This window comes from Streptomyces sp. TRM70350 (assembly GCF_019219825.1).
Taxonomy (GTDB): Bacteria; Actinomycetota; Actinomycetes; order Streptomycetales; family Streptomycetaceae; genus Streptomyces.
The window spans coordinates 112,991-170,661 of sequence record NZ_JAHUXH010000013.1 but is presented as its reverse complement, the minus strand read 5'-3'; the positions used below and the strand labels follow the sequence as shown (position 1 = coordinate 170,661).

Genomic DNA, 57,671 nt, shown 5'->3' with positions numbered 1-57,671 from the left:
ACACGCTCCGAGGGCGGCGGCTTCGCGGAGCGGCTGCGTACCGGCTTCGGACTGCTCGGTCCCCGGCACCCGCGGCACACCCTGCCGGTCGATCAGTTCGACACGCTGTCGTTTCCCATCGGGGACGACGGCGTGGTCGTCGGCGTCACCGCCGAGGGCCAGCCCGCCGTGCTCGGGGTGAACCGTCCCACGCCGTACGACGTGCTGCTGATCGGTGGTCTGTGGACGGCACAAGTGCTCGCGCTGCGCGCCGCGGCGACGGGCGCGAGGGTCGCCGTCGAGACCGGCCGCGCCCAGCACTGGGCGCAGGTGGTGCAGGCGGTGGGCGGCGGCCAGTCCGGGATGACCGTGCACGACGTGGGTCGGGTTCCTCCGCTCGGCGCCTCGGCGGGCAGCCCGGTCCTGGTGATCCGGGACTGCGGCATGCGGCCCCCTCGCGGACGCGTGGTGTCGGCGCCCTGGCAGTCGGTGCTGACGCTGCTGCCCTATCTCAGCCCGGTGGCGCCCCGGTTGATGCGTCAGGCGCGGCTGGTCGGAGTGCAGCGGGTGTCGCCGGACGAGGCGGCAGAGGTCGGTCGGGTGATCGGCCTGCCCCGCGCCGAGTACGAACCGCTGCCCACCCTCGGCGACGGCGTCACCCTTTGGTGCACTGACGGCGATCGCCAGTACGTGGTCACACAGCCCACGGACGCCGAGATCGGTCTGCTGGGCGTGGCCCGCCGGATGGACTGACCGGGAGGGACAACCAGCGGATCCGTGCCCCAGGTGACTGTCGATCGACGGCGACCGCCCGGCTTTGTGCCGGAGGTGCGTCGGGGCGCAGACGCGCCTGCCGTGCCCGCCCCATTCTTGATTAGGCTGGGGCGGGGCACGTAGCGAGTACCCGGTACAGGGTGATGCGCGTTCCGGGGGTGACCCGGGGGGACAGCTCTGTGAATCGAACGACAGCAATGGTCGGCCCAGCACGCTATGAGGGTGCTCGACCACACCAGGAGGAATTGTGAGCAGCGATCGGGACGGGATCCGCGGGGGCTGGGCGACGCCCGGCGATGACCAGCCCGACGCGGAGGCCGCCGTCGAGATGACGGGTGAGTTCACCATCGACTATGCGCCGCCTGCCTGGTACACGCAGAACGCGTCCGGGGGTTCGGGGGATTCGGGACACTCTGCGGACTCGGGGACTGCTTCGTCCGAGTCTGCGGCAGCTGGGCCTTCCGGGCCCGCGCCCGCTTCTGCGGCCCCCTCGCCGCCCTCGCCTTCCTCGCCCTCCATCCCGTCGTCACCGCCGCCTGCCGACTTCGGGCCACCGGCCCACTCCGCTCCGGCCTCGCCCTTTACGCCTCCCGCGCCCGTGCCGATGCCTGGTGTGCCGTTCACGCCGCCTCCGCCCGCTCCCGTCCCGGGGGTTCCGTTCCCTCCGCCGCCCGCGCCTGCGAGCGGGGAGTCGGGGGGTGTGCCGAAGCTTCCCGAGGGGAGTGGGTTCGAGCCCCAGACGCCGGTCGCCCCTGCACCGGAGGCTCCCAAGGCTTCCGAGGAGGCCGAGTCCGGGAACGGGGACCTGGAGAGCGGCGCCACCATGCGTTTCTCCGCGGCCTCTGTGAAGCGGGAGATCGCCGACCTCGCGGCCGCGGCCGACACGGCTGCCGACGCCGACGCCGATGCCAAGGCTGACGTGCGGCCCGAGGGTGAGTCGGAGGAGGCCGGTACCACCGAGGACGGCGACGCCGACAGCGACGGTCCCTCCGGCGAGGCGGAGGCCGACGCCGAGGCAGAAGCCACCGACGGGACGGAGGACACCACTCCCACCGACGCCGAGTCGAGCGAGGCAGTCGACCCGGCCGAGGCCGACGCCTCCGACGCGGCGCCGCACGACGACGCTCCCCAGGACAACACCCCCCAGGCCGACGCACCGGCGACGCCCGACGCGCCCTCGGCCTGGTCTCCCCCGCCCGCCCCGCAGAGCGGAGTGCCGCCGCTGCCGCCGTCGTACCAGCCCGCGGCCCCGGCCCCCGCCGCCCAGTGGCCCGCACAGCCCCACCCCCAGCAGCCGGACCCGAGCGCGCCGTCCGCCCAGCCACACCCCCAGCAGCCGGACCCGAGCGCGCCCTCCACGCAGCCACAGCCCCAGCCGCAGCCGACCGCCGCGCAGGGCCAGCCGCCGGTGCCTCCGCAGCAGCCGCCCTTCCAGCCTCAGCCCCCGCAGTCCGCCCCGGTCGCGTGGACCCCGCCGACCCAGGCACCGGCCCCCAACACACCCAACACCCCGAACCCCGCGCAACCGGCCACCCCCCAGCCCAACGCCCAACAGGGCTACGGCTTCCCGCACCCGGGCACCCCCAACGCCCAACAGGGCTACGGCTTCCCGCACCCGGGCACCCCCAACGCCCAGGGCGGCTACGGCTTCCCCCACCCCGGCGCCCCCACCCCCCAGAGCGGCTACGGCTTCCCCCAGCCCCCGGCCCAGCAGCAGGCCGCCCACCCCGGCGTCCCGCCCCAGCCCGGCGCCCAGAACCCGCAGAACCCACACCACCCGCAACAAGTCCCAGGCTCCCCGCAGGGATTCCCCCAGCCCCCGTACCCGCCCGAGGCCCAGCCCCAGCCCAACGCCCAGCCCCCGCACCCGCCCCACGCCCAACCCCAACCCCCACACCAGGCCCAACCCCACCCCCACCACCCCCACCAACCCCACCAACCCCCCACCCCACCCGCAGACCCCCGCCTCGGCACCGCCTGGCCGCAACCCCTCCAGCACGACCAGCGCCAGCCCACCAACCCCGGTGCCGCGCCGCTCGGTTACACCGCGGCCGTCGAGCTGTCCTCCGACCGGCTGCTCAACAACAAGAAGCAGAAGGCGAAGAGCGGGCGTCCGGCCGCCGTCTCCCGGTTCAAGCTGGGCGCCAAGAAGGAGGAGGCCGAGCGTCAGCAGAAGCTGCAGCTGATCCGGACGCCGGTGCTGTCCTGCTACCGCATCGCCGTGATCAGCCTCAAGGGCGGCGTCGGCAAGACCACGACCACCACCGCCCTCGGCTCCACCCTCGCCAGCGAGCGTCAGGACAAGATCCTCGCGATCGACGCCAACCCGGACGCCGGTACGCTCGGCCGCCGCGTCCGCCGGGAGACCGGGGCCACGATCCGGGACCTGGTCCAGGCGATCCCGTACCTCAACTCGTACATGGACATCCGGCGGTTCACCTCCCAGGCCCCCTCCGGCCTGGAGATCATCGCCAACGACGTCGACCCGGCCGTCTCGACGACCTTCAACGACGAGGACTACCGGCGCGCGATCGACGTGCTCGGCAAGCAGTACCCGATCATCCTCACCGACTCGGGCACCGGCCTGCTCTACAGTGCCATGCGCGGTGTGCTGGACCTCGCCGACCAGCTCATCATCATCTCGACGCCGTCCGTGGACGGTGCGAGCAGCGCCAGTACGACGCTGGACTGGCTGTCCGCGCACGGGTACGCCGACCTGGTCTCACGCTCCATCACCGTCATCTCCGGCGTCCGCGAGACCGGCAAGATGATCAAGGTCGAGGACATCGTGGCGCACTTCGAGACGCGGTGCCGGGGCGTCATCGTCGTGCCGTTCGACGAGCATCTCGCGGCCGGTGCCGAGGTCGACCTCGACATGATGCGGCCCAAGGTGCGGGAGGCGTACTTCAACCTCGCGGCCATGGTCGCCGAGGACTTCGTACGCCACCAGCAGATGCACGGCCTGTGGACCAGCGACGGCAACCCGCCCCCGGTGGCCGCCCCGCCGATGCCGGGCCAGCCCCTGCCCAGCCAGCCGATGCCCGGACAGCCACCCATGCCCGGACAGCCCATGCCGGGTCAGCCCATGCCCGGCCAGCAGTACGCCCCCGGCCAGCCCTACCCGCCGCAGCCGGGCCAGCCGAACCAGCCCGGCCGGCCGACCCCCCACCCCCAGCACCCCAACCCCAACCCCGGCTACGGCTACCCGCAGCCCGGTCATCCCGATGGGCCGCCGCCCCAGCAGTAGCGAACGGCCGTGAACCAAAAGGGCGGCCGGTGCCCCACAGGCACCGGCCGCCCTTCACGTCGGAGAAGCTGTCGCAGCGGCTATGCCGCCCCCTCCGCCGCCCCGATCAGCTCGCGGCACCGCTTCACATCCTCCGCCATCTGCTCCAGCAGAGCCTGAAGCGTCTCGAACTTCGCCTGCCCCCGCACAAAGGCCAGGAAGTCGACGGCGACATGCAGCCCGTACAGATCCAGCCCCACCCGGTCGATGGCGTACGCCTCCACCGTGCGCTCGGTGCCGTCGAACTGCGGATTGGTGCCCACGGAGATCGCGGCCGGCATCGCCTCGCCCTCCACCACCAGCCACCCCGCGTACACCCCGTCGGCCGGGATCGCGGTGTGCGGCAGCGTCTCGACGTTGGCCGTGGGGAAGCCCAGCTCGCGGCCGCGCTGAGCCCCGCGTACGACGACGCCCTCGACCCGGTGCGGGCGGCCGAGGATCTCCGCGGCCCCCTCCACGTCCCCGGCGGCCACCAGTCGCCGCGTCAGCGTGGACGAGAACGGCTCGCCGCCGCCCGCCTCGCCCGACACGAACAGGTCGATGACCTCGACCTCGAAGTCGTAGATCTTGCCCTGTTCGGCGAGGAACTCCACGTTTCCGGCGGCGCGGTGGCCGAAGCGGAAGTTGGGGCCCTCGACGACCGCCTTGGCGTGCAGCTTGTCGACCAGGACCTTGACGACGAAGTCGGCGGGCGAGAGTTTCGAGAACTCCGTCGTGAAGGGAAGGATGAGCACCGCGTCCACGCCCAGCTCCGCCATCAGCTCGGCGCGGCGGTGGTGCGGAGCGAGCAGCGGCGGGTGGCTGCCGGGGCGGACGACCTCGCTGGGGTGCGGGTCGAAGGTGACGACGACGGCGGGGATGCCCAGCTCGCGGGCGCGTTCCACGGCGTGCCGGATGATCAGCTGGTGTCCGCGGTGGACACCGTCGTAGGAGCCGATGGTGACGACGCTGCGCCCCCAGTCCTCGGGGATGTCCTCCAAGCCACGCCAGCGCTGCACTGTGACCGCTCCTCGAACCCGTGTCCGTGTATGCCTCTTACGCAGGTCTAAGGGTGCCATGCCGAGGGGGTCCGGCCCGCACCGGCATGGGGGCTGTGACCGGACGCACGCGCCGTCCCGTGGTCATGCGGGGACCCATACGCCGACCAGGGTCTCGATCATCCGGCGGGTGCTGGGGCCGACCACCGCGGCCCAGTCCTGCGGGGCGTCGTTCAGCCAGTGTGCGACCCGCGCGGCGAAGCCGGGGACCTCACGGCCGAGGTCGAGGAGGGTGCGGTCGAAGCGGGTCGCGCCGGCCGGGGTGCGCACCAGGAGCATGCCCGTGCGATGGACCAGGGCGCGCAACTCGTCCCCGCCGTGCCGGGCGGCCGTACGCAGCAGCGCTTCCAGCACGGGCGGGGCCTCCTCGTGCACGAGGAGGAAGTCGCACAGCTCGCGGCGCAGGGCCCGGGAGGCCGGGCCTCCGGGCGCGCCGAGGACGGCGGCGAGCGCCACCTGCAACTGCTCGGGACCGCCCCTGAGCAGGCCGGTGACCAAGGGAAACAGTACGGTCCTGGCGGCGGGACCGGCGTCGAGGCGCCGGTCGACGTACGCGGCCACGGGCGCGGCGCGGTCGGGGCGCAGCGTCACGGCGTCCCGTACGAGATCGGCGACCCGCCGCGCCAGCGCCGGAGTCGCCGCGTCGGCGAGGGCGACCAGCGCCTCCCCGAACAGCTCCTCCCCCGCGTCCGGCCGGTGCAGCCGGGCCCGGAAGGCGCCGAGCACCGGTTCCGGATGGGTCGCCAGGGCGGTCGCCAGCGCGCTCGCGGGCAGCTGCGGATCACCGGCCGCGAAGTGCTCGACGGCCCGGGGCAGGTACCGGTGGCGGGTGTGCGGATCGCGTACCAGGAGGGCGAGCGCCCCGCCGTGCAGGCCGCCGTCGGCGGGGCGGGCGAGCAGGGCGAGGGCGGCGTAGCGCAGCAGCTCGCGGTCGGCCTCGCCGCGGGCGTGCGGCGCGGCGCGCAGCCCGTACGCCACCGCCGCGACCCGCCGCGCCGGCCGCTCGTCGTGCGCCCACCGGTCCACGGCCCGGCACACGGCGGAGGGCTCCTCCTCGGCGAGCACGCCGAGCAGTTCGTCGCCCCGCCGGTGCGCGCTGTCGGCCAGCACCTCCGTGAGGTCGTCCAGCGCCCGGTGCCGATGGGTGTGCAGCAGCGCCTGCGCGGCGGTCGCCACGGTCGCGTGCGGCGCCGCCGGGAGCGGCCGCTCGTCGCCGAACCAGCGGGTGAGGTGCGGCTGTACGGCGGTGGGGTCGGCGGCGAGCAGCTCGGCTACGGCGTCGAGGTAGCGGCCCCCGTCGGCCGGGCCGGTGTCGGCGAGGATTAGTCGGCGCAGCAGGTCGAGGCGCTCGGCGTCGGGCAGCGCCGGTTCCGTCCAGAAGCCGGGCCGGAACTCCCCCGGCACGGGCCGCCCCTGCCGCCGCCAGTCGACGATCGCGTCGGCGAGCAGCCGCAGCACACGGAGGTACGGCGCGGCGTCCGGCACCCGGCGCAGCGTCTCGCCGAGCAGCCGGGCCGCCCACCAGTCGTGCGGGTCCGTGTCGAGGGCGTGCACCAGCTCCTCCAAACGGATGGAGAGCCGGTGTGTGCCGTGCTGCCGGGCGAGCAGGAGCAGGGCCTGGACGACGGGGCCGATGCGGTGGTGCGGGAGGGCAGCCGGGGGTTCGGCGTCGGGGGCGCGGCGGTGGTGGACGAGGGCGCGCAGGGCCTCGTCCAGGTCGAGGTGCGTGCCCTGGATCCAGTCGGCGAGTTCCTCGTGGGCGAAGCGGTAGCCGGTACCGGCCGGGACGAGGAGGCCCTCGGTGAGGACGGCGGACGCCCAGCCGGTACCGCCGCCGAGCCGGGCCGGGGCCGGACCCCACGGGAACACGGCCTCGAACGTCTCCCGGTCCAGCTCCCCCTGCCCGGGTCCGAGGCTGCGCCGGGCGGCCTCGTGAACCTGCCCGGCGACCTTCGCCGCCAGCCGTCGCACGGCGGTGCCGCGCAGGCCGTTCTCGGCGGCGAGCCGTACGGCCACGCGCAGGCACATCAGGTCCAGGTGGGCGGCGAGGACGTCGTGCCGGTCGAGCGGGTCGGCCAGTTGGGCGTCCGGGGCGGCGGCGAGGACCTCGGAGAGGAGGCGGAGGGTGAGGGGGTGGCGGGCGTCGGGGGCGGCGAGGGCGCCTTCGGGGAGGTCGTACGCCGCACGCGCGGGGCGGGCCTCGTCCTCGTCGAGGTCACCCAGGGGCACGCAGGGCGGCAGGCCATCGGGCTGTCCCGCGCCCGGATGCAGGCACTCGGCGGGGAACTCCGCCGCCGCCTGCTCCCAGTACTCCGCCCGGCACGCCACGACCAGCCGCGCCCCCGTCTCCCGCAGCCACCGCACGGTTCCCTCGGCCCACTCGGGGAGACGGTGGGCCGGTGCCGGGGGCATCTGCTCGGGACTGTCGAGCAGCAGGAGCAGGGGACGACCGGCGGCGCGGGCGAGCGCGGCCAGTCGTTCGGGGCTGGTGTCGCCGAGAGGGGCACTGCCATGAGAAGACGCACCGAGGGCCCCGTCCCGGAAGTCCCCGCCGAGACAGACCCCGCCATCGCCCGCCGCCACGATCCGGGCCGCCCTGCTCAGCGCCCGCCGGGCCGCGTCCCCCACCGACCGGTCCTCGTCCCGCAGATCGGCCCCCCGCAGCCACAGCGTCGGTGCCGGTGCCGCACCCCGGTTGCGCCGGGCGGCGAGCGCCGCGAGTTCCGTCGTACGACCGCTGCCCGGCGGCCCGACGAGCCCGAGGACGGCGGCCGAGCCCTCGGTGAACGCGGCGAACTCCCGTACGATCGCGGCCCGTTCGACAGGCGCGACGCCCCCTTCCCGGCCGGCGTAACCCCTCAACGCCCCCGGCGGACCGTCCTGCCCCACCGAGGTGGCCGTCAGTTCGAGCACCCCGGCGAGATTGAGATCAGCCCCGTACGCGGGCACGGTTGCCGCGTTGCGGGCGAGCAGGTCGGCGAGCGGACCGCTTGCCGCGGGCCGCAGCGGCACGGCGAACCCCCAGTCACGGAGGCCGGTGTGCAGCGCGGTCCCGAGCACCGCGATCACGGCACCGGTACCGGCGTCGACGACCGGCCCCCCGGCCGCCCCACCGCCCAGCCGCAGGGCTTCCCGCCCGGCGGTCCCGATCGCCAGCTCCAGTACGTCGTCCAGCTGACGGAAGCGATCGGTGGCCGTGTACGTCACCCCCGTCGCCGCTCCCAGGACCCGCGCCTCACGCCAGCGGCCCGCGGCGATCCGCACATACGCGCCGGTCTCGACCCGGTCCCGCACGGTGATCGGCAGTGGCGCCACGCCCAGCCCCTCGGTGGGTACGAGGGCCAGGTTCCGCTCCGGCAGCGGGGTGACCGCCTCGGCGGGCACGACACAGCTGCGGTCCCCGGCGTGCAGGACCAGCCGGGCCAGTCCGTCGACGGCCTCGTGGCTGGTGAGGACGGTGCCGTGGTGGTCGGCGACGATGCCGGTGCCGCGCGGACGTCCGGCGAGGTCGTGGATGCGGACGAGGACGTCGTCGCGCGGGCCGACCCCGCCGTCCTGCGGTGCGGTCCCCCGGCCCTGTACCGCCATGGTCGAACCTCCCCGCCGTACCGCCGTACATCTGTGCCCTGGCGTCGACGGTAGGGGCGGGATGATCAGGGAAACAGCACGCGTGGCGAACGCGCCCCCTTGCGCTCCCCTGGTTCACTCCGAGCGCCTGCCTGGTCGGGTGAACGGACCGGGGTCGTTGGATACACCCTAGGGGTGGGGGAACCGAGGGGGGACCGTGGAGCGGCGGGAACGCAGAACCCGTGACCGCCGCTTCACGGGCAAGCCATGACGAGCTGTCAGCGGCTTCGGCAGCTGTCAGCCGAAGACGGCGAGGCTCTTGGCCTTGCCCCGCTGTGCCTCCACGAGCGCGAGGAAGCGGCCCTCGGGATCGAAGACGGCCACCGGCCCGGCGCCCGCGTACTCGTCGGGCATGTCGAGCCGCACGCCGTTGGTGAGCAGCCGGGCCCGCCTGCCGTCCACGTCCCAGCGTGGGAACGCGGCCGCCGCCGCCTCGGCGATCGGCATCACGGTCAGCTCCTCCTGGAGCTGCTCCAGGGTGCGGGCCGAGTCGAGCTTGTACGGCCCGACGCGCGTCCGGCGCAGCGCCGTGAGGTGGCCGCCGACGCCCAGGTCGGCGCCCAGGTCTCGGGCGAGGGCGCGGATGTAGGTGCCGGAGGAGCAGACCACCGACACGACCAGGTCGAGCACGGGGGTGCCGTCCTCGGCGACGGCGTCCCGGACGTCGTACACGCCGAACGACGAGATGGTGACGGGCCTGGCCGGGATGTCGAAGTCCTCGCCCTCGCGGGCCCGCTTGTACGAGCGCACGCCGTTGATCTTGATGGCGCTGACCTTGGACGGCACCTGCATGATGTCGCCGGTCAGCTTGGCGATCCCGGCGTCGATGGCGTCCCGGGTGACCTTCGAGGCGTCGACCGACCCCGTGATCTCGCCCTCGGCGTCGTCGGTGACGGTCGTCTGGCCCAGGCGGATGGTGCCCAGGTACTCCTTCTCGGTCAGCGCGAGGTGCCCGAGGAGCTTGGTCGCCTTCTCGACGCCGAGGACGAGGACGCCGGTCGCCATCGGGTCGAGGGTGCCGGCGTGGCCGACGCGGCGCGTCCTGGCGATGCCGCGCATCTTGGCGACCACGTCGTGCGAAGTGAAGCCCGACGGCTTGTCGACGATGACAAGGCCGTCGGGCGTGGTGTGCTTGTGGGTCATGCGGTGGTGTCGTCCTCGTCGTCACCCGGCTTCTTGTACGGGTCGGCGTCACCGGCGTAGGTGGCGCCCGCCGAGGCCTCGCGCACCTTCTCGTCGGACTGGCGGGCCTTGTCGAGGAGGTCCTCGATGGTCCGGGCGGTGTCCGGGAGGGCGTCGGCGACGAAGGTGAGCGTCGGCGTGAACTTCACGCCGGCCGCCTTGCCGACCTCGGAGCGCAAGATGCCCTTGGCGCTCTCCAGACCGGCGGCAGCGGCCGTCCGCTCCTCCTCGTCCCCGTACACGGTGTAGAAGACGGTCGCCTCCCGCAGATCGCCCGTCACCCGGGTGTCCGTGATGGTGACGTGCGAGCCGAGCCGCGGGTCCTTGATCCCGCGCTGCAGCTTCTGGGCCACCACCTCTCGGATGAGGTCCGCCAGCCTCTTGGCACGCGCGTTGTCGGCCACTGGTCCGTCTCCCGTTCTTTCCTGATCTACGTTCTCTGGGTCAGTCGTCGTCGCCGTGGAAGCGGCGCCTGACCGACAGCAGTTCCACCTCGGGGCGGCCGGCGACCAGCCGCTCGCACCGGTCCAGCACGTCGCTGACGTGCCCCGCGTCGCCGGACACCACCGCCAGGTCGATCCGGGCCCTGCGATAGAGGTCCATGTGGTCCACTTCGGCCGCGCTCACCGCGTACTTCCGCTGGAGTTCGGCGACGATCGGGCGGACGACGGAGCGCTTCTCCTTCAGCGACCGTACGTCGCCGAGGAGCAGTTCGAAGGACAGCGTCCCCACGTACATGTGTGTAACCGGTTCACCCGCCGGTACGGGATCGATGGAGCCCTCAAGAACGGTACCGCGACGCCCGCCGGGGGTTCGACCGGGTTTTGCCCGGGCTGCGCCCGGGCTCTCTCGGGGCAAACCGCGGTGGCCGACGGGCTGCACGTCCCGTCGGCCACCGTCAGCCACGTGCTGTTACGCGCGCGGCTTCTCGCGCATCTCGTACGTCGCGATGACGTCGTCGACCTTGATGTCGTTGAAGTTGCCGAGGTTGATACCGCCCTCGAACCCTTCGCGGATCTCGGTGACGTCGTCCTTGAAGCGACGCAGACCCTCGATGGTGAGGTTCTCCGCGATGACCTTGCCGTCGCGGAGGAGGCGCGCCTTGGTGTTGCGCCGGACCTCGCCGGAGCGGATGAGCACACCCGCGATGTTGCCCAGCTTGGACGAGCGGAAGACCTCGCGGATCTCCGCCGTACCGAGCTCGACTTCCTCGAACTCCGGCTTGAGCATGCCCTTCAGGGCCGCCTCGATCTCCTCGATCGCCTGGTAGATGACCGAGTAGTAGCGGACGTCCACGCCCTCGCGCTCGGCCATCTGCGCGGCACGCCCGGCGGCGCGCACGTTGAAGCCGATCACGATGGCGTCCGAGCCCATCGCCAGGTCGATGTCGGACTCCGTGACCGCACCGACGCCGCGGTGCAGGACGCGGATGTCGACCTCTTCGCCGACGTCGAGCTGGAGCAGCGAGGACTCCAGGGCCTCGACGGAGCCAGAAGCGTCACCCTTGATGATGAGGTTGAGCTGCTGGACCTCGCCGGCCTTGAGCACCTTGTCCAGGTCCTCCAGGGAGACCCTGCGGGTGCGCTTGGCGAAGGCCGCGTTGCGCTCGCGCGCCGCGCGCTTCTCGGCGATCTGGCGGGCCGTGCGGTCCTCGTCGACGACGATGAAGTTGTCGCCGGCGCCCGGGACGTTGGTCAGACCCAGGACCTGGACCGGCGTGGACGGGCCGGCCTCGGCGACGTTGCTGCCGGTGTCGTCGAGCATCGCCCGGACGCGGCCGTACGCGTCGCCGACCACCATGGTGTCGCCGACCCGCAGCGTGCCTCGCTGCACGAGCACCGTCGCCACGGCACCGCGGCCGCGGTCGAGGCGGGACTCGATGGCGATGCCCTGCGCGTCCTGGTTCGGGTTGGCCCGCAGGTCCAGGGCGGCGTCGGCGGTCAGCACGACCGCCTCCAGCAGGCTGTCGATGTGCAGGCCCTGCTTGGCGGAGATGTCGACGAACATGGTGTCGCCGCCGTACTCCTCGGCCACCAGGCCGTACTCGGTCAGCTGACCGCGCACCTTGGTCGGGTCCGCGCCCTCGACGTCGATCTTGTTGACCGCGACCACGATCGGCACGTCGGCCGCCTTGGCGTGGTTGAGGGCCTCGACCGTCTGGGGCATCACACCGTCGTTGGCCGCCACCACGAGGATCGCGATGTCGGTCGACTTCGCACCGCGGGCACGCATGGCGGTGAACGCCTCGTGACCCGGGGTGTCGATGAAGGTGATCGCCCGGTCCTCGCCGTTGACCTGGGTCGCGACCTGGTAGGCACCGATGTGCTGGGTGATGCCACCGGCCTCGCCCGCGATGACGTTCGTCTTGCGGATGGCGTCGAGCAGGCGGGTCTTACCGTGGTCGACGTGACCCATGACGGTCACCACCGGCGGACGGACGACCAGGTCCTCCTCGGAGCCCTCGTCCTCACCGAACTCGATGTCGAAGGACTCGAGCAGCTCGCGGTCCTCCTCCTCCGGGCTGACGATCTGAACCGTGTAGTTCATCTCGTCGGCGAGGAGCTGGAGCGTCTCGTCGGAGACGGACTGCGTGGCCGTGACCATCTCGCCGAGGTTCATCATGACCGCGACGAGAGACGCCGGGTTGGCGTTGATCTTCTCCGCGAAGTCGGTGAGCGAGGCACCGCGCGACAGGCGAATGGTCTCGCCGTTGCCGCGGGGCAGCATCACACCGCCGACCGACGGGGCCTGCATGGCCTCGTACTCCTGACGGCGCTGCCGCTTCGACTTGCGGCCACGGCGCGCCGGACCGCCGGGACGCCCGAAGGCGCCCTGCGTGCCACCACGGCCGCCGGGGCCACCGCCGGGACGGCCGCCGAAGCCGGGACGGCCACCGCCGCCACCGCCGAAGCCGCCGCCACCACCACCGGGACCGCCGCCACCGGGACGACCGGCGAAACCGCCGCCGCCACCCGGACGGGCGCCGCCGCCACCGGGACGACCGGCGAAACCGCCGCCGCCACCCGGACGACCGCCGCCGCCACCGGGACGACCGGCACCGGCCGGGCCGCGACCGCCACCGGGGCCGGGACGCGGGCCGGCAGCGGGACGCTGCGGCATCATGCCGGGGTTCGGACGGGGACCGGCGGGACCGCCGCCGGGACGCGGGGCGCCACCCTGCGGACGCGGCATCGAGCCGGGGCTCGGCCGGGAACCGCCCGGAGCCTGCGGACGCGGACCGCCGCCCTGGGCACCGGGGCCCTGCGGACGGGGACCGGCGCCGGGGGCACCGGGACCACCGCCGGGACGCTGACCCTGCGGCCGGGGCGCCTGGGGGCGCGCCATGCCGGTGGAGCCACCGGAGGTGAAGGGGTTGTTACCCGGGCGCGGACCGGCCGGACGGGCACCGGGACGCGGCGCGGGAGCGCCGGGACGCGAGCCCTGACCACCGGGGCGCTGGCCCTGACGGTCCTGGCCACCCGGACGGCCGCCGGGCTTGGGGGCACCGGGACGGGCGCCCGGCTTGGGGCCGGACGCGGCGGCCGGGGTCGGGGCCGACGGCGGAGCGGTGAACTCCGGGGCGGCCGGGGCCGGACGCGGCGCGGGCTTCGGGCCCGGCGTCGGACGCGGGCTGGGGGTCGGCGCGGGCGCCGGGGCCGCGGGAGCCGCCGGGGCCGCGGGCTGCTGGGCAGCGGCGGGCTTGGGGGCGGCCGGCTTCGGGGCAGCCGATCGTGCCGCCTGCACCGGAGACGGCGCGGCGGGCTTGGGGGCGGCCTTCCGGGGGGCGGGCTTCGCGGCGGACTTGCCGTTGCCACCGCCCTGCTGGAAGGCGTCAGTCAGTTTGCGTACTACGGGCGCCTCGATCGTCGAAGACGCCGATCGGACGAATTCACCGAGTTCCTGGAGCTTGGCCATGACGACCTTGCTCTCGACACCGAACTCCTTGGCGAGTTCGTAGACCCGGACCTTAGCCACTTCGCTCCTTTGAGGTCCGGGTTGCGGCCGGACCGTCGCTAGTTCATGGGCGTACTCATCGCGTACTCATCGAGTGCTCATCGCAATCTCGACCTGCTTTCGACTCGCGAGGTACCAGGCCGCACGGGGGGGTCCGTACGGCACGCTTCTTACCGTGTTGCCTGCTCAGCAACTGTTGTCCGCTCGACGTACCGGCGCAACGCCTTTGTGTCGAGCGCTCCCGGGGCGCGCAGTGCCCGCGTGAACGCCCGGCGACGTATCGCCTGGTCGAGACAGACCAAGGCGGGGTGTACATAGGCACCCCGGCCGGGCAGCGTACCGCGAGGATCGGGGACGCACGCGTCCTCGATCGCCACGATGCGCAGCAGCTCGGTCTTGGCCGCTCGCTCCCGGCACCCCACACAGGTGCGTTCCGGGCATGCTCGGGCACGCGTCCGGCCAGACACTCCTCAGTCTACCTCCCCGTAACGACCTCACCCCTTTGGGGCAGAGATCGAACAGTTGCAGCACGTATAACTGTCGTGATCCAACCCACCGGGGGCGAGATCTATTCCCCCGGCTATTCCCCGGGCTGTTCGGTGTCCGGACGGATGTCGATCCGCCAGCCGGTGAGGCGGGCCGCAAGTCGGGCATTCTGCCCTTCCTTGCCGATCGCCAGGGACAGCTGGTAGTCGGGCACCGTCACGCGCGCGGAGCGGGACGCCATGTCAACGACCTCCACCTTGGACACCCGAGCGGGGGACAGCGCGTTCGCCACCATCTCGGCCGGGTCGTCCGACCAGTCGACGATGTCGATCTTCTCGCCGTTCAGCTCGGCCATCACGTTGCGCACCCGCCCGCCCATGGGGCCGATACAGGCGCCCTTGGCGTTCAGGCCCGACCGGGTGGACCGGACGGCGATCTTGGTGCGGTGACCGGCCTCGCGGGCGATGGCGGCGATCTCGACGGACCCGTCGGCGATCTCCGGCACCTCCAGCGCGAACAGCTTCTTCACCAGATTGGGGTGCGTACGGGACAGGGTCACCGACGGACCGCGCACGCCCTTGGCCACCCGGACGACGTACGACCGCAGCCGCATCCCGTGCGGGTAGGTCTCGCCCGGCACCTGCTCCTGCACCGGCAGGATGGCCTCCAGCTTGCCGATGTCGACGAGCACGTTCTTCGGGTCGCGGCCCTGCTGCACCACGCCGGTGACGATGTCGCCCTCGCGGCCGGCGTACTCGCCGAGCGTGGCGTCGTCCTCGGCGTCGCGCAGCCGCTGCAGGATGACCTGCTTGGCGGTGGTCGCGGCGATCCGGCCGAAACCGGACGGCGTGTCGTCGAACTCACGGGGCTCCTGGCCCGGCTCCAGGTCCTGGGGGTCCTCCTTCGCCCACACGGTCACATGCCCGGTCTCCCGGTTGAGCTCCACGCGCGCGTGCCGGCGGCTTCCCTCGGTGCGGTGGTAGGCGATGAGGAGGGCCGCCTCGATCGCCTCGACAAGCAGGTCGAAGGAGATCTCCTTCTCCCGGACCAGGCCCCGCAGGGCGCTCATGTCGATGTCCACGGCTACGCCTCCTCCTCTTCCGTCATGTCCTTGTGGTCCTGCTTTTCCTTGCGGCCGAACTCGACCTGGACGCGCGCCTTGGCGATGTCGTCGAAGGCGAGCCTGCGCGCCGTGGGCCTGCGCCCCTTGACCCCGGGTACCTCGACGTCGACGCCCTCGCCGTCGACCGTGAGGATTCTGGCCACCAGCTCTCCGCCCTGAGCCAGCTGGAATCTCACCAGCCGGCCGGTGGCGCGCACATAGTGCCGGTGCTGTGTGAGGAGGCGTTCCGCGCCCGGGGTTCCGACCTCAAGGGTGTACTCGCCCTCGCCCATCGCGTCCGTGTCGTCGAGCCTCGCCGAGAGCGCACGGCTCACATCGGCGATCCGGTCGAGATCCGCTCCGGTGTCGGAGTCGACGACGACGCGCAGCACTCGCTTGCGTCCGACCGAGTCCACCGCGATCTCTTCGAGATCCAGACCCTGGGAGGTGACGAGCGGTTCCAGCAGTTCTCGCAGCCTCTCGCTCTGGGTGGTGCTCATCCGGGTGACTCCTCGGCCGCGTGTGCTGTTGTGGGAAGGTCGCGTGTCTGGTCAAAGGGTATCCGGTCCCGGGCGGTGTTGCCGTCCACCTGGGGCCGGGCGGTGCCGATGAGTGGTTTCGGACAGGTGCGCGGGTACGGTGATCACGGGCGTGCCGCCCAGTCCTTTCGTACGAGCCTTCGAGGACGTCACCCGTGCCGTTTTCCCTGCCGCCGCGCATGCCCTCGGGGCCGCGCAGAAGGACCTTGCTCGCCTCGGCCGCGGGCGTCGCCCTGCTCACGGGCTGCTCCGGTGGCCCCGACGGCCCCGGCGGCACGGGCGGTAGCCCGTCGGCCGCCGACCGGGTCCGCGCGCGTGCGGCCCGGGACAGCGACGGGCTGGTCGCGCGGTACGACGCCGTGATGGCCGCCCACCCGGGGCTGGCGGAGCGGCTGCGGCCGTTGCGGGACGAGGTGGCGCGGCACATGGAGGCGTTCGGGGGCCTTACGACGCAGGCCTCGCCCACTGCGGCGGCCTCGACCCCGGCCGCCGAGAAGGCCTCCGTGACCGTCCCGGACACCGAGCAGGCCGCCCGCGCCGAGCTGGCCGCCGCCGAGCGGGCGCTCGCGGACCGGCGGGCCGAGGCACTGCTCGACGTGCCGGGCGAGCTGGCGCGGCTCCTGGCGTCGGTGGCGGCGGCCGGGGCGGCGCACGCGTATCTGCTCACGGAGGGCGGGGGCGAGGCGTGAGCGAGGTGACGGTCGGGGCACTGCGGGCCCCGCAGGCCGCTCCGGCGGGCGCCCGAGCGACGGCACGCCAATCTGCACGCAGAAGGCGCAACATGAACGCCGCCAAAAAACGCTCACAGCATATGCAACACAACCACCGGAAAAGACCCACAGCTACAGAGCCCGCAGAACGCCCCGGCAGCCACCGCAGTCACCCCAGCCACGCCAGCGAAACTGCTCACAGCAGGCGAAGGCACGGCATGAACGCGGCAAAGGACACGGGGCTGCAGGCCGCTCCGGCGGTCGGTCGAGCGGCGTACGCGTATCTGCTCACGGAAGGTGAAGGCACGGCATGAACGGGGCGAAGGACGGGGAGCTGCGGGCCCTGCAGGCGGCGCTGGCGGCCGAGCATGCGGCGGTGTACGGCTACGGCGTGGTCGGCGGGCGGATCGGCGAGGAACGGCGCACGGAGGCGCGGGCGGCGTACGACGCCCATCGGGCGCGGCGGGACGCCCTGGTGCGCGAGGTGCGTGCGCTGGGCGCGGAGCCGGTGGCCGCGGCCGCCGGGTACGCGCTGCCGTTCCCGGTGACCGACCCGGAGACGGCCGTACGACTCGCCGCCGAGCTGGAGGAACGTGTGGCCGGGGTGTACTCGGACCTGGTGCGGGCGGCCGACGGGGGGCGGCGGGGCTCGGCCGCGGCCGCGCTGCGCGAAGCGGCGGTGCGGGCGGTGCGCTGGCGCGGTCGGAGCGTAGCCTTCCCTGGGCTGGCCGAGCGGGCCGGCGCCGCCTCGCCGTCGGCGACACCGACGGCGTAACGCGTACTGGAAGGGGACACCTCGCGTATGGCTTTCGAACCGCCGCAGCGTCTGGTCAGGGCGCTCGGTGAGACGGCAGCGGACGGTGACGACTGGCTGCGGAAGCTGCCCGAGACGGCACAACAGGCCGTGGCTCTACGCGAGTTGACCGTGGAACGGGTGCAGGTGCCGGGCGGCCGGAGCAGCCTGGTGCTGCTGGTGCGGCGGGCGGACGGCACACCGGCGGTGCTGAAGCTGGCCCCGCCCCGGGCCCGCCCGGAGAGCGAGCGGGCCGCGCTGGCGCACTGGAACGGCCTGGGCGCCGTACAGCTGCTGGAACCGGCCGCCGAGGACAGCGCGCTGCTGCTGGAGCGGCTGCATCCGGAGATGTCGGTGCGGTCGCTGCCCGAGGCCAAGGCGCTGCTGGAGGCGGCGGGCACGCTGCGGAAGCTGTGGGTGGAGCCGCCCGAGGGGCACCCCTTCGAGAGCGTGGCCGGGCGGACCGGACGGCAGGCCGAGGCGATGCGGGCCAGCGCCGGCGCGGATCTCGCCCCGCTGGTGGACGCGGCGCTCGCCGCGCGCGAGGAGCTGCTGGCGGCGCCGCCCGAGCGTCGGTTGCTGCACGGCACGTTCCGGCAGAGCAAGGTGCTCGCCGGGGACCGGATGCCGTGGCTGGCGGTCGGCCCCGACCCGGTGGTCGGCGAGTGCGCCTTCGACCTGGCACGGCTCGTCCGCGACCGGGTGGAGGACCTGATCGCCACGCCGTCGGGCGCCGCGACGACCCGGCGACGGGTGAAGCGGCTCGCGGAGTCCCTGGACGTCGACCAGGAGCGGCTGCGCGGCTGGACGCTGTTCCGGGCCGTGGAGTCGGGAGTCCGGGCACGGCGGGTGGGGCGGCCCAAGGATGCGGAGCTACTGCTGGAGTTCGCTGCGTGGCTGTAGGCGGTCACACGCCGGACGGGCCGAGTCGGTCAGCTCGCCGGCGTGTGTGACGCCCCGTCAGGAGGCGGCCGTCAGGCGGGCGATCGCCTCGTCGACCGGGAGTTCCTCGCGCTCACCCGTCCTGCGGTCCTTCAGCTCGACCACGCCTTCGCCCGCGCGCCGCCCGGCCACCAGGATCTGCGGTACGCCGATCAGCTCCGCGTCCGTGAACTTCACGCCCGGAGAGACACCCGCGCGGTCGTCCACCAGGACGCGCACACCGGCCGCCGCCAGCTTGTCGGAGACCTCCAGGGCCAGCTCGGTCTGCAGGGCCTTGCCCGCGGCGACGACATGCACGTCGGCCGGGGCGACCTCCTTGGACCAGCACAGGCCCTTGTCGTCGGCGGTCTGCTCGGCGAGCGCGGCGACCGCCCGGGAGACGCCGATGCCGTACGAGCCCATGGTCGCGCGGACCGGCTTGCCGTTCTGGCCGAGGACGTCGAGCTTGAGGGCGTCGGTGTACTTGCGGCCCAGCTGGAAGATGTGGCCGATCTCGATGGCGCGGTCCAGCTTCAGGCCGGTGCCGCACTTCGGGCAGGGGTCGCCCTCCTGGACCACCACGACGTCCACGTACTCGTCGACCTCGAAGTCGCGGCCCGCGACGACGTTCTTGGCGTGCGTGTGCTCCTTGTTGGCGCCGGTGACCCAGGCCGTGCCGGGCGCCACGCGCGGGTCGGCGACGTACGTGACCTTGTCCAGGCCCTGCGGGCCGACGTAGCCGCGGACCAGGTCGGGGCGGGCCGCGAAGTCCGCCTCGGTGACCATCTCGACGACGGCCGGGGCGAAGTGCGCCTCGACCTTGTCCAGGTCGACCTCGCGGTCACCGGGCACGCCGAAGGCGACGATCTCGCCGTCGACCTTCACCAGGAGGTTCTTCAGGGTGGCGGAGGCCGGGACGCCGAGGGAGGCGGCGAGGGTCTCGATGGTCGGGGTGTCCGGGGTCGGGATGTCCTCGGCGGCGGGGACGTCGGAGGCGTCCACCGGCTTGAGCCCGTACGTGATCGCCTCGGTGTTGGCGGCGAAGTCGCAGTTCGGGCAGTCCGCGAAGGTGTCCTCGCCGGCCTCGGCGGGGGCGAGGAACTCCTCCGACTTGGAGCCGCCCATCGCGCCGGCGGTCGCGGCGCAGATGCGGTAGTCGAGGCCGAGGCGCTCGAAGATCTTCTGGTACGCCTTGCGGTGCAGGGCGTAGGACTCGGCGAGGCCGTCGTCGGCGAGGTCGAAGGAGTAGGAGTCCTTCATCAGGAACTCACGGCCGCGCAGGATGCCCGCGCGCGGGCGGGCCTCGTCCCGGAACTTGCTCTGGATCTGGTAGAGGATGACCGGCAGGTCCTTGTAGGACGTGCACTGGTCCTTCACCAGCAGGGTGAAGATCTCCTCGTGGGTGGGGCCGAGGAGGTAGTCGCCGCCCTTGCGGTCCTTCAGCCGGAACAGCTCCTGGCCGTACTCGTCCCACCGACCGGTCGCGTCGTACGGCTCACGCGGCAGCAGTGCGGGGAGCAGCACCTCCTGGGCGCCGATCGCGTCCATCTCCTCGCGGACGATCCGCTCCACGTTGGCGAGGACCTTCTTGCCCAGCGGCAGCCAGGACCACACGCCGGCGGCGGTACGGCGGACGTAGCCTGCGCGGACGAGCAGCTTGTGGCTGAGGACCTCGGCGTCCGCCGGGTCGTCGCGCAGCGTCTTCGCCATCAACTGGGACATGCGCTGGACCGGTGCGTTCGCCATCGTTCTCGTACTCCTGCCGGGAAAGGGTGATGGCAAGGAGGTTAGCCGGGCGGTACGGGACGGTGGAAATCGGTTAGCGGCGCAGGGGCAGTGGGGCGCCCATGACGGCGTACGGCTTGGGGGCGCTCGGGAAGTGGACCTGGCGGGCCAGGTCCTGGTAGCCGAGGGAGTGGTAGAGGCCGCGGGCGGGGCTGTCGGTGTCGATCGCCGAGAGGATGGAGCGGGGTTCGCTCGCCGTGTCGGTGATCGCGGTGATGAGGGCTCGGCCGATGCCGCGGTTCTGGTAGCGGGGGTGGACGTGCAGCTCGGTGATCACGAAGGAGTTGTCGAGCCAGTCGTCGTGGCCCTGGGCGCGGAGGTAGGGCTCCACGACGGTGGACCACCAGTGGGTGCGGTCGTTGGGCATGCCGTAGACGAACCCGACGAGGCGGCCTTCTGTTGTCGCGCCGAGGGCCCTTGCGCCGGGGTACGTCATGTGGCGGAGGACGATCTGGCGGCGGACGGCCACCTCGTCGGTGCCGAGGCCGAAGGCTGCGGCTTGGACTGCGAGGGCCTCGTCTACGTGGGCGGGGAGATCCAGGGGGCCGATGACGAGGTCCATGGCGGGAGCTTACAGGGGGGTTTGTGTTGTCGTCCGGGCGCGGGTGCGCGGGGGCTGGTCGCGCAGTTCCCCACGCCCCTGGGGGCGTTGCACGCTGCGTCCGCTAGAACAAGACGCTCATGAACGAGCCGACCTCCTGGAAGCCGACCCTTCGGTACGTCCGCCTCGCCGCCGTATTGAAGTCGTTGACGTACAGGCTGACCACCGGGGCGAACTCGGCCAGCGCATACCGCAGTACCGCCGCCATCCCTGGGGCCGCCAGGCCCCTGCCCCGGTACTCGGGGGCCACCCAGACGCCCTGGATCTGGCAGGCCCGGTCCGTGGCGGCGCCGATCTCCGCCTTGAAGACGACCCTGCCGTGCTCGTCGAGGCGGGCGAAGGAGCGGCCGGAGCCGACGAGTTCGGCGACGCGGGACTGGTAGAGCAGGCCGCCGTCGCCGGCCAGCGGGGAGACGCCGACCTCCTCGGTGAACATCGCCACGCAGGCCGGCATGATCGTCTCCATCTCGTCCTTGCGGACGCGGCGGACGTAGGGGTCCGGGGCGATGGCGGCGGGCATGCGGTCGGTGACCATGAGGGGCTGGTGGGCGCGGACCTCGCGGGCGGGGCCCCAGTGCGGTTCGAGGAGCCGCCAGAGCTGGGCGGTGGGTTCGGCGGGGCCGACGACGGAGGAGCAGCGGCGGCCTGCCCTGCGGGCGCGGTCGGCGAAGGCGCGGATGGCGCGGGGGGTGGCGCAGATGGGGACGAGGTTGGCGCCCGCGTAGCAGAGGGAGGTCAGCATGCCGTCCTCGTACCAGCCCCACATCTCGCCGCCGAGCCGCCACGGGTCGAGGCCGGCGACCTGGACCCGGGAGGTCACGAAGGCGTTGGCCACCGGCTCGCGGTCGAGGACGGCGAGCGCGGCGTCCAGGTCGCTCGGTTCGAGGACCCGGGAGGTGGTCTGGGTCAACACGGGCGGGGCCTCACGGGTGAAGTCTGCTGATCTCCGCACTGTACCTGCGGAAGCTTGGCCGTGCCGACCCGCGTGAGGTACCGCCCGTTCTGGGGTGGGCGGTGTTGGTGTGCGCCTACTGCTCGGGGGGCTGTGGCTTGGCGGGTGCGGGTCTTGTGCGGTTGCTCGCGCAGTTCCCCGCGCCCCTCAAGGGCGTTGTTCAGCCCGCGACTGAGACCGATGGCTCGCCCGACTCCGCGCCCTCCGCCTCCATCTGTTCGGCCAGTTTCATGGCCTCCTCGATGAGGGTTTCGACGATCTTGGACTCCGGGACGGTCTTGATGACCTGGCCCTTGACGAAGATCTGGCCCTTGCCGTTGCCGGAGGCGACGCCGAGGTCGGCCTCGCGGGCCTCGCCGGGCCCGTTGACGACGCAGCCCATGACGGCGACGCGGAGCGGGACCTCCATGCCGGTGAGGCCGGCCGTGACCTCCTCGGCCAACTTGTAGACGTCCACCTGGGCGCGGCCGCAGGACGGGCAGGAGACGATCTCCAGGCCGCGCTGCCTGAGGTTGAGCGACTCCAGGATCTGGATGCCGACCTTGACCTCCTCGGCGGGCGGAGCGCTCAACGACACCCTGATGGTGTCGCCGATCCCCTGCGAGAGCAGGGCGCCGAAAGCGACCGCCGACTTGATCGTGCCCTGGAAGGCCGGGCCCGCCTCGGTGACGCCGAGGTGCAGCGGGTAGTCGCACTGCGCGGCGAGCTGGCGGTACGCCTCGATCATCACGACCGGGTCGTTGTGCTTGACGGAGATCTTGATGTCCCGGAAGTCGTGCTCCTCGAAGAGCGAGGCCTCCCACAGGGCCGACTCGACCAGGGCCTCCGGCGTCGCCTTGCCGTACTTCTGCAGCAGGCGCCGGTCCAGGGAGCCGGCGTTCACGCCGATGCGGATCGGGGTGCCGTGCTCCTTGGCGGCCTTGGCGATCTCCTTGACCTTGTCGTCGAACTGCTTGATGTTGCCCGGGTTCACCCGGACCGCGGCGCAGCCCGCCTCGATCGCGGCGAAGACGTACTTCGGCTGGAAGTGGATGTCGGCGATGACGGGGATCTGCGACTTGCGGGCGATGGTCGCGAGGGCGTCGGCGTCGTCCTGGGTGGGGCAGGCCACGCGGACGATCTGGCAGCCGGAGGCGGTGAGCTCGGCGATCTGCTGGAGGGTGGCGCCGATGTCCGACGTACGGGTCGTGGTCATGGACTGGACCGAGACCGGCGCGTCCCCGCCGACCGGCACCGATCCGACCTGGATCTGCCGGCTCTTCCGGCGCTCGGCGAGCTTGGTCGGAACGGACGGCATGCCGAGAGAAATCGCAGTCATCTGCTGTGCAACCCCAAGTCGTGGATCAAGGTCCGGTCCCGTCAGCAGCGGGCTCCAGGCTTCGAGATTACGGCACGTGCCGAGGCGCGAGCACATCACGGCCCGCGAAAACCACTCCATGGAAGGCGGCCCGGAACCGATCGTCCCAGGCCGCCGCGAACGCCGTGCGACTAGGAGATTCTCACCGGGTTAACCACATCGGCGATGAGCACCAGGATCGTGAAGCAGATGAAGATCCCCGCCACCACATAGGCCACCGGCATCAGCTTCGCCACGTCGAACGGGCCCGGGTCCGGGCGCCGTAGCGCCTTCGCCGCGTTCCGCCGCAGCGACTCCCACAGCGCGCCCGCGATATGGCCGCCGTCGAGCGGGAGCAGCGGGAGCATGTTGAACAGGAACAGGGAGAGGTTGAAACCGGCCACCAGCATCAGGGCCATCGCCAGCTGCTGGGTGGGCGGGATGTCGAGGGTGAAGATCTCGCCGCCGACGCGGGCCGCGCCGACCACGCCCATCGGGGAGTCGGGTTCGCGCTCGGCGCCGTCGAAGGCGGCGTTCCACAGGGCCGGGATCTTGCCGGGCAGGGCGGCGAGGGAGTCGACGGCCTCGCCGACGCGGTCGCCCATCCACACCAGGGACTCGTCGAAGTCCTGCCGGACGACGCCGGTGGCGGCGCTGAAGCCGAGGAAGCCGGCGGTGACGTACTCGCCCTGGACGATCTGGCCGCCGGCGTCCTTCTTGGCGACCTGGTTGGTGGCGATCTTCGCGTGCAGGATGACTTCTTGGCCCTTGCGGTCGACGACGATCGGCACGTCCTTGCCGGGGTTGGCGCGGATCAGGTCCGAGAGTTCGTTCCACTCGTCGGTCCTGACGCCGTTGAAGGAGACGATCTTGTCGCCCGCCTTGAGGCCGGCCGCGGCGGCCGGGGAGGGCCTGTCCGCCGAGGTGCACTTGTCGCGGTTCTCGCTCTGCGCGATCACGCACTGGGAGACCGAGCTGACGGTGGTGGTCTGCTGCGAGATGCCGAAGCCCATCAGCACGATGAGGAAGAGCACGGCCGCCAGGATCAGGTTCATGAACGGGCCCGCGAACATCACGATGACCCGCTTCCACGGCTTGCGCGTGTAGAACATGCGGGTCTCGTCGCCGGGCCGCAGCTCCTCGAAGGCGGCCGAGCGGGCGTCCTCGATCATGCCGCGCCAGGGTGAGGTGGAGCGGGCCTCCATCCGGCCGTCGGGGCCGGGCGGGAACATGCCGATCATGCGGATGTAGCCGCCGAACGGGATGGCCTTGATGCCGTACTCGGTCTCGCCCTTGGTGCGCGAGAACAGCGTCGGGCCGAAGCCGACCATGTACTGCGGGACGCGGATGCCGAAGAGCTTGGCGGTGGACAGATGCCCCAGCTCGTGCCACGCGATCGAGATCAGCAGGCCGACCGCGAACACGACTATGCCGAGGATCATCATCAGGGTCGTCATGCACGCGCCTCCGCGGTGACTGTCTGCGCCGTATGTCCAGTCTGTGCCGTCAGTTCACGGGCCCTGGCGCGGGCCCAGGTCTCCGCTTCGAGGACGTCCGACACGGTGAGCGAGGTTCCCGTGGGGGGAGTGCCGTGTTCGTCGACGACCCGGGTGACCGTCTCCATGATTCCGTTGAACGGCAGCGCGCCCCGCAGGAACGCGTCCACGCACTCCTCGTTGGCGGCATTGAACACCGCCGGCGCGGTGCCCGCGAGCTCTCCGACGTGCCGCGCGAGGCCGACGGACGGGAAGGCGTCGGTGTCGAGCGGGAAGAACTCCCAGGTCGACGCCGTGCTCCAGTCGAAGGCGGGTGCGGCGTCGGGGACGCGCTGGGGCCAGCCGAGGCCGATGGCGATGGGCCCGCGCATGTCCGGGGGCGTCGCCTGGGCGATCGTGGATCCGTCCGTGAACTCAACCATCGAGTGGACATACGACTGGGGATGCACGACCACCTCAATGCGTTCGAAGGGAAGGTCGTACAGCAGGTGGGCCTCGATGACTTCCAGGCCCTTGTTGACGAGGGTCGCGGAGTTGATCGTGATCACGGGCCCCATGGCCCAGGTGGGGTGGGCGAGGGCGTCCTCGACGGTGACGTGCGCCAGCTCCGCCTTCGTCCGGCCACGGAAGGGGCCGCCGGACGCGGTGACGACGAGCTTGCGCACGTCCGCGCGGGTGCCCGCGGCGAGCGCCTGGAAGAGCGCCGCGTGCTCGGAGTCGACCGGGATGATCTGGCCGGGCTCGGCGAGCGCCTTGACCAGCGGGCCGCCCACGATGAGCGACTCCTTGTTGGCGAGCGCGAGGGTGCGGCCCGCCTCCAGGGCGGCGAGGGTCGGGGCGAGGCCGATGGAGCCGGTGATGCCGTTCAGCACGGTGTGGCAGTCGCAGGCGGCGAGCTGGGTGGCCGCGTCGGGCCCGGCGAGGATCTCGGGGAGCGGCTCCCCCGTGCCGTACTGCGCGGTCAGCGCTTCCCGCAGCGCCGGTACGACGTCCTCGCGGGCCACCGCGACGGTCCGGACCCGGAGCCGGTAGGCCTGCTCGGCGAGGAGGCCGACCCGGCCGCCGTTGGCGGACAGGCCGGTGACCCGGAAGCGGTCCGGGTTGCGCAGGACGAGGTCGATGGCCTGCGTGCCGATCGACCCGGTGGAGCCGAGGATCACGACGTCCTTCGGGCCGTCGCCCGTCACGGGGTCGTGGACGTGGTGCGGGTCGGCGAGGGGTGCGGGACTGTCACTCATTGCTCCATTGTGGCCGCACGCGCGCGCGTGCAGGACAGGGCGTCCCCCTCACGGGGGTGTGTTGCGGAAGGTCGCCTGAACGACGCGCACCACGGACACCGGGCAGGGTGCCCCCTCCCGAGAGGACACCCTGCGAGTCATCTCACCGGATCGGGCGGTGCACGTTCTCCTTCGGAGACGGGCCGGGGGTCGCGTCCGCGATCCACGGTTCGTCACCCGAGGGGTCGACGATGCCCTGCTCCAGCCACTCGTAGCTGCCCGCCAGGACCTGCTTGACCACCTTGCGGTCCAGCTCGTCGGTGTTGGTCCACAGGCGGCCGAAGAGCTCGTCGACGCGGATGCGGGCCTGGTGGCAGAAGGCGTCGGCGAGTTGGTAGGCCTCGCGGCCGTGCTCGCCCCGGCTGCGCAGCAGTTCGGCGCGGACGCAGGCCGCGCTCATCGCGAACAGCTCGGCGCCGATGTCCACGATCCGGCCCAGGAAGCCCTGCTTGGTCTCCATCCGGCCCTGCCAGCGGGACATGGCGTAGAAGGTGGACCGGGCCAGTTTGCGGGAGGCGCGTTCGACGAACCGCAGATGCGGCGAGAGGTCGATGCCGTGCTTGAACTCCCCGTACGACGACGGGAGCTGCCCCGGCCCCGCCACCAGCTTCGGCAGCCACTTGGCGTAGAAGACACCCGCCTGCGCGCCCGCCTTCGCCTTGTCCTGCAGGGACTTGCCGGGGTCGATGAGATCACCGGCGACCGTCAGGTGGGCGTCGACCGCCTCGCGGGCGATCAGCAGGTGCATGATCTCGGTCGAGCCCTCGAAGATGCGGTTGATCCGCAGGTCGCGAAGGATCTGCTCGGCGGGCACCCCGCGCTCGCCCCGGGCCCGCAGCGACTCTGCCGTCTCGAAGCCGCGGCCGCCGCGGATCTGGACCAGTTCGTCGGCCATCAGGTAGGCCATCTCGGAGCCGTACAGCTTGGCGAGCGCGGCCTCGATGCGGATGTCGTTGCGGTCCTCGTCGGCCATCTGGGACGACAGGTCCAGTACGGCCTCCAGGGCGAAGGTCGTGGCCGCGATGAACGCGATCTTCGAGCCGACCGCCTCGTGCAGGGCGACCGGCTTGCCCCACTGCTCCCGGGCGGCCGACCACTCACGGGCGATCTTCAGGCACCACTTTCCGGCGCCGACGCACATCGCGGGCAGCGACAGCCGGCCCGTGTTCAGGGTGGTGAGGGCGATCTTCAGGCCCGCCCCCTCCGGGCCGATCCGGTTGGCGGCCGGGACGCGGACCTGGTGGAAGCGTGTGACGCCGTTCTCCAGGCCGCGCAGGCCCATGAAGGCGTTGCGGTTCTCGACGGTGATGCCTTCCGAGGTCGCCTCCACGACGAAGGCCGTGATGCCGCCCTTGTGCCCCTCGGACTTCGGCACGCGTGCCATCACGACCAAAAGGTCGGCGATGACGCCGTTGGTCGTCCAGAGCTTCACGCCGTCGAGGATGTAGTCGTCGCCGTCCGGGACGGCGGTGGTGGCGAGCCGGGCCGGGTCGGAGCCGACGTCCGGTTCGGTGAGCAGGAAGGCGGAGATGTCGGTGCGGGCGCAGCGCGGCAGGAAGGTGTCCTTCTGCTCCTGGGTGCCGAACAGCTTCAGCGGCTGCGGTACGCCGATCGACTGGTGCGCGCTGAGCAGCGCGCCGACGGCCGGGCTGGCGGAGCCGACCAGGGCGAGGGCCTTGTTGTAGTAGACCTGCGTCAGGCCCAGGCCGCCGTACTTGGTGTCGATCTTCATGCCGAGGGCGCCGAGCTCCTTGAGCCCGTCGATCACCTCGTCGGGGATCCGGGCGTCCCGCTCGATGCGGGCGGGGTCGATCTTCGTCTCGCAGAAGTCGCGCAGCTTGGTGAGGAACTCCTCGCCGCGCTGGGCGTCCTCGTCGGGGGGCAGGGGGTGGGGATGGATGAGGTCGAGGCGGAAGCGCCCCAGGAAGAGTTCCTTGGCGAAGCTGGGCTTGCGCCACTGTTGTTCCCGAGCCGCCTCCGCCACCTGGCGGGCCTCACGTTCGGTGACGGTGGGTCGGGTGGTGGGAGCTGCGGACATGAGGCTCACCTCGCCGCGAAGAGGGATCAAGGTCCGATTTGGTTACCGACGGGTGCTACTCGATCGTATGTACCCGATCCTGGGCGAGGCCACCACCCCGCGCGCAGCGGTTCGGCAGAACTCGGCCCCGCGGAGGCGTTGCGCCAGGGGCCCTTCCGGGGAACGGTGCGGGTACGCCCGTTCGGGCGACCGCACCGGCCGTCCACTGCCCGAGATTCCGTGTCGAAGCGCTTCGACTGACTATGGACACCCACCTCGGCTGGAGCTACTGTCGAACCACCCTCACCCGCCGTTGTTCGCACTGCGCACTGTCGAAGCGCTTCACAAAGCTTGGAGAGCTGGATGGTCACCCTCGCCGAGGTCGCCCAGCACGCCGGAGTCTCGGCGAGCACGGTGAGCTATGTCCTCAGCGGCAAGCGGTCCATCTCCGCGACCACCCGGCAGCGGGTCGAGCAGAGCATCCGGGAGCTGGGCTACCACCCGAACGCCGGCGCCCGCGCCCTGGCGAGCAGCCGGTCCAACATCATCGCGCTGATGATCCCGCTGCGGACGGACATGTACGTGCCGGTGATGATGGAGATCGCCATCGCCGTCGCCACCACCGCCCGCACCCACGGGTACGACGTCCTGCTGCTCACCGGCGAGGAGGGCCCCGACGCGGTACGCCGGGTCACCGGCAGTGGGCTCGCCGACGCGATGATCCTGATGGACGTGGAGCTGGAGGACGACCGGCTGCCGTTGCTGCGCGGCACCGACCAGCCGTCCGTCCTCATCGGGCTGCCCGCCGACACCACCGGCCTGACCTGCGTGGACCTCGACTTCGCGGCGACCGGCGCGCTGTGCGTCGAGCATCTCGCGATGCTGGGCCACCGCGACATCGCTGTCATCGGTGAGGCGCCCGCGGTGTACGAACGGCACACCGGTTTCGCCGAGCGCACCCTCGACGGACTCCGCTGCCGCGCCCGCGAGCTGGGCCTCAGAGTGCTGCACCGGCCGTGCGAGGGCGGGTACGACGCGATGGCGGCCACGCTCGCCCGGGTCTTCGACGAGCGCCCGGCGACCACGGGTTTCGTCGTGCAGAACGAGTCGGCGGTCGAACCGCTGCTCGCGCTGCTGCGCCAGCAGGGCCGGGCCGTGCCGGAGGACGTGTCGGTGGTCGCGATCTGCCCGGACCAGGTCGCCGCCCAGGCGTCGGTGCGGCTGACGTCGGTCGCCATCCCGGCGCAGGAGATGGGCCGGCACGCCGTGGAACACCTGGTCGCCAAGCTGGACGGGCGCGGCAGCGAGGAAGTGCTGCTGCTCCCCCCGGAGCTGACGGTCCGTGCGAGCACGGGCCCGGTGCCGTCCGGGTCCTGACCCGGACTCCCTGAAGGGCCCTTCGAGGGCACCTCCCTGTCTGCACTCCTCCCAGGAGCACCCCACGTGAATCAGCCTGCCGAAACCCAGACCCCTTCAGGCGCGGTCAGCCTCGCGCAGTCCTCCCCCACCGTCGGCACGTTCCGCGAGCGGGACGGTGGGCTGGAGTGGAGCGGCCGCCAGGAGACCGTACGGATCGAACCGTGGGGGCCGGACGCGGTCCGGGTCCGGGCGCGGCTCGGCGGCCCCGTCCTGGACGGACTGCCCGGCGCGCTCCTGGCCGAGGCCCCGGCCACCGAGAGCACGGTCAAGATCGGCGACGGGGAAGCGCAGTTGACGGTCGGGGCACTGACCGTGCACGTCGACGCCGAGGGGCTCGTCCGCTTCCTGCGCACCGACGGCTCGGAGGAACTCCTCGCCGAGGAGCGCGCCCACTTCTGGTGGCCCGGGCCCCGCCTGTACACCGCCGTCGGCAACGGCCACCACCGCCTGGAGCAGCGCTTCGCCGCCTACGAGGGCGAGCAGCTGTACGGCCTCGGCCAGCACCAGCACGGGCGGCTCGACCAGAAGGGCCTGGTCATCGACCTGGTCCAGCGCAACGCCGAGGTGGGCATCCCGGTGCTCACCTCCAGCCGGGGCTACACCCTGCTGTGGAACAACCCGGCGATCGGCCGCGTGGAGCTGGCGCACAACGGCACCCGCTGGGTCGCCGACTCCGCCCGCCAGATCGACTACTGGATCACCGCGGGCACCCCGGCCGACGCCCAGCGCCGCTACAGCGCGGTCACGGGCCGGACGCCGATGCTGCCGGAGTGGGCCGCGGGCTTCTGGCAGTGCAAGCTGCGCTACCGCACCCAGGACGAACTCCTCGCCGTGGCGCGGGAGTACAAGCGGCGCGGGCTCCCCCTCGACGTGATCGTCTGCGACTTCTTCCACTGGACGCACCTGGGCGAGTGGAAGTTCGACCCGAAGGAGTGGCCCGACCCGGCGGCGATGGTCCGCGAGCTGGACGAGCTGGGCGTGCGGCTGGTGGTGAGCGTGTGGCCCTCGGTCTCGCCGCTGTCCGAGAACCACTCCCTGATGGAGCAGCGCGGCTACTTCATCGGCACCCAGTACGGCCCGCTGGCCCACGCCGACTGGCCGGACAAGGAGGTGGCGTCCACGGTCCAGGTCGCCTTCTACGACGCCACGAACCCGGACGCCCGGGAGTTCGTGTGGTCGCGGGTGAAGGCCAACTACCTGGAGCCGTACGGCATCAAGGCCTTCTGGCTGGACGCCTGCGAGCCCGAGCTGAAGCCGGGCTTCCAGGAGAACCTGCGCTACTGGGCGGGCCCGGGTCTGGAGGTCGGCAACCTCTACCCGGCGGACAACGCCCGCGCCTTCTACGAAGGCCTCAAGGCGTCCGGCGAGGACGAGATCATCACCCTCAACCGCTCGGCCTGGGCGGGCAGTCAGCGCTACGGCGCCGCCCTGTGGTCCGGGGACATCGGCACCGACTTCCCGACCCTGCGCCGCCAGATCGCCGCCGGTCTCAACACCGCGCTCTCCGGCATCCCCTGGTGGAACACGGACATCGGCGGCTTCCACGGCGGCGACCCGGACGACCCGGCGTACCGGGAGGTGATGGTCCGCTGGTTCCAGTTCGGCGCGCTGTCCCCGCTGATGCGCCTGCACGGCTTCCGCGACCCGGGCATGCCGCTCGGCCCGCAGATGACCGGCGGCCCGAACGAGGTGTGGTCGTACGGCGAGGAGGCCGGCGCGATCCTGGAGAAGTACCTGCGGCTGCGCGAGCGCCTGAAGCCCTACGTCCTCGATGTCATGCGGGAGGCCCACGAGGAGGGGCTGCCGGTGATGCGGCCGCTGTTCCTGGAGTTCCCGGAGGACCAGGCGGCCTGGTCGGTGGACGACGCCTATCTCCTCGGCCGGGATCTGCTGGTGGCGCCGGTGCTGACGGCGGGCGCGACGGCCCGGACGGCGTACCTTCCGGCGGGCGCGAGCTGGACGGACGCGTGGACCGGTGAGGCGTACGAGGGCGGGACGCGGGTGACGGTCGACGCGCCGCTGGACCGGATCCCGCTGTTCCTGCGGGACGGGGCCTCGCTGCCGGTCGCCGAGTAGCGGCGGCCTTGGCCGCCGGGAGGTCCCGGCGGCCAAGGCCCTCGCAGAGAACGCCTATCCGACGACCCGGCCCAGCTCGATCCGGTCGATGGTCGGCACCCACGCGGTCGCGTTGCCGAACGTCACCTTGCTGGAGTGCCCGGTCGCGGCCGCGCTGCCGCCGGAGGCCTTCTTCCCGCGGGACGGCGCCACACTGGCCGTCACCCAGCAAGTCGATCCGGGGCGATCTCGCCCGGGCGGTGCCGTTCTGGCCGCTGGGGCTGCCGGGGTGGACGGACGAGTGGGTGGCGCTGGGGATGCGGGTGCCGGACGGGCGGTCGTATGTCCTGGTGTGGCGGCGGGGCGGCGAAGCCGGAGGCGGGACCTCGCGCCGGACCCAACTACGCCTGGCGATCGGCCGCTTGGCGGTCCGCGAGGTCCGTACGGAGATACTGCATCCGTCTGCTCCGGGCGCATGGGGTCGGCTGAACGCCTTGCCACTCCAACGCTCACACCTGGGCCGGACCGGGCCGGACCACGCCCTCCCTGTGTACTTACAGGCACAGCAAGCCCGTTCGATGAGATACGTTCGCCCCCGCCGGACCTGCCGTCGTCTCGCCCACGAAGGGAAGCCGTCCCCGATGTCCTCCGCTCCGCTCCCCCTCGCCCTGGCCGATCTGCTGCTCCGGCCGGGGTTCGGCTCCCGGCGCGTGCCCGACCGGGTCTTCGACCGGCTCGTCGCCAAGGCCGGGCAGGCGGAGGGGGATCAGCGGTTCGTCGACGACTTCCGGTTCCTGCTGCGCTGTTGGGCCAAGGCCGAGAACCTCACTCCGGTCGGCTGGCAGTCCGCGCAGACCCACGTCCGCAGGCATCTCGCCAACCGGGCCCGGATCCGGCGGCTGATCGCCGAGTGTCCCGCGATCGAGCAGGAGCCGGTCGAGAAGCCGGTGTTCGTGGTGGGCCTGCCGCGCACCGCGACGACACTCACCCACGGCGTGCTGTCCCTCTCGGACGAGCACCGCAGCCCCCTGCTGTGGGAGCTGCTCACGCCCGGCCTGGAGGTACCGCCCGGCCGACGGCGCAAGGCGACGGCGCCTGCGCGTCACCTGGTCCAGGGAACCAATCTGTTCGCCCCGCGCTTCCGCGACATCCATCCCCTGGTCGCCGAGGGTCCCGAGGAGTGCACCTTCGCCCTCCCGCACGCCCTGATGCCGCTGTCCTCGGCCCGCATACCCGAGTACCAGGCCTGGCACTACGAGCGGGACTTCGTGCCCGACTACCGCCACCTCAAGCAGGTCTACCAGGTCCTTCAGTACGGCCGCCCGCGCCGCCGCTGGATCCTGAAGTCCCCCATGCACCTGGAGAACCTCGACGCGCTGCGCACGGTCTTCCCGGACGCCACGATCGTGTGGACCCACCGCGACCCGGCCACCGTCATGGCATCGTTCTGCAGCCTGATCGAGCACGGCATGGTCCTCAGCACCCGCCCCGTCGACCTGCACGGCATCGGCGCCACCTGGCTCGAACTGCTGAGCCGCTCGGCGGCGCGCGGCCTGGCGTCCCGTGCCGCCATGCCGCGAGAGGCCCTGGTGGACGTCCCGTACTCCTGGCTCGGGTCCGACCCCGCCGTCGGCGCCCCGAAGCTCTACGCCGCCGTCGGCGCCCGCTGGACCGAGGCGGAGGCCGCCCGGCTCCCCGAGGTCACGGACCGCCCCAAGGGCACCCGCCCCCACCGCTACGACCTGTCCCGCTACGGCCTGACCCGCGCCGACGTCGAGTCGGCCTTCGCGGACTACAACGCCCTGCGGGCCGAGGTCGACCGCGCCTGACGGCACGGCCGACCGAGGCCTGGTCGCCGGTCAGCTGCTGCTGACCGTCAGGTTGTTGGTGCGGAAGTCCAGGCCGCCGGAGGACGAGGTGATCTCGAAGCCGAACTGCACGTCCCCGATGGTCTCGTTGCCCATCCAGCGCTTGGTGTCCTTGATCCACTTCAGGATGGGCAGGATCTGGACGGTGCCGGAGTTGGAGTCGGACGTGCGCAGGAACGAGAAGACGTCCCAGTACGTGCCGTCGGCCCGGTAGACCCGGCCCTTGTAGACGTTCCAGTTGTGACCGCCGAGCGTCGCGTTGCCCTGGTACGAGCCGAGCGCACCGACGGCACCGTGGTAGTTGACCCAGAGCATGATCTCGTAGTCGTAGTCCGTGTCCCAGACGTCGTACGAGGTGTTGTACGAACCCGCGGACGGGACCGTGACGTTGTAGCTGCTGTTCAGCGAGCCCAGGGAGGTGATCGACTTGTTGATCACCTTTTTGGCGTTGGGGTAGGACTTGATGCCGCCGGTGTTGGGGTGGTTGGCCCAGGCGCCCCAGTTGGTCCCGGAGTTGGCCCAGATGCACTGGCTGCCGGCGCCCTGGCCCCAGATGTTGTTGTAGAGCGTGTAGCCGTTCAGGCTGGTGTTGCCCCACTGGTCGCAGGAGTTCCAGACGGCGGCATGGGCCGGGGCGGAGGCGAGGCCGACGGTGGCGCCGAGTGCGAGCGCGGGGGCGAGCAGGGCCTTGGTGATTCTGCTCAGGGTGCGTGTTGCCATGGTGTCCCTTCCATGGGTGGGGGGAATTGCGGGGGATTACCACGCCCTCAGCGTGAGGACGTGGTCTTCTCCGGCGACGAGGTCGAGCGGCCGTGCGTCGCCGGAGGAAGTCCTGACTTCGATGCGGTGGGTGCGGGTGGGGCGGAGCCGCGCTGTGACGCCGTCCGGGCTCCAGGTGAGGTCGGCCTCCGCCCCGAAGCGGGTGCGGATGCCCCGGAGGCGGCCGTGCGGCAGGGCCGACGGGAGCGCGGGGAGCAGGACCAGGCGGTCGGGGGTGGACTGGATCAGCATCTCGATCAGCACGGCCGGGAGGGCGTGCGCGGCGTCCGCGTTGTAGACGTCCCGGTGGGGGTAGTGCGCGCTCATCAGGGACGCGTGGAAGTAGTCGCCCGCGAGCACCTGGCCGAGCGCGTGGGCGACCCGTTCGCCGTCCCGGAGGCGGGCGGCGACCAGGGCGTGGTGCAGATGACCGTGCGCGGAGTCGTTCTCGGCGCCGCGCAGTTCGAGCGCGCGGTGGGCGGCGGCCGCGAGGTCCGGGGTGTCGTACGGGTTGATCTCGTCCAGCGGCCAGACGCCGTAGAGGTGGCTGAGGTGCCGGTGGTCGTACGAGTCCTCCAGGCCCGGCCAGGCCCATTCGGCGAGCGCTCCGTCGGCGTTGATCCGGTGGGGCGGGAGACGGTCGGCGAGGGCGCGCCAGCGGTCGGCGTCCGGGGTCTCCGGGTGGTACGCGGCCGCCGTGCGCAGGGCGTGCCGGGCGGCGGAGAGGTCCATGGCCGCGTTGATCGCGCCCCAACTCGCGTTCGCGGGGCGGTTCTCGGGTGAGTAGGAGGGGACGACGACCAGGTGGCCGTCGGCGTCCGTGCGGGTGAGGAAGTCCTCGTAGAACCGGGCGAGTTCGGCGAGGGCGGCGGCGGTGCGGGGGTCGCGTTCGCCGCGGGTCTCGTCGTGGTCGACGAGGGGTTTGAGCAGCCAGTCGGCGCCCGCGGTCCACAGGTGCAGGGGGTATGCGCGGGAGAAGTGGTACGCGTGCCCGGACTCGCCGTCGGTGTGGGTGGGCGCGACGATGCCCCGGGCGCCGAAGACCGTGCGGGCGTTGTCGCGCCAGTGCGGCAGTTGCCCGTGGATCAGGGAGGCCAGGGCCTCGGTGACTTCGGGGAGGGCGGCGCAGGCCGCGGACGCCGTCTGGAGGTTGAGGTTGGCGTTGGTGGTGAGGGCGCCGGACCAGGCGGTGTTCCAGTCGCCGGTCCACAGGCCGGGGAGGCGGGGTGGTCGCAGGCCGCTGGAGGAGAGCAGGTGGTAGCGGCCCGCGGCGAAGAGGCGTTCGAGGAGAGCCGGGCTCTGGGGGTTTTTGAGCAACGCGGAGCCGGGCAGGGCGCGTTCGGCCGGGTCGGCGGCGAGATCGAGGGTGACGCGGGTGTAGGCGGTGCGGTGGTGGGCGAGATGCCGGGCGAGCAGGCCGTCGTACGGCCGTATGAGCTCGCGCAGTGCCCGGGTCTCCGCCACGACGTCCAGCTCGGCGGTGTGGCGTCTGGTGCGGGTGAGGAGCAGGACGGAGGCGGCGCCCTCGATGTGGACGCCGGGTGGGGTGAGGGTGGTGCTGCCGCCGGTGACCGCGACGAGGGTGAGGCCGGTGTACGCGCGGTCGCTGTCGGGGTAGTGGGCGCGGAGCGTGAGGGCGGCGCCTTCGGGGGTGAGGAGGGAGCCGTGGCTGAGGGCGAGGCCGGTGGGGGCGTTGGGGAGTTGGTGGTCCTGGTGGATGTCCAGGGTCGGGCCGGGGGACGTGATCTCGTGGACGATCACGTCGTCGGCGCGGGAGACGAAGACGCGGCTGGTCCAGTCGGAGGTGTGGGCGGTCACCTCGCCGGTGGCGAAGTCGACTTGTCGCCGGTAGTCGGTCGCCTCCCCGGTTCGGCGCTTCAGCCGGATCTGGAAGGCCGGATGGAAGGGCTGCACCCACTGGGTCGGCCGCCCGTCCGTGAAGCCCTCCGCCGCGGCGAGGTCACCGGCGAGCAACCGGTCCTGGAGGGTGGGGAGTTCCTCGGCCAGCTGAGGAGGGCGGGCGTGCTCGGAGCCGTTGGGGCGGACGAGGGTGTGATGGGTGACGATGACACGGTCGTCGTTCGGATCGCCGAACACAAGGATGCCGTGGTGGCCGTTGCCGCTCAGGAAGGCGTCCTCCCAGCGGGCGGCCGGGTGCGGCTCCCAGGTGCCGTGGACGGGGCCCGGCTGTGTCATGGCTTCAGCACCGCCACTCCGTAGCGGTCCAGGCGGACCTCGTCCTGGACGGTGGTATCGCCGAGCAGGTCGTGATGGGTGCCCGGCACGGGGACGGTGACCGGCTCGCGCCCGTGGTTGAGCACGAAGAGGAGATCACCCCGGCGTACGGCCTCCACGGTGGTGGGCAGTCCGTCGAGCACGGGGCGCACCTGCGCGTCGGCGGCGATCCGGGTGAGCAGCTCGCGCAGGGCGTCCGGCTCCGGGAGGGTCGAGACGTACCAGGCGCGGTCCTTGCGGAGGACGGCGGGGAGGCCGTCCAGCTCGCCGCCCTTGTACGGGACCGTCTCGGTGACCGACGGCTCCGCCTCGATCTCCTCCGACCACAGAGTGCCGTCGAAGCCGTCGCAGGCGACCGCCTCCCCCGCGTCCAGCGGCCACCACTCGTGCAGGGTGCGGATCCCGAACAGCTCGCGCAGCCGGGCGTCCATGCCGCCGGGGCGTACCCGGTCGTCCTCGTCGGCGACGCCGGTGAGGAAGCCGCAGACGAGGGTGCCGCCTTGGCGGACGTACGAGATGAGGTTGTCGATCGCCGTGTCCGTGAGGAGGTAGAGCTGGGGGGCGACGACCAGGCGGTAGCCGGTCAGGTCGTGCTCGGGGTGCGCGAAGTCGGTGGTGAGGTGGGCCTCCCACAGGGCACGGTGCCAGGCGCGGAGTACGGCCGGGTGGTCCACCTCGGTGGACAGGCGGCCGTCCTGGACACCGGCCCACCAGGCGTGCCAGTCGTGCAGGACGGCGACGTCGGCGCTGATGTGACGGCCTGTCACTTCCTGCGAGATCTTCGCCAGCTCCGCGCCGAGCTGCTTGACCTCCTGGTACGTCCGTCCCTGCTCCCCCGCGTGACTCACCATGCCGGAGTGGAACTTCTCCGCCCCCTGCCGGGACTGCCGCCACTGGAAGTAGCAGACGGCGTCCGCGCCCCGGGCCACGGCCTGCAGGGACCACAGGCGGTTCAGGCCGCGGGGCTTGGGGTGGTTCACGCCGCGCCAGTTGACGGGACCGGCGGCCTGCTCCATGAGCATCCAGGGGCCGCGGGCCTGGGAGCGGGTCATGTCCTGGATCAGCGCGCCTTGTTGTGCGCCGAGCGGGTCGCGCGGGTCCGGGTAGAGGTCGACGGAGACGACGTCCTCCTCCTCGGCCCAGCGCCAGGCGTCCTGGCCGATCCACAGCGGCATGAAGTTGCTGGTCACGGGGATGTGCGGGGTGTGGCAGCGGACGATGTCGCGCTCGGCGGCGTAGCACTCCAGGAGCATGTCGGAGGTGAAGCGCCGGAAGTCGAGGAGCTGGGTGGGGTTCTTCATGTAGTGGGCGTGACGTGGCGGCAGGATGCCGGTCCAGGTGTCGTAGCGCTGGCTCCAGAAGGCGGTGCCCCAGGCGCTGTTGAGGGCGTCGAGGGTGCCGTATCGGTCCTTCAGCCAGTTTCGGAAGCGTTCGGCGGCCTCGTCGCCGTAGTCGAAGGTGCAGTACTCGTTGTTGATGTGCCACATGGTGAGGGCGGGGTGGCCGCCGTAGCGGGCGGCCAGGTCCTCGGTGATGGCGGCGGCGTGGCGGCGGTAGGTGGCACTGGAGTGGGAGAAGTGCTGGCGGCCGCCCCAGAGTTCGACCCGGCCGTCGGCGTCGCGGGGCAGGGTGTCGGGGTGCAGCCGGCCCAGCCAGGGGGGCGGGGAGGCGGTGGGGGTGGCCAGGACGACGCCGATACCGCCCTCGTGCAGGAGGTCCATCAGGCGGTCGAGCCAGCCGAAGTTGCGCTCGCCCGGGGCCGGTTCGAGCTCGGACCAGGAGAAGACGCCGAGGGTGACGGAGTTGACGCCGGCGGCCTTCATCAGGCGTACGTCGTCGGGCCAGGTCTCCTCGGGCCACTGCTCGGGGTTGTAGTCGCCGCCGAAGAGGAGGCGGCCCCGGGTGACGTCGGTCAGGTTCGGCATCAGACGGGCTCCCCGTACTGGATGCCGCGCCCGTTGGTGGCCAGGTACACGCGGCCGTAGACGCGCGGGTCGCCGGTGATGGTCTCGCCGATCCAGCCCCACTGGTGCTGGTCGTCGTTGATCCGCACCCAGGTCCTCGCCTCGTCGTCGGAGCGGTAGACGGCGGTGAGGTCCTCGGTGGAGCCGACCTGGTAGATCGCCGGGTAGTTGGCGCCGTCGGCGGCCTTGCCGAAGCCGAGGGTGTACGAGGCCCAGCAGCTGTCGACCTTGGTGAAGGTGGCCCCACCGTCGGTCGAGCGGTACAGGCCGTTCCACTTGGCGGAGAGCCACAGGTGACCGCCACGTCCGGGGGCGGCGACGATCTTGAACTGGCTGTCCCCGGAGGGCAGGCCGCCTGCACGCTCGGTGAAGGTGAGGCCACTGTCAGTGCTGGCGTACAGCGTTCCTGTGTCGGTGTCGTACGCGTAGAAGAGCGTCGGGTCGGCCGGGTCGGCGACCGGCGTGGCGCCCTTCGGGAAGGAGGAGACCTCGGACCAGGTCGCGCCGTTGTCGGCGGATCGGTGGGTTGCGTACTTCGTGCCGTCCCAGTGCACGAAGGACCACAGCAGCGCGCTGCCGTCCGCGTTGGTGGCGATCGGCCCCGGTGCGTTCTTGGCGATGTCGGGCTGGGCCTTGAAGGGCGCCCAGGTCCGCCCGCCGTCGTTCGAGTAGGCGCCGTTGCCGTGGTCGCCCCAGCCGGCCCGCACGACGTACGACGGTCTGGCCGCGGCCTGCGCGAGTCCCGTCGCCGACCCGAACACGGGGTTCGTCGCCATGCCGCGCGACGGAGACGCCGTGAGCCGCTCGTGGTACATCACGCCGATGTCCCCGAGTCCGCTGATCAGGTGCGCCTCTCCGGCCGGGGGCGAGATCAGCTGGCGCACGGCCGTCTCCTCCAGGCCGCGGATCTGCGGGGCCCAGCGCCTCAGGTCCCGCGTGCCGTAGAGGGTGGCGCCGGTGCCGTAGACGATGTGCTTCGAGTCGTACGGGTCGACGGCGAGCGCCTGGATCCACCAGCCGAACTTGGGCTGGTCCCCGCCCCACTTGAGGAAGGGGGTCTCGGACACGTCGAACACAGCGGTGTCCTTCAGTGAGGTCCAGCTGCGCCCGCCGTCGGTGGACCGGTAGAGGGTGTCGACGGCGGCCCACCGGTTGTTCGTGGACACCACGACGGTGCCGGGGCGGCGGGCGTCGACGGCGACGCCGCCGTAGCCGAAGGTGTCGGTGGAGCCGTCGGCGGCGGTCCCGCCGGGCTTCACCGGGGTGACGTCGGTCCAGGTGCCGGACGCCGTCGTGAGCCGGTGCACGCTGCCGTCGGACTGGCCGTTGGGGCCGGGGGCGTTGGCGTACGTCACGTACAGCGCGCGGGTGTGGCAGTCGTAGGCGGCGCGGATCGGGACCTTGGCGTGCGCGCCGGTGGGCTGACCGGGTACGGCCGTCCAGGTGCTGCCGTCGGTGGTGCGGTACAGGTTGGCGGAGGTGCCGTCGCCGTCGCCCCAGCCTGCGTAGACGGCCCGCCCGGCGGCGACGAGGAGGGTGACGCCCTGCCCGGTGGCGCTCGGCGTGGCCGGGAAGCCGGTCGCCGGTGCCCAGGTGGCGCCCCGGTCGGTGGACTTGAGCAGTCCGTCGTGCCGGGTGCCGAGCCACAGGGTGTCGCTGTCGCGCGGATCCACGAGCAGCCGCTCGCCGGTGCCCCGGCCGTCCTCGTTGGCGCCGAGCTTCACGGTGAGGTCGGTACGGGTCCAGGTGGCGCCGCGGTCCTCGGAACGCAGGATCGCGCCGTTCCCGGCCCAGGACTGGGTGTAGGTGCCGAGGGCGAGGTAGAGGCGGTTGCGGTGAGCGGGGTCGACGGCCATCGCCTCGACCCCGAGGAGGTTCCAGTCGTCCCAGCCGAGGTGGTCGGTGAGCGGCGTCCAGCGTGCGGCGCGGTCGTCCCACCGGTACGCGCCCCCGATGTCCGTGCGCGCGTAGGCGAGGCCGCGCACGGAGGGGTGGAAGAGGACGCCGGTGATGAATCCGGTGCCGCCGATGACGGCGTTGCGCCAGCGGTAGGTGGGGGCGGTCGCTGCGTGGGCGGCCGAGATTCCCATGCCGGGAACAGCGGTGAGCGCGGCACCGGCGGCGACCCCGGCAAGAACGGCGCGCCTACTGGGCTGGAACATGTGCATGACATACCTCGCTACGAATGTGGGGGACGGAGAACGCCCTCAGGGGCGCGGGGAACTGCGCGACAAGCCACAACGTGCCGACAGCCAAAGGACAGCGGAAGCCCCCCGCACCCCACCAGCTCGGGCTTCAGCCCTTGACCGCTCCCGTGAGCATGCCCTTCTTGAAGTGCCGCTGGACGAAGGGAGAGAGGACGGCGACCGGGAGGAGGGCCAGGACCATGACGGCCATCTGGATGGCGATCGGGGAGAGTTGACCTGTGTTGATCTGTGTCTGAAGGCCGACGGGGCGTTCCTGCATCTGGACCAGCTGGATCATCACGTTCTGCAGCGGCATCATCTCCTGGTCCGTCAGGTAGATCGACGCGTTGAACCAGGCGCTCCAGTAGCCCACGGCGTAGAAGAGCGCGATCACCGCGAGGACCGCGCGCGACAGCGGGAGCACGATCTTCCACAGGATGCGCCAGTCGCCCGCGCCGTCGATCCGTGCGCTGTCGATGAGTTCCTGGGAGATGTTCATGAAGAAGGCCCGCAGGACCAGGATGTTGAACACGCTCACCGCGCTGGGCAGGATCAGCGCGAGATAGGTGTCCATCAGTCCGAGCGCCTGCACCAGCAGGTAGGTCGGGATGAGGCCCGCCCCGAAGAACATGGTGGCCAGCAGCGTCATCAGGATCCAGCGGTGACCGAGCGAGCCGCTGCGGGAGAGGCCGTAGGCGCACAGCACGGACACCGTCATGCTGAACAGCGTGCCGACCACCGTGACCCCGACGCTGACCAGCGCGGCCTTCTGTACCTGGCCACCGCCGAGGAGTTCCTGGTAGGCGACGAAGGTGATGCCCTTCGGGATCACCACCAGACCGCCTGCCTCGTCGATGGTCTTCTTCGACTGGAGGCTGGTGACGATGACGATCCACAGGGGGAAGAGAATCGCGAAGCAGGCGATCCCCAGGACGAGGCCCTTGCCCGCCAGTCCGGCCTTGGACGGCTCCTCCTCCCAGACCGGCCGGGGCGGTGCCGCCCAGGGGTTGGGCTTCCTGACGCGCGGCGTGTCGTCGGCCCGTTTGTCGAGGACGGCGCTCATTTCTTGTACACCCCCTGCTCACCCATCAGATGGGCGACCTTGTTCGCGGTCAGCACCAGCGCCAGGCCCACCACGCCCTTGATGAGGCCGGCTGCGGCGGCATAACTGAAGTCCTGGTTGCGGATGCCGTTCCACCACACATAGGTGTCGAGGACGTCGGACGCGTCGACTCCCACCGCCTGTCGTTGGAGCAGGAACTGCTCGAAGCCGACGCTGAGGGCGTCTCCGACGCGCAGCACCAGCAGCAGGGCGATCACCGGGCGCAGGGCGGGCAGGGTGATGTGCCACATGCGCCGCCAGCGCCCCGCGCCGTCCATGGCGGCGGCCTCGTACAGGTCGTTGGAGACGGACGAGAGCGCGGCGAGGAAGACGATGATGCCCCAGCCCGCGTCCTTCCAGATGATCTCGAAGGTGACCAGGTACTTGAACAGCTCCGGGTTGGTCATCAGGTCGAAGCCCTCGTAGCCGTGCTGGCGGAGGGTCTGCGCGATGATGCCCGCGCCGCCGAAGATCTGCATGAAGACCGTGACGACGAGGACCCAGGAGAAGAAGTGCGGGAGGTACATGACCGCCTGGGCGATCGCCCGGACCCGGGGCCTGACCACGCTGTTGATGAGCAGCGCGAGCAGGATGGGGATCGGGAAGTAGAGCACGAGCTGGAGGAAGAAGAACACGAAGGTGTTCTGCACCGCGTGCCAGAAGGCCGTGTCCCCGAAGATCCGCTCGAACTGCTCGAAGCCGATCCAGGGGCTTTCGAGGATGGCGACGAAGCCGTTCTCGCTGAGGTAGGGGTCGTAGTCCTGGAAGGCGACCACATTGCCGAGGATCGGTACGTAGTTGAAGACCAGGACCAGCAGCACCGCCGGCAGTGTCATCAGCAGCAGTGTGCGGTCACGCCGGAATCTGAGCCCGAAACCCAGTTTTCCCGACCGCCCGGGCTGTTTCCCGCCCCTGGACCGGCGTCCGGCGGCGCCGCCGGACGCCGCCGGAGTCTTCTCGGTCTTCGCCTCGGACCTGCTCCGAGGCACCGTGCTGTGGGACACGGCCTTCTCCTTGCGTCGGTCCCGGGTCAGTTCGCCGAGCCGGAGTCGTCGAGCAGCTTCTGGTACCAGTCGCGCAGGCCGTCGCCACCCTTGCTCTTCCAGTCGGACACGGCCTGCTGCACATCGCTGATCTTCTTGCGGCCGCGCACGACGTCGTCCTCCAACTGCTCGAAGTTGTCGGCGAGGTTGCTCCAGCGGCTGGGCTCGGTGATGGTGAGCCCGAAGAAGGAGGTCTTCTTGGTGAAGGCGCCCATGCGCTGCTGCCACTCGACCATGCCCCTGGTGACGTCCGGGAAGTCGGGGTAGGCGATGTACGGGGCGGGGTTGCCGGTGTAGTCGAAGGCGCCGTTGACCTCGTTGACGCCCTGCTCGGTCTTGACCGGCAGACCGTCCTTCATGTCGTAGTCGGTGCCCTCGACGCCGTAGGCGGTGAGCATGAACTCCTTGGTGCCGTACGGCGCGGCGCAGTAGTTGCAGACGGCGAGGAAGTCCTTGATCTGCTGCTCCGTCGCGTTCTTGCTCACGAAGGTGAAGATGTTGGCCGGCTGGTTCGCCCACAGCGAGGGGTCGCCGCCGTCGGCGCCGAAGATGTCGAACGCGGCCGCCTCGAACTCCGGGTTCTGGGTGCGCTGTTCGGCCATCTTGCCCCACCAGTCGGAGATGTTGTTGTTGTAGACCAGCACCTCCCCGGCGGTGAAGCGGTTGCCCGCGGTGCCTCCGGCCTTGCCCTGGACCGCGTCCGGGTGGACCACCCCGGCCGCGTACAGCTTCCGGACCCACTCCAGGGCTTCCAGGTACTCCTCGGTCTCGACGCGGTTGACCAGCTTGCCGTCCCGCAGGTTCCACCACAGCGCCTTGTCGCTGCCCGGGTAGACGCTGAAGATGCTGAACGCCGACCACTTCATGTCGTCGCAGGCCCAGACCTTCGACTTGGCGTCGGTGGCCTCCTTGGCCCAGGACAGGAACTCGTCGGGGCTCTTCGGGACGCTGTAGCCCTTCTTCTCGAAGAGGTCCTTGCGGTACAGGGGCGCGATGTCCGTGACGTACGAGCCGGGCATCGGGATCGCGCGCAGCTGGCCGCCGAAGATGCCGCGCTGCCAGGCCTCGGTGGGGACGGCGGCGAGGTTCGGGTAGTCCTTGACCTTGTCGCCGGACAGGTAGGGGCCGAGGTCGGCGAACTTGGCGTTGATGGCGCTGGGTATCCGGCCGTTCAGGTTCCAGCCGGGCACGACCACGACATCGGGGATGTTGCTGCCGGCGAGGACCGCGCCGAGCTTCTGGTCGTAGGTGACGCCGTCCTGGTTCTGCCAGGTGACCTGGACGCCGATGGCCTCGTTCATCGCCGTGTAGTACGGGTTGTCGCCCTTCGGCGGGGTGCCCCAGAACGGGGACATGATCGTGAGCTTGCCGCCGCTGCCCAGCTTCTTCGGCACCGAGGTCTTCAGGTCGGCGGTCGCGATCGCCTTGGTGAAGCCCGCCGCCGACCCGTTCTTCGCCGGAATGTCCGGCGCCACCACGCTCGACGCCACGAACGCCGGAAGGATCTTCTGGGCGTCCTTCCCGGAGGTCGTACCGTCCTTCCGGCCCTCCTGCGATCCCCCGCAGGCGGCCAGCAACGGCATCCCCCCGCCCACCGCGACGGCGGCGACCGCCGTGGAGGCGAGGAAGCTTCTCCGGCTCGGGGCGGCGGAGGCGGAAGCGGCGTTCGGCGTCATTGCGTCAACCCTTCGTGGCGCACCAGGACACCCGGCGGTGGGGCCGTCGGCTGCGGTGTCTTGAGTGGAACTGGCTGAGCTGAAGCGGGCCTTCGGTCCTCGGAGGAATGCGCACTCCGCGGCGGCAGTCCTCGTAGTCGAAGCGCTTCGATGTTGCTGCGAGGTTAAGTGAACACCGGGGGGTACACAAGGGTCGCTTCGAAGATTCCTCCGAGGTATGGCGGATCCGCCAAGGTCCCGCACACGTACCGGCACGCCTTGAAATGTCGGCAGGGAGGCCGAGTTGTTGCGTCAAGGTGTCTTGACACCCACCCGCCCGTCGAATGAGCATCGAAGCGCTTCGAAAGCGCCTCGCCGCTCCATCGCAAGGGGAATCCCACGTGACCGCACAAACGCCGCCTACGCCGCCTTTCCGCGATCCGCGTCTGCCGTTCGCGAAGCGCATCGACGACCTGCTGTCGCGGCTCACCCTGGACGAGAAGGTCGCCTTCCTGCACCAGTTCGCGCCCGCGGTCGAGCGGCTCGGCGTCCAGGCCTTCCGCACCGGCCAGGAGGCGCTGCACGGCGTGGCGTGGATGGGCCCCGCGACGGTGTTCCCGCAGGCGGTCGGCCTCGGCGCCACCTGGAATCCGGATCTCGTACGACGGGTCGGCGAGGCCGTGTCCCAGGAGGTGCGCGCCATGCGCGCCCGCGACGAGCGGGTCGGCCTCAACGTCTGGTCGCCGACGGTGAACCTGCTGCGCCACCCGCTGTGGGGCCGTAACGAGGAGGGATACTCCGAGGACCCGAAGCTCACCTCGGCGATCGCCACCGCCTACACCCACGGCCTGCGCGGCGACCACCCGACGTACTGGCGTACGGCCCCCGTCCTGAAGCACTGGCTCGCACACAACAACGAGACGGACCGCTCCACCGCGTCGAGCTCGGTCCGTCCGCGCGTGCTGCACGAGTACGACCTGCGCGCCTTCCGCGAGAGCGTCGAGGCGGGCGCGGTGGCCGGGGTGATGCCGGCGTACAACCTGGTCAACGGCCGCCCGAACCACCTCTCGCCGTATCTGCGCGAGCAGTTGCGCACCTGGACCGACGAGGACCTGCTGGTCTGCTCGGACGCGGGCGCCCCCTCCAACCTGGTCGACTCCGAACACTACTTCGACACGCACGAGGAGGCGACGGCGGCCGCGCTGCTCGCGGGCGTGGACAGCTTCACCGACCACGGCACCGACAGTTCGCAGATCGTCGCGAGGGTCCGGGGCGCGCTGGAAGAGGGGCTGGTGACCGAGGCCGACATCGACGCCGCCGTCCGCCGCCAGCTCTCGGTCCGCTTCCGGCTCGGCGAGTTCGACGGCTACGAGGAGGCCGGCGCCTTCGACACGCCGGAGCATCGCGCGCTCGCACGGGAGGCCGCCGAGCAGGCGGTCGTCCTGCTCAGGAATGACGGTGTGCTGCCGCTCGCGCAGGACACCCGGATCGCCGTGGTCGGTCTGCTCGCCGACGAGTGCAAGCTCGACTGGTACAGCGGCACGCTCCTGCACCGGTCCACACCCCTGGAGGGTCTGTACGAGCGGTTCGGCGCCGACCGGGTGGAGTTCGCGGAGGGCGTGGACCGGGTGCGGCTGAGGACCTCCGCCGGTACGTTCCTCCACGTGCCCGCGGCGGAGGCCGCCGACGAGGTGCGCGGCGCCGAGGGCGCCCTCGACCCGGCCCTCCTCGCGGGCCGCACCGACCTGCCGCCCCTGACCACCGACGCCACCGGCACCGAACTCGCCCTCATCGACTGGGGCGAGGGCGTCCTGACCCTGCGCGCCCCCGACGGCCGCTACCTGTCCGTCGCCGAGGACGGCTACGTACGCGCCTCCGCCGACCAGCCCGGCGGCTGGGTGGTCCAGGAGACATTCCACCTCGAACCCCATGAGAACGGTCACCTCCTGCGGCATCTGGGCACGGGTCGCCATGTCTGTGTCGCCGCCGACGGCGTGAAGGTTGCCGAGGAGAACCCGGAGATCTTCGAGGTCGTCCACGTCGAACGCGGCGAGGAGGCGGTGGCGCGGGCCGCGGCCGGGGCGGACGTGGTCGTGGTCGTCGCGGGCAACGACCCGCACATCAACGGCCGCGAGACCGAGGACCGTACGACGCTGCGCCTGCCCGAGCACCAGGAACGCCTGCTGCGCGCCGCCCGGGCCGCGAACCCGCGCACGGTGCTGGCCCTGGTCTCCGCCTACCCGTACGCGATCGACACGACCCCGCTCCCGGCCGTCCTCTGGACGGCACACGGCGGCCAGGCAGCGGGCACCGCCCTGGCCCGCGTCCTGGCGGGCGACGTGTCCCCGGCGGGCCGCCTCCCCCAGACCTGGTACGCCGACGACGCCGACCTGCCCGACCTCCTCGACTACGACGTGATCGGCAGCCGGCAGACGTACCTCTACTTCGAGGGGACACCGCTGTTCCCCTTCGGCCACGGCCTGTCGTACACGTCCTTCTCGTACGCCGATGTCGCGGCCCGCGTCGAAGGCGAGGCGGTGCACGTCTCCTTCACGGTCACCAACACCGGCGACATGACCGCCGACGAGGTGACCCAGGTGTACGGCCACGCCGCCGACCCGTCGGTGGTCCGCCCACGCCGCGAACTGCTCGACCACCGGCGAGTGACGCTGCGCCCCGGCGCGAGCGAGGAGCTCACCTTCCGAATCCCACTTCGTTCCCTGTCGGTCTGGGACGTGGCCCATGGCAGGTGGCGCCTGGAACCGGGCGCGTACGACATCCTGATCGGCGCCTCCAGCGAGGACATCCGCCTGCGGACGACCGTGACACTCGACGGCGAGCCCGCGACGCCGCGTGCCGTCGTCCGACGCGGCCTGGAGGCGGCGGACTTCGACGAGCAGAGCGGCACGGAGATCGTCGACCGCACGAAGACGTCGGGCGACGCGGTGACGCCGGTGGACGGCGGCAGCGGCGAACTCGTGTATCGCGCCTGTGACTTCGGCACCGGGGTCACCGAGGTGACGGTGCAGGTGGCGGGCGAGGGCAGGGTCGAGCTGTCCCTCGACGGGGGTGCGACGCTGGCGACGGTCACGCTGGGCACGCCGACCCCGGGCCCGTACGACTACACGACCGTGTCCGCCGACATCACCGTCACCGGCGTCCACGACGTCCACCTCAGACTGCGCGGCCCTCTGCGGCTGGCGCATGTCGGCTTCTCCGGTTGAGGGTCCGGACCAGGCCGACACAGGGAAGGGGCCCGGCACCGGAAGGCATCGGTGCCGGGCCCCTTCGGGACGACGAGCTCGCGTCACGGGAGAGCCTACCTGAAAATGGTTCCCATGTGACAGAGGCGTCGGCGTTGCGGTTCTACGCCGACTCGGGGCTGCTGCGTCCTGCCGAGGTCGACCCGGCATCGGGCTACCGCTGCTACAGCGCCGACCAAGTGGCGCGGGCAACGGCGCTGCGGCGCACCTCGCTGATCGCCTCGGTGATCGCCAAGGTGGAAGGCGCTGACCCCGCCAGGGCGGCGTTCCTCGCCGTCCGGCACGACACCGGCGAGACCCGCACCGGTGACGTCAACCACCTCGGGAAGAAGTACACCGAGAGCGAGGCCGACCCTCGGGACATCGTCGCCGACCAGGTGGCAGCGTTCCCCGAGGGCTTGGCCCAGGTGGTCACCGAGGTGATCGCCGAGTACGAGGCCAAGGAGTCACCCGAGGCGGTCTGCGCCCGGGACGCCGACAAGCTGGAGTGCATGCTCCAGGGCATCGAATACAGGGCGCAGGGCTACGAGAACGCTCAGCGGTGGATCGACAACAGCCGGGGCCGGATCGTCACGAAGGCGGGTCAGGCCCTGGCGGATGCTGTCCTGAAGACCGGATCGCTCGACTGGCTCCGCGCCGCTCTCGGCGAGACCCAGCGCTGACCCCGGCTCTCGGGGCCGCACCGGCGAGCCCATCGCCTGCGCCAGTTGCCGCAGGTGAGAGCGCAGACATACGACAACGGCCGGAGCCCCCGCACAGTGGGCTCCGGCCGTTGGACCTTGGGAGGTGTCAGAGCGCCAGGCCGGTGAGGACCAGGACGCGCTCGTAGGTGTAGTCGTCCATCGCGAAGCGGACGCCCTCGCGGCCCACGCCCGACTGCTTGGCGCCGCCGTACGGCATCTGGTCGGCGCGGTAGGAGGGAACGTCGCCGACGATCACGCCGCCGACCTCCAGGGCGCGGTGCGCGCGGAAGGCGGCCTGGACGTCGTGCGTGAAGACGCCCGCCTGGAGGCCGTACTTGGAGTCGTTGACGGCGGCGAAGGCCTCGGCCTCGCCGTCCACCTTCTGCACCGTCAGGACCGGGCCGAAGACCTCCTCGCAGGCGATCGTGACATCGGCCGGTACGTCGGTGAGGACGGTCGGCGCGTACGAGGCGCCGTCGCGCTTGCCGCCGGTGAGCAGCTTGGCGCCCGCCTGGACCGCCTCGTCGACCCAGGACTCGACGCGCTGGGCGGCGTCCTCGCTGACCAGCGGGCCGACGTCCGTCGTGGGGTCGGAGGGGTCGCCGGTGACCTGCGCCTCGACGGCGGCGACGATGCGCGGGAGGAGACGGTCGTACAGCGACGCGTCGGCGATCACGCGCTGCACCGAGATGCAGGACTGGCCGCCCTGGTAGTTGGAGAAGGTGGCGATGCGGTTCGCCGCCCAGTCAAGGTCCTCGTCGCTCGCGTAGTCGGCGAGGACGACGGCCGCGCCGTTGCCGCCCAGCTCCAGCGTGCAGTGCTTGCGCGGCACCGAGTCCATGATCGCATAGCCGACCTTCTCGGAACCGGTGAAGGAGATGACCGGCAGGCGCTCGTCCTGGACGAGGGCGGGCATGGCCTCGTTCGGGACCGGGAGGATGCTCCAGGAGCCTGCCGGGAGGTCCGTCTCGGCGAGCAGGTCACCGATGACCAGGCCGGACAGCGGGGTGGCGGGCGCGGGCTTGAGGATGATCGGCGCGCCGGCGGCGATGGCCGGGGCGACCTTGTGGGCGCACAGGTTGAGCGGGAAGTTGAAGGGCGCGATGCCGAGGACGACGCCCTTCGGGAAGCGCCGGGTCAGGGCGAGCCGGCCCTGGCCGCCGGCGTCGGTGTCGAGGCGCTGGGCCTCGCCGCCGTTGAAGCGGCGGGCCTCCTCGGCGGCGAAGCGGAAGACGGACACCGCGCGGCCGACCTCGCCGCGCGCCCACTTGATCGGCTTGCCGTTCTCGGCGGAGATCAGCTGGGCGATCTCCTCGGTGCGCTCGACCAGTCGCCTGCTGACGTGGTCGAGGGCGGCGGCGCGGACATGGGCGGGAGTCGCGGCGAAGGCGTCCCGTACGGCGTACGCGGCGGCCACGGCTTCCTCGACCTGGGCGTCGGTGGGCACGCTGACCTTGCCGACGAGCCGGCCGTCCCACGGGGAGGTGACGTCGAAGGTGTCCTGGCCGGTGGCCTGACGGCCGGCGAGCCAGAAGGCGTGGGTGGGGGTCATGAGTCCCGGCCCCTTCCGCGTAGAGGTGTGCTTGAAGTTCGGCGTTCCCGGTCCACGGTAGGGGTGCGGGGCGGGTAGTGCGGTTGTCCGATTCGTAGCAGTGGAGGGCGGGGGTGCACCGCTTTGGCCTCCTCGCTGCGCCAACAAGAGACGCCTACTCCGCCGACGTCGCCTTCAGGGCCAGCCACAGCTCCATCCGCACGTCCGGATCGTCCAGCGACCGCCCGAGGATCTCCTCCACGCGCCGCATCCGGTAGCGCAGGGTGTGCCGGTGGACGCCGAGGTCGGCGGCGGCCGCGTCCCACTGGCCGTGCCGGGACAGCCAGGCCCGCAGGGAGGCGACCAGGTCCCCCCGGCCGGTGGCGTCGTGCTCGTGCAGCGCGCGCAGCAGGCCGTCCGCGAAGGCGCGGACCGCGTCGTCGGCGAGCAGCGGCAGGACCGACCCCGCCGCCAGCCGCTCGTGCTCGACCAGCACCCGGCCCCGGCGGCGGGCCACCGACAGCGCCTGCTCTGCCTGCTTGTACGCGGCGGCCGCCGCGATCGGCCCGGCCGGCGCCGACAGGCCGATGACCAGGTCGTCCTCCTCCCCCGCCGACGGCTCCTGTCCCGCCCGGGCGGCCTCCCGCCCCGCCGCGTACTCCCCGCACGCCGCGACCGCCGCGCCCCCGTCCGCGGCCAGCACCACCAGCCGCTCCCCCTCCCCCTCGGGAACGACCAGCACCGACTCCCCCGACCGGGCCGCGGCCGCCTCCACCGCCTCGGTGATGCCCGCGTGCCCGGCGGCGCACTCGGCGAGCACGATCCGGTAGGGCGCGTCGAGGAGGTCGCCGTACAGATCACCGGCGACGGCGCGGGCGTGGTCCGGCTGACCGGCGAGCAGCATCCGCAGCACGGCGGCCCCGATCCGCTGCTCGGCGGCCTGCAGGGAGCGGGAGCGTTCGGTGGTCAGGGTGAGCAGGGCGATGGCCGAGTGGAGGGCGTACCGCTCGGCGGTGCCGAGGGCGGCCGCCGTGCCGACGGCGAGGGCGCCGCGGGGGCGGCGGCCGGTGCCGATGGTGTGCAGTTCGACGCGGTCCTCGTGCTCGGGGCCACCGACCACCGAGCTGGCCGGGGCCGGCCGGTCCCGCAGCCGCTCCACGTCCGCCGTGAGCCGCGCGGCCCGGCGGCCGGCCCACTCCGGTGCGGCGGCCACGACGGCGCCCGAGGCGTCGTAGAGCGCCGCCCATCCGTCGACCTGCGCGGCGAGCACGGCGAGCAGCCCCTCGGGGCCCTCGCTCAGCGCCTGCTTGGTCAGTTCCCGCTGCGCCGCGAAGCCCGCCGTCACCGCCCGGTACTGGTCGGCGGCGATGGCGGCCGACACGGCCTTGGTGATGGCGAGGAACGGGGTGCGGCGGGGGACCTCCAGCAGCGGCAGGCCCTCCTCCTCGGCCGCGTCGACGAGCGCCTCGGGGATCTCGTCGTAGTTCACCCCGACCGCGAAGCCCAGCCCGACGACACCCGCCCCGACCAGCCGCTTCACATAGCGCCGCATGGTCTGGGGATCCTCCGCGTCCAGCTTCAGCGCGGTGATCAGCAGCAGTTCCCCGCCCTCCATGTACGGCACGGGGTCGGCGAGCTCGCTGACATGTGCCCAGCGCACGGGCACGTCCAAGCGGTCCTCGCCCGCCCGCACGGTGAGTTTCAGCGTGGAGTGGTGGACGAGTGAGGCGAGCGTGGGGGGCATCGGGCCTTCAGTCTGCGGGGGTGGGCTGATCGTGGTGATCTTTTGGCCGCCACGTATGAACGACCTGTGTCGATTCTGCCGCACCGTACGGTCCCGGCACCCCGAAATCGTCAGTCGCGCAGATCCACCAGCAGCGGCGGCGCGTGCTCACCCTTCACGTTCGTCAGCGACAGCACGGCATGCCCGGGCGGCACCGCGTGCGCCAGCTCGGACGCGGACCACCGCTCCCGCTCGACCTGCCGCACGGTGACCGCCCGGGCGGTCGGCGCCTTCCCGGTGATCACCCGGCGCAGCATGTGCACGGCCTTGCCCGCCGGGGTCTCGGCGATGATCTGCCGGTCGGTGACGTCCCGGGCCTCGGTCCACTCCTTGCCCCACACCTCGGCGAAGTCCTGCCCGTCCCACGGGGTGAGCCCGGACAGCGCGACCCTGCATCCGGTGGCCCCGAGCAGGGGGCCACGCAGCGGGCGCGGTACGTCGTCCAGGGTGCGCAGGGTCAGTACGGCCCCGGCGTGCGCCGACCGCAGCCGCTGGATGCCCCGGACGGCCTCCGGCGTCACGACGCCGGTCGCGTCGTCCAGGATCAGGCAGGCGAACAGCGAGCGGTCCTCCCGTACCGCCACGCTCGCCGTGAACTGCGCCAGCACCAGCCGCGCCAGCATCCGCGAGGCGTCGGCGTGCCCGCGTTCGGGCAGGTCGATGCGGACCCGCACCGGGTGGTCGAGGGCCTTCAGGGAGAACGGCCGGGACTGTCCGGACGTGTCGAAGAACCCAGCGAAGGCGGGACGGTCCAGCAGCGCCACCCGGTCGGCGAGCACGCCGCTCACGTCTCCCGGCCGGCCCGTCTGCCGCTCGCGGGCGTCGAGTTCACGCAGCAGGGAGTCCTGCCCGGCCTGCTGCAGCGCCGTACGCAGCTCACCCATCGGGCCGGGCGCGCCGTCGAGGAGCCCGCGCAGTTCCGGTACGGAGGGGAAGCGGCCGTGGACCGCGCGAAACGGGCCGAGGAGCTGGGCCAGCACCGTGGTGGAGCGGCGGCTGTCACTGCCCGGGTGCGGGTCGGCGAGGTCCCCGACCAGCGCCTCGGCCAGGATGGCGGCGACCTCGTCGGGGTCGGTGGTGCCGCCGTACAGGTCGAGGTCGTGGACGGACTCCGGGTTGCCGATGCGTACGACGACGTCGTAGGCGTCGGCCGGGCCGAGCATGGCCCCCGCCGCTCCGACGACCACGACGGCGGCGCGTCCGGCGAGCGCCTGCAGGCAGAGCGACTCGGCGAGCGGGCGGACGACGGTGCCGGTCTTGCCGGAGCCGGCCGGGCCGACGGCGAGGAGTGAGGTGCCGAGCAGGTCGGGGCCGAGGGCGAGGCCGGTGCCGCGGTAGGCGTAGGGGTTGCGGGCGTCGTCGGCGGTGGTGCCGAGCCGGACCTGGCCGGTGACCAGGTCGTGCCGGGCGAGCCGGGCGGGCAGGTCGCGTTCGCCGGAGGGGTGCAGGCAGGCGGCGGCGCCGTCCTTCAGCACGGCCGAGGTGAACGAGGCGAGGCTGTGCCGCCCGCTGCGCACGCCCTGCCAGGCCCGCGCGATGCGCGCGTGGTCCACGTCCCGCATGAGCCCGGCCCGCGCGTCACGCGCCAGCCGCTCGGCGGCCTCCACCGCACCGGCGGCGCGGAGCTGGTTCCACGCGGCGGGGTCGTCCGCGGGGGCGGGGGCCGTCTGCCGGGGCCGCGGGCGCCGGAAGCGGGGGGCCACGAAGCGGCGCCAGACCTCGCCCCAGCGGCCGAGACGGCCCGCCGCGACCATGATGGCCAGGGCGACGAGCACCTGGTAGCCCTGGTAGACGACGACATTGCCGACCTGGCCGATCCGGCTGTCGCCGCCGCGCCAGGAGTCGGGGACGATCAGGTCGAACGGAATCCACCACCAGGTGCCGAGGTAGCCGTTCTGCAGCAGCGACCAGATCAACCAGCCGACCAGGAAGGCGATCAGAGCCCCGCTGATCAGCTGACGCCCGGGAATCACCTCCGGCTCCTCGTCGGGCCGCGGCCGGTACCCGAACCGCCACACCCCGGGCGCCGCCTCCGGCCGGGGCGTGCGCAGCCAGGTGAGGAAGGCGGAGCCGTCCGGCCGGGGCGGCACCGAGGGCCGCGGCGGCACAGCGGGGGGTTCCGGCGGCCCGGCCGGTCGCGGCACGGGGTTGGCCTGTGCGCGCCGCGCGTCCTGCGTCCCGTCGCTGTCCATCGCCCTTGCCCCCTGACCAGCCGCTCCGTCCACCATCAGCGAGCCAATCTAACGCCCTCGCAAGGGCAGTTCGGCGATTGCGCGCCGGGGCCGCGCCGACGGGTCCCCACCACGCTATGTCCACCACGGACAACCCGTTCCGGCGACAACGCCCACATGGAGCATGCCCACACCCCATCCCCGGCCCTAGCCTGCGAAGAAACAAGGCAAGCGTCCGAAAACCCCCACCCGGAATGTTCGGTTCATCCGGAATGGCCGGTCCGCAAGATCATCAGGGAGCCCCTCATGACCGCAATCCCGCAGGAGCGCCGCGTCGTCACCGCCATCCCCGGCCCGAAGTCGCTTCAGCTGCAGGCCCGTCGCACCGCCGCGGTCGCCCAGGGCGTGGGCTCCGTGCTGCCGGTGTTCACCGCGCGCGCGGGCGGCGGAATCATCGAGGACGTCGACGGCAACCGGCTGATCGACTTCGGTTCGGGTATCGCCGTGACGTCCGTCGGCGCGTCCGCCGAGGCCGTCGTACGCCGGGCGAGCGCCCAGCTCACCGACTTCACGCACACCTGCTTCATGGTCACGCCGTACGAGGGGTACGTCGAGGTCGCCGAGGCGCTGGCCGAGCTGACGCCGGGTGACCACGCCAAGAAGTCCGCGCTGTTCAACTCCGGCGCCGAGGCCGTCGAGAACGCCGTCAAGATCGCCCGTGCGTACACCAAGCGGCAGGCCGTCGTGGTCTTCGACCACGGCTACCACGGCCGTACGAACCTCACCATGGCGCTGACCGCCAAGAACATGCCGTACAAGCACGGCTTCGGCCCGTTCGCGCCCGAGGTCTACCGGGTGCCGGTGGCGTACGGCTACCGCTGGCCGACCGGCCCGGAGAACGCGGGCCCGGAGGCCGCCCAGCAGGCCATCGACCAGATGTCCAAGCAGGTCGGCGCCGACAACATCGCCGCGATCGTCATCGAGCCGGTGCTCGGTGAGGGCGGCTTCATCGAGCCGGCCAAGGGCTTCCTGCCCGCGATCGTGAAGTTCGCGAACGACAACGGCATCGTGTTCGTCGCCGACGAGATCCAGTCCGGCTTCTGCCGCACCGGCCAGTGGTTCGCCTGCGAGGACGAGGGCATCGTCCCGGACCTGATCACCACCGCCAAGGGCATCGCGGGCGGTCTGCCGCTGGCCGCCGTGACGGGTCGCGCCGAGATCATGGACGCCGCGCACGCCGGTGGCCTGGGCGGCACCTACGGCGGCAACCCGGTCGCCTGCGCCGGTGCGCTCGGCGCCATCGAGACGATGAAGGAACTGGACCTCAACGCCAGGGCGAAGAACATCGAGGCGGTCATGAAGTCCCGCCTCACCGCCATGGCCGAGAAGTTCGACATCATCGGCGACGTGCGGGGCCGTGGCGCCATGATCGCCATCGAGCTGGTGAAGGACCGCGCCACCAAGGAGCCCAACCCGGAGGCCACCGCCGCGCTCGCCAAGGCCTGCCACGCCGAGGGCCTGCTGGTCCTGACCTGTGGCACCTACGGCAACGTGCTGCGCTTCCTGCCGCCGCTGGTCATCGGCGAGGACCTGCTGAACGAGGGCCTCGACATCATCGAGCAGGCGTTCGCACGCATCTGAGCGCGCGTCCGAGCGCCCATCTGAGCACCGGCCTGTTCATCCCGCGCCCCACGTCAGGGCGTGTGAAGAACGTGTGGGAGGTGGATGGCGGGTCGGGATTCCGCCTGTCGCACCCGCGGCGCCTGCCGTAGGTTCTGACGCAGATGAGAGACACCCCGCCCGCAGGGAACTGTGGGTGACATCAGGCCGGGGCCTCCCCAGCTTCGACCTGGTCGTGCCTCGCGCACACCACCGGGGCCCTCGGCCCCGGGTCTCCTCACCGATCGGACGGTCGCTCGCCCCAGACCCCCCGGGGCGCGCGACGTTCCGGTCAGGACGGCCGCTGGGAGCGGTACGCCCCTGAAAGGCCGGCGCACACCCCCCCTTGCGCCGGCCTTTCGGCCTGTTCGGGTGCCTTGCGGCGCCAGTGGTGCATACCTGTGACACCACCGCCGTCCCACCTGCGAAGCTGTTCCCCGTGCTTCCTGTGTTGCTCGCGCTGCCCGCCGTCCTCTTCGCACTGATCACCTGGCAGGTCGTCGCCGACGGGCCGCTGGTGCGGCTGGACGAGCGGCTCAGCCGTGTGCTCGTCCAGCCGGACCGGTTCTCCGAGCTCCTCGCCGATCTGGGCAACGTCCAGGTCGCCGTCCCCCTGCTCGTCCTGGTCACCGGGTACACCGCGTGGCGGGCCCGGGGCGCGGGGACGGACCGCTGGTGGCTGCCGGGGGCCGCCGCCGTCGTCCTCATGGCGCTCGTACCGGTCCTCGTCGTCCCGCTCAAGGAACTGACCGACCGCCCCGGCACCCCGGTCGTCCCCCCGGCCGTCGGCTACTACCCCTCCGGTCACACCGCGACCGCCGCGGTCGCCTACGGATGCGCGACCCTGCTCCTCCTCCCCCGGCTGAACGGCCCCTACGTCCGCCGCGCGCTGCTCGCCGTCTGCCTCGCCCTCAATCTGGGCGTCGGCTTCGGGCTGGTCCGGCGCGGCTACCACTGGCCCCTGGACGTCGTGGCCAGTTGGTGCCTCTGCACTGTCATGATCAGCGGCTACGTGCTGTACGTCAGCCGAAGCAGCCGTCGAACGTTCGCTGGAACTCCCAGTTCGCGTACCGGTCCCAGTTGATCGACCACGTCATCAGGCCGCGCAGGGCGGGCCAGGTGCCGTGGGTGGCGTACGAGCCGCAGTTGGTCTTCTTGGTCAGGCAGTGGAGGGTCTTCACGACCTCGGCCGGGGGGACGTGGTGGAAGTCGGCGCCGCCCATGGAGTGGTACTGGCTGTCGAGACCCATGACCGGGCCCGAGCTGTAGTCCTGGACGTGCAGCAGGGTGAGGTCGTCGCGCATCGCGTGGATCACCGGGAGGTACGCGCCCGCCCTCGGGTCCTGGCCGCCCCACGTGCCGGTGCCGTAGTACTGGTGGCCGAGCTGGACGAAGAAGGTCTCCGGCGCCATGGTCAGCACGAAGTCGTCGCCGTACCGCGCCTTGAGGGTCTTCAGCGCCGAGATCAGGTTCACGATCACCCATGCCGTCGATCGTCTGCGGCACTTCCAGCGGAGCGCTCAGTCCCCCTCCTGCGTCGCCAGACCTGCCGCCGCCTCGTGCATCGCCAGTTCCAGCAGGGTCGGGTCCGTCAGCGTGCCCGAGCCGTCCGGTGGGACCAGCCAGCGGACCTTGCCGGTGGAGCGGCCCGGGTAGGGGACGACGATCCAGACCCCTGCTCCGGCGGTGCGGATGCCCGTGCCGACCCAGCGGGACGCCGTGCCCGGCGGTACGAAGAACCCCGTCCGGGCGTCCCCGAAGTCGACGAGCACCGGGCCGGGTCGGTCGAGGATGCGGGTGAGGACGTCCAGCGTGCGATGGCCGAGCGCGCCCGGCAGGATCAGTACGTCCCAGGCCAGGCCGGCGGGCAGCAGCGCGACCCCCAGGGGGTTGCGCTCCCATTCCCAGCGGCAGGCCTCGGGGTCCGGTGCGACGGATGCCAGCCACTCGACCGCCGTCTTCGCGCCTGTCATGAGGAGACCTCCCTCTCTGCTCGTGGACGCTGGTCGCGTCACGAGGGAGAGGGAGGTCTCCCGCAGGCATTACGCGGGTTTCCCCACCCAACTGTGGGTGAGCTGGGTCACGCTCAGCTGTCGAAGCCCAGCCCCAGCCGGTCCATCGTCCGCAGCCACACGTTGCGCCGCCCGGCGTGGGCGTCCGCCCTGGCCAGCGACCACTTGGTGAGGGCGATGCCGGTCCACGCGAACGGCTCCGGCGGGAACGGCAGCGGCTTCTTGCGCACCATCTCCAGTTCGGTGCGCTCGGTCCGCTCCCCCGCCAGCAGGTCCAGCATCACGTCGGCACCGAAGCGGGTGGCGCCCACGCCGAGGCCCGTGTAGCCCGCCGCGTACGCGACCCTGCCGCCGTGTGCCGTGCCGAAGAACGCCGAGAACCGCGAGCAGGTGTCGATCGCGCCGCCCCAGGCGTGGGTGAAGCGGACG

The 57,671-nt window shown here is 71.9% G+C and carries 41 protein-coding genes and 1 pseudogene (2 of these 42 running past the window's edge); 12 read left to right on the top strand and 30 right to left on the bottom strand.

Annotation, left to right across the window (positions count from 1 at the left end):
• Both KWI83_RS21345 and KWI83_RS21340 read left to right on the top strand, forming a co-directional pair.
• Nucleotides 1-732: the 3' portion of a hypothetical protein gene (locus KWI83_RS21345; RefSeq protein ID WP_218515968.1), read on the top strand. 60 nt of this gene lie to the left of the window's left edge; the window shows 732 of its 792 coding nt (coding positions 61-792); its start codon lies beyond the left edge, outside the window; the stop codon is at nt 730-732.
• A 268-nt stretch (nt 733-1,000) separates the two neighbouring features.
• On the top strand, nt 1,001-4,000 hold the full coding sequence (locus tag KWI83_RS21340; protein WP_218515967.1) for an SCO5717 family growth-regulating ATPase: 3,000 nt from the start codon (nt 1,001-1,003) through the stop codon (nt 3,998-4,000).
• A gap of 80 nt (nt 4,001-4,080) precedes the next feature.
• Here KWI83_RS21340 and KWI83_RS21335 read toward each other — a convergent pair whose 3' ends face one another.
• From KWI83_RS21335 to rimP, 9 genes are all read right to left on the bottom strand, one after another.
• Nucleotides 4,081-5,037, bottom strand: coding sequence for a bifunctional riboflavin kinase/FAD synthetase (locus KWI83_RS21335; protein WP_218515966.1), 957 nt, complete (start codon nt 5,035-5,037; stop codon nt 4,081-4,083).
• 123 nt (nt 5,038-5,160) lie between these two features.
• On the bottom strand, nt 5,161-8,664 hold the full coding sequence (locus KWI83_RS21330) for a trypsin-like peptidase domain-containing protein (protein WP_218515965.1): 3,504 nt from the start codon (nt 8,662-8,664) through the stop codon (nt 5,161-5,163).
• A 276-nt stretch (nt 8,665-8,940) separates the two neighbouring features.
• Nucleotides 8,941-9,846: a tRNA pseudouridine(55) synthase TruB gene (truB, locus tag KWI83_RS21325; protein ID WP_218515964.1), complete on the bottom strand. Its 906-nt coding sequence runs from the start codon at nt 9,844-9,846 to the stop codon at nt 8,941-8,943.
• Entirely contained in the window at nt 9,843-10,289 is a 447-nt protein-coding gene (rbfA, locus tag KWI83_RS21320; RefSeq protein ID WP_189702073.1) for a 30S ribosome-binding factor RbfA, read from the bottom strand. Before rbfA ends, truB begins: the two co-directional genes overlap by 4 nt.
• A gap of 40 nt (nt 10,290-10,329) precedes the next feature.
• Nucleotides 10,330-10,623, bottom strand: a complete 294-nt coding sequence (locus KWI83_RS21315) for a DUF503 domain-containing protein (protein ID WP_218515963.1) — start codon at nt 10,621-10,623, stop codon at nt 10,330-10,332.
• A 174-nt stretch (nt 10,624-10,797) separates the two neighbouring features.
• Entirely contained in the window at nt 10,798-13,860 is a 3,063-nt protein-coding gene (gene infB, locus KWI83_RS21310) for a translation initiation factor IF-2 (protein ID WP_218515962.1), read from the bottom strand.
• Nucleotides 13,861-14,009: 149 nt separating this feature from the next.
• Nucleotides 14,010-14,306 carry a YlxR family protein gene (locus KWI83_RS21305; RefSeq protein WP_218515961.1) on the bottom strand — a complete coding sequence of 99 codons (297 nt, stop codon included), beginning with the start codon at nt 14,304-14,306 and terminating at the stop codon, nt 14,010-14,012.
• 113 nt (nt 14,307-14,419) lie between these two features.
• Complete coding sequence (gene nusA, locus KWI83_RS21300) at nt 14,420-15,406, bottom strand: transcription termination factor NusA (RefSeq protein ID WP_218515960.1); 987 nt, start codon at nt 15,404-15,406, stop codon at nt 14,420-14,422.
• Between the two features lie 2 nt (nt 15,407-15,408).
• Complete coding sequence (gene rimP / locus KWI83_RS21295) at nt 15,409-15,927, bottom strand: ribosome maturation factor RimP (protein WP_218515959.1); 519 nt, start codon at nt 15,925-15,927, stop codon at nt 15,409-15,411.
• A 194-nt stretch (nt 15,928-16,121) separates the two neighbouring features.
• On the opposite strand from rimP, the gene KWI83_RS21290 reads away from it, so the two are divergent.
• The 3 genes from KWI83_RS21290 to KWI83_RS21280 all read left to right on the top strand — a co-directional run bounded on the left by KWI83_RS21290 (nt 16,122) and on the right by KWI83_RS21280 (nt 18,372).
• Complete coding sequence (locus KWI83_RS21290) at nt 16,122-16,655, top strand: hypothetical protein (protein ID WP_218515958.1); 534 nt, start codon at nt 16,122-16,124, stop codon at nt 16,653-16,655.
• A 331-nt stretch (nt 16,656-16,986) separates the two neighbouring features.
• Nucleotides 16,987-17,451, top strand: a complete 465-nt coding sequence (locus KWI83_RS21285) for a ferritin-like domain-containing protein (protein ID WP_218515957.1) — start codon at nt 16,987-16,989, stop codon at nt 17,449-17,451.
• Nucleotides 17,452-17,478: 27 nt separating this feature from the next.
• Entirely contained in the window at nt 17,479-18,372 is an 894-nt protein-coding gene (locus KWI83_RS21280; RefSeq protein WP_218515956.1) for an aminoglycoside phosphotransferase family protein, read from the top strand.
• 57 nt (nt 18,373-18,429) lie between these two features.
• Here the strand turns inward: KWI83_RS21280 and KWI83_RS21275 are convergent, their stop codons facing one another.
• From KWI83_RS21275 to KWI83_RS21245, 7 genes are all read right to left on the bottom strand, one after another.
• Entirely contained in the window at nt 18,430-20,136 is a 1,707-nt protein-coding gene (locus tag KWI83_RS21275) for a proline--tRNA ligase (protein WP_218515955.1), read from the bottom strand.
• Nucleotides 20,137-20,209: 73 nt separating this feature from the next.
• Nucleotides 20,210-20,737 carry a GNAT family N-acetyltransferase gene (locus tag KWI83_RS21270; protein ID WP_218515954.1) on the bottom strand — a complete coding sequence of 176 codons (528 nt, stop codon included), beginning with the start codon at nt 20,735-20,737 and terminating at the stop codon, nt 20,210-20,212.
• Nucleotides 20,738-20,840: 103 nt separating this feature from the next.
• Nucleotides 20,841-21,689, bottom strand: coding sequence for a GNAT family N-acetyltransferase (locus KWI83_RS21265; protein WP_218515953.1), 849 nt, complete (start codon nt 21,687-21,689; stop codon nt 20,841-20,843).
• Nucleotides 21,690-21,888: 199 nt separating this feature from the next.
• Nucleotides 21,889-23,046 (bottom strand): flavodoxin-dependent (E)-4-hydroxy-3-methylbut-2-enyl-diphosphate synthase, encoded by a 1,158-nt coding sequence (gene ispG / locus KWI83_RS21260; RefSeq protein WP_218515952.1) that lies wholly within the window; start codon nt 23,044-23,046, stop codon nt 21,889-21,891.
• Nucleotides 23,047-23,216: 170 nt separating this feature from the next.
• Complete coding sequence (locus KWI83_RS21255) at nt 23,217-24,509, bottom strand: RIP metalloprotease (RefSeq protein ID WP_218515998.1); 1,293 nt, start codon at nt 24,507-24,509, stop codon at nt 23,217-23,219.
• An 8-nt stretch (nt 24,510-24,517) separates the two neighbouring features.
• Nucleotides 24,518-25,798 (bottom strand): 1-deoxy-D-xylulose-5-phosphate reductoisomerase, encoded by a 1,281-nt coding sequence (gene dxr, locus KWI83_RS21250; RefSeq protein WP_218515951.1) that lies wholly within the window; start codon nt 25,796-25,798, stop codon nt 24,518-24,520.
• Nucleotides 25,799-25,940: 142 nt separating this feature from the next.
• Entirely contained in the window at nt 25,941-27,875 is a 1,935-nt protein-coding gene (locus tag KWI83_RS21245; protein ID WP_218515950.1) for an acyl-CoA dehydrogenase family protein, read from the bottom strand.
• Between the two features lie 342 nt (nt 27,876-28,217).
• On the opposite strand from KWI83_RS21245, the gene KWI83_RS21240 reads away from it, so the two are divergent.
• Nucleotides 28,218-29,231: a LacI family DNA-binding transcriptional regulator gene (locus tag KWI83_RS21240; protein ID WP_218515949.1), complete on the top strand. Its 1,014-nt coding sequence runs from the start codon at nt 28,218-28,220 to the stop codon at nt 29,229-29,231.
• 66 nt (nt 29,232-29,297) lie between these two features.
• Entirely contained in the window at nt 29,298-31,349 is a 2,052-nt protein-coding gene (locus KWI83_RS21235) for a TIM-barrel domain-containing protein (protein ID WP_218515948.1), read from the top strand.
• Nucleotides 31,350-31,403: 54 nt separating this feature from the next.
• On the opposite strand, the gene KWI83_RS21230 is transcribed toward KWI83_RS21235, so the two are convergent.
• Complete coding sequence (locus KWI83_RS21230) at nt 31,404-31,553, bottom strand: hypothetical protein (RefSeq protein WP_218515947.1); 150 nt, start codon at nt 31,551-31,553, stop codon at nt 31,404-31,406.
• A 416-nt stretch (nt 31,554-31,969) separates the two neighbouring features.
• Here KWI83_RS21230 and KWI83_RS21225 point away from each other — a divergent pair, with 416 nt between their 5' ends.
• The gene (locus KWI83_RS21225; protein ID WP_218515946.1) at nt 31,970-33,157 is read left to right on the top strand and encodes a sulfotransferase; all 1,188 of its coding nucleotides are present in this window, start codon (nt 31,970-31,972) and stop codon (nt 33,155-33,157) included.
• A gap of 30 nt (nt 33,158-33,187) precedes the next feature.
• On the opposite strand, the gene KWI83_RS21220 is transcribed toward KWI83_RS21225, so the two are convergent.
• From KWI83_RS21220 to KWI83_RS21190, 7 genes are all read right to left on the bottom strand, one after another.
• Nucleotides 33,188-33,916 carry a hypothetical protein gene (locus tag KWI83_RS21220; protein WP_218515945.1) on the bottom strand — a complete coding sequence of 243 codons (729 nt, stop codon included), beginning with the start codon at nt 33,914-33,916 and terminating at the stop codon, nt 33,188-33,190.
• 36 nt (nt 33,917-33,952) lie between these two features.
• A complete protein-coding gene (locus tag KWI83_RS21215) occupies nt 33,953-36,151 on the bottom strand; it encodes a glycoside hydrolase N-terminal domain-containing protein (RefSeq protein ID WP_218515944.1) in 2,199 nt (732 codons plus the stop codon).
• Nucleotides 36,148-38,115, bottom strand: a complete 1,968-nt coding sequence (locus KWI83_RS21210) for a beta-galactosidase (protein WP_218515943.1) — start codon at nt 38,113-38,115, stop codon at nt 36,148-36,150. The genes KWI83_RS21215 and KWI83_RS21210 overlap by 4 nt, the downstream gene beginning before the upstream one ends.
• Nucleotides 38,115-40,322, bottom strand: a complete 2,208-nt coding sequence (locus KWI83_RS21205) for a sialidase family protein (RefSeq protein WP_218515942.1) — start codon at nt 40,320-40,322, stop codon at nt 38,115-38,117. The genes KWI83_RS21210 and KWI83_RS21205 overlap by 1 nt, the downstream gene beginning before the upstream one ends.
• Before the next feature lie 127 nt (nt 40,323-40,449).
• Complete coding sequence (locus KWI83_RS21200; protein WP_218515941.1) at nt 40,450-41,403, bottom strand: carbohydrate ABC transporter permease; 954 nt, start codon at nt 41,401-41,403, stop codon at nt 40,450-40,452.
• The gene (locus tag KWI83_RS21195; RefSeq protein WP_218515940.1) at nt 41,400-42,446 is read right to left on the bottom strand and encodes a sugar ABC transporter permease; all 1,047 of its coding nucleotides are present in this window, start codon (nt 42,444-42,446) and stop codon (nt 41,400-41,402) included. The genes KWI83_RS21200 and KWI83_RS21195 overlap by 4 nt, the downstream gene beginning before the upstream one ends.
• Nucleotides 42,447-42,472: 26 nt before the next feature.
• On the bottom strand, nt 42,473-44,161 hold the full coding sequence (locus KWI83_RS21190) for an extracellular solute-binding protein (RefSeq protein ID WP_218515939.1): 1,689 nt from the start codon (nt 44,159-44,161) through the stop codon (nt 42,473-42,475).
• 380 nt (nt 44,162-44,541) lie between these two features.
• On the opposite strand from KWI83_RS21190, the gene KWI83_RS21185 reads away from it, so the two are divergent.
• Nucleotides 44,542-47,364 carry a glycoside hydrolase family 3 C-terminal domain-containing protein gene (locus KWI83_RS21185; RefSeq protein WP_218515938.1) on the top strand — a complete coding sequence of 941 codons (2,823 nt, stop codon included), beginning with the start codon at nt 44,542-44,544 and terminating at the stop codon, nt 47,362-47,364.
• Between the two features lie 116 nt (nt 47,365-47,480).
• The gene (locus tag KWI83_RS21180; RefSeq protein ID WP_218515937.1) at nt 47,481-48,065 is read left to right on the top strand and encodes an HD domain-containing protein; all 585 of its coding nucleotides are present in this window, start codon (nt 47,481-47,483) and stop codon (nt 48,063-48,065) included.
• A gap of 127 nt (nt 48,066-48,192) precedes the next feature.
• Here the strand turns inward: KWI83_RS21180 and KWI83_RS21175 are convergent, their stop codons facing one another.
• The 3 genes from KWI83_RS21175 to KWI83_RS21165 form a co-directional block, all read right to left on the bottom strand.
• Nucleotides 48,193-49,638 carry an aldehyde dehydrogenase family protein gene (locus KWI83_RS21175; RefSeq protein WP_218515936.1) on the bottom strand — a complete coding sequence of 482 codons (1,446 nt, stop codon included), beginning with the start codon at nt 49,636-49,638 and terminating at the stop codon, nt 48,193-48,195.
• Between the two features lie 154 nt (nt 49,639-49,792).
• Entirely contained in the window at nt 49,793-51,361 is a 1,569-nt protein-coding gene (locus tag KWI83_RS21170; RefSeq protein WP_218515935.1) for a PucR family transcriptional regulator, read from the bottom strand.
• Between the two features lie 110 nt (nt 51,362-51,471).
• A complete protein-coding gene (locus tag KWI83_RS21165) occupies nt 51,472-53,592 on the bottom strand; it encodes an ATP-binding protein (RefSeq protein WP_218515934.1) in 2,121 nt (706 codons plus the stop codon).
• Between the two features lie 285 nt (nt 53,593-53,877).
• Between KWI83_RS21165 and gabT the strand changes: the two genes are divergently transcribed.
• Together gabT and KWI83_RS21155 are read left to right on the top strand one after the other, a co-directional pair.
• The gene (gene gabT / locus KWI83_RS21160) at nt 53,878-55,212 is read left to right on the top strand and encodes a 4-aminobutyrate--2-oxoglutarate transaminase (RefSeq protein ID WP_218515933.1); all 1,335 of its coding nucleotides are present in this window, start codon (nt 53,878-53,880) and stop codon (nt 55,210-55,212) included.
• Between the two features lie 457 nt (nt 55,213-55,669).
• Nucleotides 55,670-56,314, top strand: coding sequence for a phosphatase PAP2 family protein (locus KWI83_RS21155; protein WP_308122125.1), 645 nt, complete (start codon nt 55,670-55,672; stop codon nt 56,312-56,314).
• Here the strand turns inward: KWI83_RS21155 and KWI83_RS21150 are convergent.
• From KWI83_RS21150 to KWI83_RS21140, 3 genes and pseudogenes are all read right to left on the bottom strand, one after another.
• Nucleotides 56,253-56,711: pseudogene (locus tag KWI83_RS21150) on the bottom strand (chitinase); the annotation flags it as partial. The gene KWI83_RS21155 and the pseudogene KWI83_RS21150 overlap by 62 nt on opposite strands.
• Before the next feature lie 39 nt (nt 56,712-56,750).
• Nucleotides 56,751-57,203: a bifunctional DNA primase/polymerase gene (locus KWI83_RS21145; protein ID WP_218515932.1), complete on the bottom strand. Its 453-nt coding sequence runs from the start codon at nt 57,201-57,203 to the stop codon at nt 56,751-56,753.
• 113 nt (nt 57,204-57,316) lie between these two features.
• Nucleotides 57,317-57,671, bottom strand: partial view of an FAD-binding oxidoreductase gene (locus KWI83_RS21140; RefSeq protein ID WP_218515931.1) — the 3' end only. Its footprint extends 1,082 nt past the window's final position; 355 of the gene's 1,437 nt are visible here — the last part of the coding sequence; its start codon lies beyond the right edge, outside the window; it ends in the stop codon at nt 57,317-57,319.

Bases quoted from the DNA above. Each gene is read 5' to 3' on its own strand.
- KWI83_RS21280 (WP_218515956.1), top strand. From the start codon at position 17,479: ATGGCTTTCGAACCGCCGCAGCGTCTGGTCAGGGCGCTCGGTGAGACG.
- KWI83_RS21220 (WP_218515945.1), bottom strand. From the start codon at position 33,916: ATGGCAACACGCACCCTGAGCAGAATCACCAAGGCCCTGCTCGCCCCC.
- rimP (WP_218515959.1), bottom strand. From the start codon at position 15,927: ATGAGCACCACCCAGAGCGAGAGGCTGCGAGAACTGCTGGAACCGCTC.
- gabT (WP_218515933.1), top strand. From the start codon at position 53,878: ATGACCGCAATCCCGCAGGAGCGCCGCGTCGTCACCGCCATCCCCGGC.
- KWI83_RS21145 (WP_218515932.1), bottom strand. From the start codon at position 57,203: ATGACAGGCGCGAAGACGGCGGTCGAGTGGCTGGCATCCGTCGCACCG.
- KWI83_RS21200 (WP_218515941.1), bottom strand. From the start codon at position 41,403: ATGAGCGCCGTCCTCGACAAACGGGCCGACGACACGCCGCGCGTCAGG.
- KWI83_RS21165 (WP_218515934.1), bottom strand. From the start codon at position 53,592: ATGGACAGCGACGGGACGCAGGACGCGCGGCGCGCACAGGCCAACCCC.
- KWI83_RS21285 (WP_218515957.1), top strand. From the start codon at position 16,987: ATGAACGGGGCGAAGGACGGGGAGCTGCGGGCCCTGCAGGCGGCGCTG.
- KWI83_RS21275 (WP_218515955.1), bottom strand. From the start codon at position 20,136: ATGGCGAACGCACCGGTCCAGCGCATGTCCCAGTTGATGGCGAAGACG.
- KWI83_RS21245 (WP_218515950.1), bottom strand. From the start codon at position 27,875: ATGTCCGCAGCTCCCACCACCCGACCCACCGTCACCGAACGTGAGGCC.
- KWI83_RS21255 (WP_218515998.1), bottom strand. From the start codon at position 24,509: ATGATGATCCTCGGCATAGTCGTGTTCGCGGTCGGCCTGCTGATCTCG.
- KWI83_RS21170 (WP_218515935.1), bottom strand. From the start codon at position 51,361: ATGCCCCCCACGCTCGCCTCACTCGTCCACCACTCCACGCTGAAACTC.
- KWI83_RS21225 (WP_218515946.1), top strand. From the start codon at position 31,970: ATGTCCTCCGCTCCGCTCCCCCTCGCCCTGGCCGATCTGCTGCTCCGG.
- KWI83_RS21210 (WP_218515943.1), bottom strand. From the start codon at position 38,115: ATGCCGAACCTGACCGACGTCACCCGGGGCCGCCTCCTCTTCGGCGGC.
- KWI83_RS21175 (WP_218515936.1), bottom strand. From the start codon at position 49,638: ATGACCCCCACCCACGCCTTCTGGCTCGCCGGCCGTCAGGCCACCGGC.
- KWI83_RS21215 (WP_218515944.1), bottom strand. From the start codon at position 36,151: ATGACACAGCCGGGCCCCGTCCACGGCACCTGGGAGCCGCACCCGGCC.
- KWI83_RS21270 (WP_218515954.1), bottom strand. From the start codon at position 20,737: ATGGACCTCGTCATCGGCCCCCTGGATCTCCCCGCCCACGTAGACGAG.
- dxr (WP_218515951.1), bottom strand. From the start codon at position 25,798: ATGAGTGACAGTCCCGCACCCCTCGCCGACCCGCACCACGTCCACGAC.
- truB (WP_218515964.1), bottom strand. From the start codon at position 9,846: ATGACCCACAAGCACACCACGCCCGACGGCCTTGTCATCGTCGACAAG.
- KWI83_RS21205 (WP_218515942.1), bottom strand. From the start codon at position 40,322: ATGCACATGTTCCAGCCCAGTAGGCGCGCCGTTCTTGCCGGGGTCGCC.
- KWI83_RS21240 (WP_218515949.1), top strand. From the start codon at position 28,218: ATGGTCACCCTCGCCGAGGTCGCCCAGCACGCCGGAGTCTCGGCGAGC.
- KWI83_RS21190 (WP_218515939.1), bottom strand. From the start codon at position 44,161: ATGACGCCGAACGCCGCTTCCGCCTCCGCCGCCCCGAGCCGGAGAAGC.
- KWI83_RS21330 (WP_218515965.1), bottom strand. From the start codon at position 8,664: ATGGCGGTACAGGGCCGGGGGACCGCACCGCAGGACGGCGGGGTCGGC.
- ispG (WP_218515952.1), bottom strand. From the start codon at position 23,046: ATGACTGCGATTTCTCTCGGCATGCCGTCCGTTCCGACCAAGCTCGCC.
- KWI83_RS21315 (WP_218515963.1), bottom strand. From the start codon at position 10,623: ATGTACGTGGGGACGCTGTCCTTCGAACTGCTCCTCGGCGACGTACGG.